Origin of the sequence: Caballeronia sp. ATUFL_F1_KS4A, assembly GCF_023630905.1 — a bacterium.
In the GTDB taxonomy this organism is placed as follows: Bacteria; Pseudomonadota; Gammaproteobacteria; order Burkholderiales; family Burkholderiaceae; genus Caballeronia; species Caballeronia zhejiangensis.
Map to the genome: position 1 here is coordinate 56,703 of NZ_JALQEB010000040.1, position 57,277 is coordinate 113,979.

49 protein-coding genes, 1 tRNA gene and 2 pseudogenes (1 of these 52 running past the window's edge) are annotated in these 57,277 nt (G+C 63.4%); 13 read left to right on the forward strand and 39 right to left on the reverse strand.

The features are described 5' to 3' along the window. From NCS03_RS27755 to NCS03_RS27765, 3 genes are all read right to left on the reverse strand, one after another. Positions 1–875: the 5' portion of an NAD(P)/FAD-dependent oxidoreductase gene (locus tag NCS03_RS27755; RefSeq protein WP_250530235.1), read on the reverse strand. Its footprint begins 439 nt before the window's first position; only the first 875 of its 1,314 coding nucleotides appear in the window; the start codon lies at positions 873–875; the stop codon falls past the left edge of the window. Between the two features lie 2 nt (positions 876–877). Then, positions 878–1,591, reverse strand: coding sequence for an HAD-IA family hydrolase (locus NCS03_RS27760; RefSeq protein ID WP_008346978.1), 714 nt, complete (start codon positions 1,589–1,591; stop codon positions 878–880). A 72-nt stretch (positions 1,592–1,663) separates the two neighbouring features. Further along, on the reverse strand, positions 1,664–2,740 hold the full coding sequence (locus NCS03_RS27765) for an ABC transporter ATP-binding protein (protein WP_250530236.1): 1,077 nt from the start codon (positions 2,738–2,740) through the stop codon (positions 1,664–1,666). A 100-nt stretch (positions 2,741–2,840) separates the two neighbouring features. On the opposite strand from NCS03_RS27765, the gene NCS03_RS27770 reads away from it, so the two are divergent. Further along, positions 2,841–3,812, forward strand: coding sequence for a LysR family transcriptional regulator (locus NCS03_RS27770; protein WP_008346980.1), 972 nt, complete (start codon positions 2,841–2,843; stop codon positions 3,810–3,812). Here NCS03_RS27770 and NCS03_RS27775 read toward each other — a convergent pair. The 11 genes from NCS03_RS27775 to NCS03_RS27825 all read right to left on the reverse strand — a co-directional run bounded on the left by NCS03_RS27775 (position 3,726) and on the right by NCS03_RS27825 (position 16,128). After that, positions 3,726–4,142 carry a helix-turn-helix domain-containing protein gene (locus NCS03_RS27775; RefSeq protein WP_175981448.1) on the reverse strand — a complete coding sequence of 139 codons (417 nt, stop codon included), beginning with the start codon at positions 4,140–4,142 and terminating at the stop codon, positions 3,726–3,728. The two genes, NCS03_RS27770 and NCS03_RS27775, sit on opposite strands and share 87 nt — an antisense overlap. Next, a complete protein-coding gene (locus tag NCS03_RS27780; protein ID WP_250530237.1) occupies positions 4,139–5,308 on the reverse strand; it encodes an NAD(P)/FAD-dependent oxidoreductase in 1,170 nt (389 codons plus the stop codon). The genes NCS03_RS27775 and NCS03_RS27780 overlap by 4 nt, the downstream gene beginning before the upstream one ends. Beyond that, the gene (locus tag NCS03_RS27785) at positions 5,305–6,693 is read right to left on the reverse strand and encodes an FAD/NAD(P)-dependent oxidoreductase (RefSeq protein WP_250437415.1); all 1,389 of its coding nucleotides are present in this window, start codon (positions 6,691–6,693) and stop codon (positions 5,305–5,307) included. Before NCS03_RS27785 ends, NCS03_RS27780 begins: the two co-directional genes overlap by 4 nt. Then, on the reverse strand, positions 6,678–6,992 hold the full coding sequence (locus tag NCS03_RS27790) for a (2Fe-2S)-binding protein (protein WP_175981442.1): 315 nt from the start codon (positions 6,990–6,992) through the stop codon (positions 6,678–6,680). The genes NCS03_RS27785 and NCS03_RS27790 overlap by 16 nt, the downstream gene beginning before the upstream one ends. Further along, complete coding sequence (locus NCS03_RS27795; protein WP_250458258.1) at positions 6,989–8,836, reverse strand: ABC transporter ATP-binding protein; 1,848 nt, start codon at positions 8,834–8,836, stop codon at positions 6,989–6,991. Before NCS03_RS27795 ends, NCS03_RS27790 begins: the two co-directional genes overlap by 4 nt. Continuing rightward, positions 8,833–9,765 carry an ABC transporter permease gene (locus tag NCS03_RS27800; protein ID WP_250530238.1) on the reverse strand — a complete coding sequence of 311 codons (933 nt, stop codon included), beginning with the start codon at positions 9,763–9,765 and terminating at the stop codon, positions 8,833–8,835. The genes NCS03_RS27795 and NCS03_RS27800 overlap by 4 nt, the downstream gene beginning before the upstream one ends. Further along, positions 9,762–10,718 (reverse strand): ABC transporter permease, encoded by a 957-nt coding sequence (locus NCS03_RS27805; protein WP_008346990.1) that lies wholly within the window; start codon positions 10,716–10,718, stop codon positions 9,762–9,764. The genes NCS03_RS27800 and NCS03_RS27805 overlap by 4 nt, the downstream gene beginning before the upstream one ends. 80 nt (positions 10,719–10,798) lie before the next feature. Beyond that, complete coding sequence (locus NCS03_RS27810; protein WP_008346991.1) at positions 10,799–12,421, reverse strand: ABC transporter substrate-binding protein; 1,623 nt, start codon at positions 12,419–12,421, stop codon at positions 10,799–10,801. A gap of 80 nt (positions 12,422–12,501) precedes the next feature. Continuing rightward, the gene (locus NCS03_RS27815; RefSeq protein ID WP_250530239.1) at positions 12,502–13,776 is read right to left on the reverse strand and encodes an NAD(P)/FAD-dependent oxidoreductase; all 1,275 of its coding nucleotides are present in this window, start codon (positions 13,774–13,776) and stop codon (positions 12,502–12,504) included. A 28-nt stretch (positions 13,777–13,804) separates the two neighbouring features. Next, on the reverse strand, positions 13,805–14,473 hold the full coding sequence (locus tag NCS03_RS27820; protein WP_008346995.1) for a haloacid dehalogenase type II: 669 nt from the start codon (positions 14,471–14,473) through the stop codon (positions 13,805–13,807). Positions 14,474–14,649: 176 nt separating this feature from the next. Then, complete coding sequence (locus tag NCS03_RS27825; protein WP_250458262.1) at positions 14,650–16,128, reverse strand: aldehyde dehydrogenase family protein; 1,479 nt, start codon at positions 16,126–16,128, stop codon at positions 14,650–14,652. Between the two features lie 244 nt (positions 16,129–16,372). Here NCS03_RS27825 and NCS03_RS27830 point away from each other — a divergent pair, with 244 nt between their 5' ends. Next, the gene (locus NCS03_RS27830; RefSeq protein WP_250437423.1) at positions 16,373–17,245 is read left to right on the forward strand and encodes a GNAT family N-acetyltransferase; all 873 of its coding nucleotides are present in this window, start codon (positions 16,373–16,375) and stop codon (positions 17,243–17,245) included. 7 nt (positions 17,246–17,252) lie between these two features. On the opposite strand, the gene NCS03_RS27835 is transcribed toward NCS03_RS27830, so the two are convergent. Both NCS03_RS27835 and NCS03_RS27840 read right to left on the reverse strand, forming a co-directional pair. Beyond that, positions 17,253–18,830, reverse strand: coding sequence for an ABC transporter substrate-binding protein (locus NCS03_RS27835; protein WP_250530240.1), 1,578 nt, complete (start codon positions 18,828–18,830; stop codon positions 17,253–17,255). 51 nt (positions 18,831–18,881) lie between these two features. After that, the gene (locus NCS03_RS27840) at positions 18,882–20,909 is read right to left on the reverse strand and encodes an oxidoreductase (protein WP_502801549.1); all 2,028 of its coding nucleotides are present in this window, start codon (positions 20,907–20,909) and stop codon (positions 18,882–18,884) included. Positions 20,910–21,005: 96 nt separating this feature from the next. Between NCS03_RS27840 and NCS03_RS27845 the strand changes: the two genes are divergently transcribed. Next, positions 21,006–21,980 (forward strand): LysR family transcriptional regulator, encoded by a 975-nt coding sequence (locus NCS03_RS27845; RefSeq protein WP_250530242.1) that lies wholly within the window; start codon positions 21,006–21,008, stop codon positions 21,978–21,980. Here the strand turns inward: NCS03_RS27845 and NCS03_RS27850 are convergent. Further along, complete coding sequence (locus NCS03_RS27850) at positions 21,969–23,177, reverse strand: mechanosensitive ion channel family protein (RefSeq protein ID WP_034470218.1); 1,209 nt, start codon at positions 23,175–23,177, stop codon at positions 21,969–21,971. The two genes, NCS03_RS27845 and NCS03_RS27850, sit on opposite strands and share 12 nt — an antisense overlap. Before the next feature lie 152 nt (positions 23,178–23,329). Between NCS03_RS27850 and NCS03_RS27855 the strand changes: the two genes are divergently transcribed. Further along, positions 23,330–23,414, forward strand: a tRNA-Leu gene (locus tag NCS03_RS27855). 50 nt (positions 23,415–23,464) lie between these two features. Here the strand turns inward: NCS03_RS27855 and NCS03_RS27860 are convergent. Next, positions 23,465–24,394, reverse strand: a pseudogene (locus NCS03_RS27860) (LysR family transcriptional regulator); the annotation flags it as partial. Positions 24,395–24,506: 112 nt separating this feature from the next. On the opposite strand from NCS03_RS27860, the gene NCS03_RS27865 reads away from it, so the two are divergent. Then, on the forward strand, positions 24,507–25,859 hold the full coding sequence (locus NCS03_RS27865; protein WP_250437431.1) for an NAD(P)/FAD-dependent oxidoreductase: 1,353 nt from the start codon (positions 24,507–24,509) through the stop codon (positions 25,857–25,859). A gap of 7 nt (positions 25,860–25,866) precedes the next feature. On the opposite strand, the gene NCS03_RS27870 is transcribed toward NCS03_RS27865, so the two are convergent. Further along, positions 25,867–26,115, reverse strand: a complete 249-nt coding sequence (locus NCS03_RS27870) for an adhesin (protein ID WP_175981421.1) — start codon at positions 26,113–26,115, stop codon at positions 25,867–25,869. A gap of 350 nt (positions 26,116–26,465) precedes the next feature. Between NCS03_RS27870 and NCS03_RS27875 the strand changes: the two genes are divergently transcribed. The 3 genes from NCS03_RS27875 to NCS03_RS27885 all read left to right on the forward strand — a co-directional run bounded on the left by NCS03_RS27875 (position 26,466) and on the right by NCS03_RS27885 (position 30,427). After that, positions 26,466–27,998 carry a complex I subunit 4 family protein gene (locus NCS03_RS27875; RefSeq protein WP_250522344.1) on the forward strand — a complete coding sequence of 511 codons (1,533 nt, stop codon included), beginning with the start codon at positions 26,466–26,468 and terminating at the stop codon, positions 27,996–27,998. A 164-nt stretch (positions 27,999–28,162) separates the two neighbouring features. Continuing rightward, positions 28,163–29,467: a dicarboxylate/amino acid:cation symporter gene (locus NCS03_RS27880; RefSeq protein WP_008347015.1), complete on the forward strand. Its 1,305-nt coding sequence runs from the start codon at positions 28,163–28,165 to the stop codon at positions 29,465–29,467. A gap of 12 nt (positions 29,468–29,479) precedes the next feature. Further along, on the forward strand, positions 29,480–30,427 hold the full coding sequence (locus NCS03_RS27885; protein ID WP_008347016.1) for an amino acid ABC transporter substrate-binding protein: 948 nt from the start codon (positions 29,480–29,482) through the stop codon (positions 30,425–30,427). A gap of 13 nt (positions 30,428–30,440) precedes the next feature. Here the strand turns inward: NCS03_RS27885 and NCS03_RS27890 are convergent, their stop codons facing one another. The 5 genes from NCS03_RS27890 to NCS03_RS27910 form a co-directional block, all read right to left on the reverse strand. Next, complete coding sequence (locus NCS03_RS27890) at positions 30,441–32,093, reverse strand: ATP-binding protein (protein ID WP_250530243.1); 1,653 nt, start codon at positions 32,091–32,093, stop codon at positions 30,441–30,443. Between the two features lie 127 nt (positions 32,094–32,220). Next, a complete protein-coding gene (locus NCS03_RS27895) occupies positions 32,221–33,744 on the reverse strand; it encodes a sensor domain-containing diguanylate cyclase (protein ID WP_051996395.1) in 1,524 nt (507 codons plus the stop codon). A gap of 120 nt (positions 33,745–33,864) precedes the next feature. Further along, positions 33,865–35,004, reverse strand: a complete 1,140-nt coding sequence (locus NCS03_RS27900; RefSeq protein WP_250530244.1) for an acyl-CoA dehydrogenase family protein — start codon at positions 35,002–35,004, stop codon at positions 33,865–33,867. 12 nt (positions 35,005–35,016) lie between these two features. Next, a complete protein-coding gene (locus NCS03_RS27905; protein WP_250458269.1) occupies positions 35,017–36,207 on the reverse strand; it encodes an acyl-CoA dehydrogenase family protein in 1,191 nt (396 codons plus the stop codon). Between the two features lie 35 nt (positions 36,208–36,242). Then, positions 36,243–38,372 (reverse strand): 3-hydroxyacyl-CoA dehydrogenase NAD-binding domain-containing protein, encoded by a 2,130-nt coding sequence (locus NCS03_RS27910; protein ID WP_250530245.1) that lies wholly within the window; start codon positions 38,370–38,372, stop codon positions 36,243–36,245. A 125-nt stretch (positions 38,373–38,497) separates the two neighbouring features. Between NCS03_RS27910 and NCS03_RS27915 the strand changes: the two genes are divergently transcribed. Next, on the forward strand, positions 38,498–39,403 hold the full coding sequence (locus NCS03_RS27915) for a LysR family transcriptional regulator (protein WP_175981409.1): 906 nt from the start codon (positions 38,498–38,500) through the stop codon (positions 39,401–39,403). A 10-nt stretch (positions 39,404–39,413) separates the two neighbouring features. On the opposite strand, the gene NCS03_RS27920 is transcribed toward NCS03_RS27915, so the two are convergent. Continuing rightward, a complete protein-coding gene (locus tag NCS03_RS27920) occupies positions 39,414–40,262 on the reverse strand; it encodes a DMT family transporter (RefSeq protein ID WP_250479283.1) in 849 nt (282 codons plus the stop codon). A gap of 156 nt (positions 40,263–40,418) precedes the next feature. Here NCS03_RS27920 and NCS03_RS27925 point away from each other — a divergent pair, with 156 nt between their 5' ends. After that, on the forward strand, positions 40,419–41,288 hold the full coding sequence (locus tag NCS03_RS27925) for a LysR family transcriptional regulator (protein WP_008347029.1): 870 nt from the start codon (positions 40,419–40,421) through the stop codon (positions 41,286–41,288). Here NCS03_RS27925 and NCS03_RS27930 read toward each other — a convergent pair. Continuing rightward, complete coding sequence (locus tag NCS03_RS27930) at positions 41,280–42,263, reverse strand: FkbO/Hyg5 family chorismatase (protein ID WP_250530246.1); 984 nt, start codon at positions 42,261–42,263, stop codon at positions 41,280–41,282. The genes NCS03_RS27925 and NCS03_RS27930 overlap by 9 nt on opposite strands. 6 nt (positions 42,264–42,269) lie before the next feature. Beyond that, positions 42,270–42,536: a YlcI/YnfO family protein gene (locus NCS03_RS27935; protein WP_033536447.1), complete on the reverse strand. Its 267-nt coding sequence runs from the start codon at positions 42,534–42,536 to the stop codon at positions 42,270–42,272. Between the two features lie 171 nt (positions 42,537–42,707). Between NCS03_RS27935 and NCS03_RS27940 the strand changes: the two genes are divergently transcribed. Next, positions 42,708–44,894 (forward strand): hybrid sensor histidine kinase/response regulator family protein, encoded by a 2,187-nt coding sequence (locus tag NCS03_RS27940; RefSeq protein ID WP_250530247.1) that lies wholly within the window; start codon positions 42,708–42,710, stop codon positions 44,892–44,894. 16 nt (positions 44,895–44,910) lie between these two features. Here the strand turns inward: NCS03_RS27940 and NCS03_RS27945 are convergent, their stop codons facing one another. The 4 genes from NCS03_RS27945 to NCS03_RS27960 form a co-directional block, all read right to left on the reverse strand. Continuing rightward, positions 44,911–45,120, reverse strand: a complete 210-nt coding sequence (locus NCS03_RS27945) for a hypothetical protein (protein ID WP_250530248.1) — start codon at positions 45,118–45,120, stop codon at positions 44,911–44,913. Between the two features lie 104 nt (positions 45,121–45,224). After that, positions 45,225–46,463, reverse strand: a complete 1,239-nt coding sequence (locus NCS03_RS27950) for a multidrug effflux MFS transporter (RefSeq protein ID WP_175981403.1) — start codon at positions 46,461–46,463, stop codon at positions 45,225–45,227. A gap of 141 nt (positions 46,464–46,604) precedes the next feature. Next, complete coding sequence (locus tag NCS03_RS27955; RefSeq protein WP_034470221.1) at positions 46,605–47,354, reverse strand: DUF2278 family protein; 750 nt, start codon at positions 47,352–47,354, stop codon at positions 46,605–46,607. A gap of 41 nt (positions 47,355–47,395) precedes the next feature. Then, a complete protein-coding gene (locus tag NCS03_RS27960) occupies positions 47,396–48,208 on the reverse strand; it encodes a CHAD domain-containing protein (RefSeq protein ID WP_250530249.1) in 813 nt (270 codons plus the stop codon). A gap of 187 nt (positions 48,209–48,395) precedes the next feature. Here NCS03_RS27960 and NCS03_RS27965 point away from each other — a divergent pair, with 187 nt between their 5' ends. Continuing rightward, entirely contained in the window at positions 48,396–48,758 is a 363-nt protein-coding gene (locus NCS03_RS27965) for an NUDIX hydrolase (protein WP_250458281.1), read from the forward strand. 61 nt (positions 48,759–48,819) lie between these two features. Here the strand turns inward: NCS03_RS27965 and NCS03_RS27970 are convergent, their stop codons facing one another. From NCS03_RS27970 to NCS03_RS31295, 3 genes are all read right to left on the reverse strand, one after another. Continuing rightward, the gene (locus NCS03_RS27970; RefSeq protein ID WP_008347047.1) at positions 48,820–50,418 is read right to left on the reverse strand and encodes an MFS transporter; all 1,599 of its coding nucleotides are present in this window, start codon (positions 50,416–50,418) and stop codon (positions 48,820–48,822) included. A gap of 33 nt (positions 50,419–50,451) precedes the next feature. Further along, positions 50,452–50,817 carry a BON domain-containing protein gene (locus NCS03_RS27975; protein WP_008347050.1) on the reverse strand — a complete coding sequence of 122 codons (366 nt, stop codon included), beginning with the start codon at positions 50,815–50,817 and terminating at the stop codon, positions 50,452–50,454. Positions 50,818–50,909: 92 nt separating this feature from the next. Then, complete coding sequence (locus NCS03_RS31295; RefSeq protein WP_502801550.1) at positions 50,910–51,209, reverse strand: hypothetical protein; 300 nt, start codon at positions 51,207–51,209, stop codon at positions 50,910–50,912. Positions 51,210–51,285: 76 nt separating this feature from the next. Between NCS03_RS31295 and NCS03_RS27985 the strand changes: the two are divergent. Continuing rightward, positions 51,286–51,434 (forward strand): annotated as a pseudogene (locus tag NCS03_RS27985) (short-chain dehydrogenase/reductase); the annotation flags it as partial. Between the two features lie 9 nt (positions 51,435–51,443). On the opposite strand, the gene NCS03_RS27990 reads toward NCS03_RS27985, so the two are convergent. From NCS03_RS27990 to NCS03_RS28010, 5 genes are all read right to left on the reverse strand, one after another. Further along, positions 51,444–52,274 carry a Rossmann-like and DUF2520 domain-containing protein gene (locus NCS03_RS27990; protein WP_250530250.1) on the reverse strand — a complete coding sequence of 277 codons (831 nt, stop codon included), beginning with the start codon at positions 52,272–52,274 and terminating at the stop codon, positions 51,444–51,446. Positions 52,275–52,297: 23 nt separating this feature from the next. Beyond that, positions 52,298–53,746 carry an aldehyde dehydrogenase family protein gene (locus NCS03_RS27995; RefSeq protein ID WP_250530251.1) on the reverse strand — a complete coding sequence of 483 codons (1,449 nt, stop codon included), beginning with the start codon at positions 53,744–53,746 and terminating at the stop codon, positions 52,298–52,300. A gap of 2 nt (positions 53,747–53,748) precedes the next feature. After that, positions 53,749–54,852, reverse strand: a complete 1,104-nt coding sequence (locus NCS03_RS28000; protein WP_250530252.1) for a tartrate dehydrogenase — start codon at positions 54,850–54,852, stop codon at positions 53,749–53,751. A 112-nt stretch (positions 54,853–54,964) separates the two neighbouring features. Next, positions 54,965–55,885, reverse strand: a complete 921-nt coding sequence (locus NCS03_RS28005) for a LysR family transcriptional regulator (RefSeq protein ID WP_250530253.1) — start codon at positions 55,883–55,885, stop codon at positions 54,965–54,967. A 99-nt stretch (positions 55,886–55,984) separates the two neighbouring features. Continuing rightward, entirely contained in the window at positions 55,985–57,223 is a 1,239-nt protein-coding gene (locus NCS03_RS28010; RefSeq protein ID WP_250530254.1) for a type VI secretion system baseplate subunit TssF, read from the reverse strand. Between the last annotated feature and the right edge of the window lie 54 nt (positions 57,224–57,277).

Sequence of the window (57,277 nt, forward strand, 5' to 3'; positions counted from 1 at the left end):
GTGTAGCTGCGGCGGTTCACCATCAACTGCGCATCGAGTTCCGGAGATAAGGGCGCGGTCGCGATCATCGCGCTTCTGAACGGCACGAGCTCGCGATGATATGAAGCGGTTGCCTCGGTCAGATTCGAATAGGCGTTCGTCGCGACGATGACCTGCTTCGCGCGCACCGTGCCGCCGGGCGCCGTCAACAGCACGCGGCCGTCCTGTTCGCGCGACATGTCGATGACAGGCGTCGCTTCGTAGATCGGCACGCCGCGCGCGATCAGACCGGCCGCGATGCCGCGCACGTATTCGAGCGGCAGGATCGTGCCCGCGTCCGCGCTCAACACGCCGCCGACGAAGCCCTTCGAGCCTGTCTCATGTTCGACTTCAGCACGAGATTGCACGCTCATCGACGTATCGTTGAGCGTCGTGCGAATCCAGTCCGCCTCGGCGCATATCGATGCGAGCGCACGTTCCGTATGCGCGCAACGCAGGCTGCCCGTATGTTCGAAGCGCGCGCGTTCGAGCTTGAACTCGTCGACGAACGCCTCGACGGTGCGCACGCCATCGTGCGCGAGCCGATGCATGCGCTTCGCGACATCGATGCCATGCGTGCTCGCGATCGTCGGAAACGAGAGACGAAACTTCGACGACACCACGCCGCCATTGCGTCCGCTTGCGCCCCAGCCGATCGGATTCGCATCGAGCACCGCGCATTCGACGCCGCGCTTTTGCAGCGCATACGCGGCGCTCAAGCCCGAATAGCCCGCGCCGATGATCGCCACTTCGACATCGATATCGCGTGCGAGCGGTGCGCCGGTGCTCATCGGCGCGGCTATCGCCCGCCACAACGAGTCCGGTTGCGGGCGCAGCGGTGTCGTCGGGGCGCGCATGGTCAGGCGGCGGCGCGGAGTTCGTCGTCGACGGCATCCGCGAGCGCGGCGAGCGTCGCGAACTTCCACGTCGGCGTCGTCACGCTCTCGGGCACGGGTGTCGCGCCGAAGCCCTTCATGCCCTGGCGCCGCTCGATCCAGCATGTCGAATAACCGAGCTTCGTTGCGATGCCGATGTCGTGATACTGGCTCTGCGCCGTATGCAGGATCTCTTCGAACTTATAGCCGAACGCCGCCTGACGTCCACGGTTATAGGCAAAGAATTGCGGATCGGGTTTGGCGACGCCGGTCTCATCGCAGCAGACGGTATCGTCGAACGGATTGCCGAGCGTGTGAGCATAGGCCGACAACGCAACGCGATCCGCGTTGGTCATCGCGACAAGACGAAAGTGCTTGCGCAGACGCTTCAATGCCGCCACCGAGTCTTCGAATGCGGGCCATTCGAGCACATCGCGCTGGAATGCCGCGGCGGATTGCGCATCGTCGGGCAAGCCGAGTTTGCTCGCGAGATGCAGATACACGTTCGCCATTTCATGACTCGATCTGCCCGGATACTTCGCGCGCCCTTCCATGTACGGCTCGAAGATCTGATCGTCGGTCAGGTCCTTTGCCTTCGCTCCGCCCAGCCGGCGCACGGAATCGAGCACGCCCTTTTCGAAGTTGATCAGCGTGCCGACGACATCGAAGGTCAGGACCTTGAAATCGGTGAGATTCATTGCGTCATCCTTTACGGGTTGCGTATCTACGTTTGCAGTCGAAATCGCCCGTGCACAGGCGGTGAGAAGAAATCAGGCCGACACGACGATCGTGTCTTGCGGATCGAGCGCGACCGTCATCGATGCGCCCGGCTCGGGGATGCGCTTGCGCGCGTCGTGGCTGCCGGGTTGCCGAAGACTGATCGCCGTGCCGTCGGCGAGCGCGGCGAACACGCGCAGGCTCTCGCCTTGATAGAGCACTTCGGTCACACGGCATGAAAGACGGTTCGCATCCGCATGACGGTTCTCGCCGTCGATGACGAGCTTTTCCGTTTGCACCGCGAGCAATAGCTTCTCGCCGCGCGGCAATGGATGCGCGGTGCGTAGAATCGTATCGCCGAGACGCACGGCATCGTCGCCGGCGCGCGTGACATCGAGCATCGTCGCTTCGCCGATGAAGCTCGCGACGAACGCATCGCAAGGACGGTCGTACAGGCGCTCGGGTGTGTCGATCTGCACGAGCCTGCCGTCCTTCAACACGGCGACGCGATCGCTCATCGTGAGTGCTTCGCGCTGGTCGTGCGTCACGTTGACGATGGTCGCCCCGAGCTGCCGATGCAGCCTGCGCAATTCGATTTGCATGGTCTCGCGCAGTTGCTTGTCGAGCGCGGACAACGGCTCGTCCATCAGAATGAGTTGCGGTTGAAACACCATTGCGCGGGCAAGCGCCACGCGTTGCTTCTGTCCGCCCGAAAGCTGATGGATGCTGCGGCTTTCATAACCTTTGAGTTCGACCATGGCGAGTGCTTCGGCGACGCGCTTCGCCCATGTCGATTTCGGCTCGCGCCGCGCACGCAGCGAGAACGCGACGTTCTCGCCTACCGTCATGTGCGGAAAGAGCGCGTAGTTCTGAAACACGATGCCGATATCGCGCTTGTGCGGCGGCGCAAATGTAATGTCACGCTCGCCGACCCACACGCTGCCCGAGCTCGGCTGCACGAAGCCGCCGAGAATGCCGAGCAGCGTCGTCTTGCCCGAGCCAGAAGGCCCGAGCAGCGAGACGAATTCGCCCGGCGCGATATCGAGCGATACGTCATCGAGCGCCATCACCGCGCCATAGCGCTTCGTCGCGGACCTGATCGACACTCCCGTTTTAGCGCGTGCGTCCATGTCGTTCGTCTCGTCGGAAATAGAGGGGTTGGGAAAATACTAAGTCGCGATGTTTTTGACGGCAATTCCAAAATTGTTGGATCGGGCATAACATGAAGTCATGCCAAACCTTCGCAAGAAACTGCCGAGCGCCAATGCGCTTTTCGTATTCGAAGCGGCCGCGCGCTGCGGTAATTTCACGCGCGCCGCGCAGGAGCTTTATGTGAGTCAGCCCGCGGTGAGCCGCATGCTCGCGCGCATGGAGGACCATATCGGCGTGCGGCTTTTCGAGCGCGTGCGCGGCGGCATCGAACTCACGGAGAGCGGCGAGATTCTTTATCGCAAGATTTCCGAAGGCTTCAGCGGCATCGAAAGTGCGATCCGCGAAATCGAGGCGCGCGCGACGGGCATCGAGACCGTCACGCTTTCCGTATCGACCGGCTTCACCACGCATTGGCTCATGCCGCGCATGAGCCGTCTGAATCAGGCGTTTCCATCGGTCGATCTGCGGTTTCAATTGATATCGGGGCGCATCGGCGGGCCGCTCGTCGATGTCGATCTCGGCATGCGCTTTGTTCACGACGAAGAGATCGACGAGCACGCGGTGCTCGTGATGCCCGAGATGCTCTTGCCGCTTTGCAATCCGCGTTATCACGAGCTCGCAGAGACCGATGCGGCGCGCGCGCATGGCGATACCGTCATCGTGATGGACGATGAAGAACGCGGCTGGCACGAGCGTTTTCATGCGTTCGCTTCAAAGGAGCGCCATGCAGCGGGCATGTTGCGTTTCAACGATTACGCGATCGTCGTGCAGGCGGCGTTGCTCGGACAAGGCATCGCGCTCGGATGGCTCAACGTGACGTCGCACTGGCTCGCGCAAGGCGCGCTCGTGCCTGCCGAAGAAGAACTGGTGGTCACGAGCCGGCGTTGCTGTCTGCTCACGCCGCCGAACAAGTCGATGCGGCCCATCGTCGCCAGCGTGCGCGAATGGATCATCCAGGAAGCGCTAAGCGACATGCGCTCCGTCGAAAGCAAATACCCGCGGCTGGGCTTGCGTGACGCGCTTGCCCAGACCGGCATCGAGCTCGGCTGAGCGCGCTTTTCTGCGCGCGCGCTCGACGAACGCGCTCGGCGTCATGCCGCACAGGCGCTTGAAATGCCGCGCCAGATGACTCTGATCGAAGAAGCCCACTTCCGTCGCGACGACCGATCCTGGCACGCCCGCGAGCAATAACGTCTGCGCGCGCCGCACGCGCAACTCGCACAGGTACTTGTACGGCGAAAGTCCGAATTGCTCGCGAAACACGGTCGCGAAGCGCGACACGCTCAGCGCCGAAAGATCCGCGAGTTGCGCGAGGCTCACGGTCTTGTCGAAATTGGCTTCGATGTAGGCGAGCGCGTCGACCAGATTGGCTTGGCTCATGGCGAAGTCTCGGAAGTAAGCGATTGCGCGTGCGTCGACGAAGCGCGCTGAAATCGTCTGATGGAAAACGATGAGAGATCGATCGGCGTGCTGCCCGCATCGAGCAATTCGGCAAGCGTCTCGCCCACGCCCGGTCCGATCTGAAAGCCCGATCCGCTGAAGCCGAACGCGTAGAACAGGCCATCGGCTTTCGAACTCGGACCGATCACCGGCTCCGAATCCGGCAGATAGCTTTCCACGCCGCTCCACACGCGAATCACATGCAGCGGGCGCATCGCGGGCACCATGCGGCGGAACTGCGCCAGTTGCGCGACGGTGTTCTCGGGCAGGACGGAAGCGCGTCGCGTGTCTGCGTCCGCGGGTCCGGGCGGTCCGCCCCCGAGCACGATATTGCCCCGCTCCACTTGCCGGAAATAAACGCTCTCTTCCTTGATCGACGTGTACACGCCCATCGAAGCCTTGAACACGTAAGGCACGGGTTCGGTCACCGCCATTTGCGGGCCGCGCGCGACGAGCGGCACGGGTTCGCCGAATTGCGTCGATAGCGTATTGGCCCACGCGCCCGCGCAAATCAGCACTTGCTCCGCGCGATACACATCGCCCGCCGCGCTTTCCACGCGAAAGCCGCCCGCTTCCTTTTCTACGCGCACCACTTCCGTGTTCTCGACGACGCGCGCGCCGAGCCGCGCGGCAGCACGCCCGAACGCGGGCGCGGCAAGACGCGGATTCGCGTGGCCGTCGAGCGGCGAGATGGATGCGGCGATCACGTCGCGGCCCAGAAAAGGAAAGCGCTCGAACATGGCCGCGCCTTCGAGCACTTCTAGATCGAGGTCGTAAGCGCGCGCATCGGCGGCATAGCGATGAAAGTATTCCGCGTCATGCGCGTGATAGCACACGCGGGTATGCCCCGATGGCAAGAACTCGACATCTTCGCCGAGCAGTTCGCGGGAACGCCGCCACGTTTGCAGCGCGCGATTCGACATTGCGAGTTGCTCCAGCGCGCGGCCTTGGCGACGCACGCCGCCGAAGTTCACGCCGCTCGCCTGTTGTCCGGTCAAGCCGCGTTCGAGCAGGATCACCGAACGCTTGCGACGGCGCAAAAAGAAAGCGGTCGTCGTGCCGACGATGCCCCCGCCGATCACGATCACATCGGCGCGCTCGTTCATTCGCTGGTCTCCAGATCCTTGTGCGGCGCGAGCGCCATGGGCAGAGGTTTCACCGGTGCCTGCCCGCGCAAGCGGCCGACCGCTTCCAGCGGCACGCGTGCTTCGGCTGCAATGACTTCCGCGCCCGCATGTGCGCAGAAGCGGCCTTGGCACCGGCCCATGCCGACGCGCGAAAAAGCCTTCGCGCGATTCGCTTCCTTCGCGCCCATGTCGTTCACGACGCGCCTCAGGTCGCCTGCCGTTATCGCTTCACATCGGCACACGATGGTTTCATCCGGCAAGGCGGCGGCAAAGCGCGCGGGCCACGGAAACGCGGTGCGCAAGCCGGAAGCAAAACGCGTGAAGCGATTTAGTTGCAAGCGCAACTTGTTGGCTTCGTCTTCGCTGCACGTCATGCCGATGTCCTTCAACGCCGCGAGCGCCGCAAGACGTCCCGCGCGCTCGGCGGCATCCGCGCCGCGCACGCGCGCGCCATCGCCGGCAAGATAGATGCCTTTCACGTTGCTGCGGCCATCCACATCGGCGATGGGAAGCCACTGTTGCAACGCCTGATCGAAGCGGAACTCGCAGCCCGCGAGATCGGCGAGCTGTGTTTCAGGGCGCAAGTGATAGCCGAGCGCGACGGCATCGCATCCGACTTGCAGCATCGCGCCATCGGCTTGCCTGACGCGCACGCCTTGCACGCCATGCTCGGGCGTGCCTCGAATCTCGACCGGCGTGATGCCGCGATGAACCGGCACGCGCGCATCTTTCAGCACGCGCATCAACGCGACGCCCTTCCTTAACGCCGATGGAATCGCGAGCAGTTGCGGCAACGCGCGCAGACGCTGCGCGAACGTCGATGTATCGAGCACCGCACTTACTGTCGCGCCCGCCTTCACGTATTGCGCGGCGACGAGATAGAGCAACGGACCGGTGCCCATCATCACGACGCGCGAACCGATCGCGCAGCCCTGCGATTTGAGCGCGACCTGCGCGCCGCCGAGGCTATACGCGCCCGCGTGATGCCAGCCGGGAACAGGCATCAGCCTATCGGTCGCGCCGCTGCAAATGATGAGCGCATCGAACGCGAGCTTGCGATGACGCGTGCCGCTCACCGTGTGCAGTGCATTCGGCTCGATGTTCCAGACGAGCGTATCGGGCACGTAGTCGATCTTCGGGCGCAACGCATCGAACGCATCGTGCAATGCACGCGCGCGCGTTGCTTCCGTACCGTACAAGGTCTCGTACGTGCGCTTGAATCCTTCCGGCTGACGACGATAGATCTGCCCGCCGTCGCGTCTGCCTTCATCGATAACGACGGGACGCAAGCCCGCTTCGACGAGCGCCTGCGCCGCACGCACGCCCGCCGGTCCTGCGCCGATCACGATCACAGTCGCGGCCATACGCCCTCCTGCGCTTCTGCAAGACGCGTGACGATCGACATGCCTTCGGCCGCCTGCGTCGTGCACGCGCGCACGCGCTCGCCGTTAGCGGTCCACACCCAGCAGTCCTGGCATGCGCCCATCACGCAGAAGCCCGCGCGGCGGCCATCGCCGAACTCGGAGTCGCGCAATGCTTCGTGCGATGTGAGCAGCGCGACCATCAGCGTGTCGCCTTCGGCTGCGAGCGCACGCTTGCCGTCGATGACGATCTCGAACGTCCTGCGTCCTTTCTCGGCGACTCTCACGAAGCGTCCGCTCATGCCGTCACCGTTTCCATCGACTGCATGCGGGCGAGATCGTCGGCGCTGTGATGACACAGGATGTGCGCGCCCGAAGGCAAAGTCTTCTTCGCGGGCGGCGTCACGTTGCACTTGCCGTCGATGCGCGCCGCACAGCGCGAACGGAAGCTGCACAACTCGGGCGCATCGCTTTCCGGACCGAGCGCGGGCAATGCGCCGAGCGCCATCGCACGACGTGAATCGAGCCAGCCGGGACGCAACGCAGGAACCGAATCGACGAGCAAGCCCGTATAAGGGTGATACGGCGGATGCGAAAGCGCATCGCGCTGGCCCGCTTCGACGCACTGGCCCGCATACAGCACGATGACTTCATCGCAGATGGCGCGCACGGTCGAGATGTCGTGGCTGATGAACATGTACGACACATTCAGTTCGCGACGCAGCTCGGCGAGCAGATCGAGAATCGCCGCGCCGACGACCGTATCGAGCGCGGACGTCACTTCATCGCAGAGAATGAGCTCGGGATTCGCCGCGAGCGCGCGTGCAAGATTCACACGCTGCTTCTGCCCTCCCGACAGGCCGCCCGGCTGACGCTTCGCGATCGATGCAGGCAGCTTCACGAGATCGAGCAGCTCCAGCATGCGCTTTTGCGCGGCCGCGCCCCGCAGACCGTGATAGAAGTTCATGGGCCGCGCGAGAATATCGGCAATGGTGCGGCTCGGGTTCAACGCGGTATCGGCGTTCTGAAACACGATCTGCACGCGACGATATTGATCCAGCGTGCGTTCCGATAGTTTCGCTGGCAACGATTTGCCGTCGAGCAGCACGTCGCCGTGCGCGCGATCGACGAGACCCGCGATCACGCGCGCGAGCGTCGTCTTTCCCGAGCCCGATTCGCCGATCACGCCAAGCGTGCTGCCGCGCGCGATTTTCAGGCTCACATCATCGAGCACACGCACGGCGGGCACGCCGTTCGCATCGATGCGTCCATAGCCCGCGCTCAGATTGCGGATTTCGAGCAGCGGGACTTTGCGCGCATCGTCGGGCGTTGCGCGTTCCACTTCGGGACGGCGCGTTGCCGCGAGCAACTGGCGCGTGTACTCGTCGGCCGGCGCGTCGAGCACTTGCGCGGTCGCGCCGTTCTCGCGCACGCGTCCACCGTTCAACACGACGATGCGATCCGCCATCTGCGCGACGACCGCGAGATCGTGCGACACATACACGGCCGTCGTGCCCAGCTCGCGCACCACGCCCTTGAATGCGGCGAGCACTTCGATCTGCGTGGTCACGTCGAGCGCGGTGGTCGGTTCATCGAACACGACGACGGCGGGATCGGTGATCAGCGCCATTGCCGCCATCAAGCGCTGCAACTGGCCGCCCGACACCTGATGCGGATAACGATCGCCGATGGTCTCGGGATTCGGCAACGCGAGCGAACGAAACAGGCTGATCGCTTTCTCACGCGCGACAGCGGGCGTCATGAGTTTGTGCAGCAGCGCGGGTTCCGTGACCTGATCCATGATCGTGCGCGCCGGATTGAAGCCCGCCGATGCGCTCTGCGCGACATACGCGACGGTGCGCGAACGCAATGCGCGACGGCCCTTCGCGTCGAGCGACAACACATCGGTATCGCCGATCTTCACCGAGCCGCCCGCGATAGAACAACCGCCGCGGGCATGACCGAGCAGCGCGAGCGCGATGGTCGTCTTGCCCGAGCCCGACTCGCCGATCAGCGCGAGCACTTCGCCCTTCTTCACCGTGAAGTCGACGCCCTTCACGATCTCGACGACGGGATCCGGCGCCGCGCCAGCAACGACGCGCAAGCCTTTCACTTCGATCATGTTCGTGCCTGTGTTCGATGTCATTGGCCGCCTCCATGCGAACGCGCGCCATGACGACGCAAACTGTCGATGAGCAGATTCACGCCTACAGTCAGCGTCGCGATCGCGACTGCCGGCATCAGCACCGCGGGCGCGCCTTCCGCCAGCCCGCCGATGTTCTCGCGCACGAGCGAGCCCCAGTCCGCGTTCGGCGGCTGCACGCCGAGACCGAGAAAGCTCAGGCCCGAAAGCAGCAGCACGATGAACACGAAGCGCAGGCCGAAGTCCGCGAGCATCGGGTGAATCATGTTGGGCAGCACTTCGACGCGTGCGATATAGAAGAGCTTCTCGCCGCGCGCCTTCGCGACCTGCACGTATTCGAGCGTCATGATGTTCACCGCGAGGGAGCGCGAGATGCGGAAGGCACCGGGGATATAGGCGAGTGCGGCGACCATCATCAGCATCGGAATGGACGAGCCGAATGCGGCAATCACGACGAGCGCGAGGATCTTGCTCGGGATCGAAATGAGCGCATCGAACAGGCGGCTCAGCATTTCATCGACCCAGCGTCCCGACACGGCGGCCACGAGACCGAAGAACGTGCCGATGACGCTCGCGGCCACCGTCGCGGCGAGCGCGAGGCCGACCGTGTATTGCGTGCCGTAAAGAATGCGGCTCAGCATGTCGCGGCCGAGATAGTCGGTGCCGAGCAGATGTGCCGCGCTATACGAGCCGAACACTTCCGTCGATGTGAACGCGCCGCCTTTATAAGGCGCGACAACCGGCCCGACGAACGCGACCACGAGCCAGAACACGACGATGAACAGACCGATGAGACCCAGCACCGAAAAGCGGTTGACGAGGCGGCTCATGAGGCCGCGCCTGACGACGACGGGCGCTTGCTCCTGCGGGGCATCGGCGGGCGGCTGATCGTATAGCACGGTCGTGGCGTGAGAAGTGACGTTCCGATTCATCGTTGACGCAGCCTCGGGTTGGAGACGATCTGAGCCAGATCGGCGATGAGCACGAGCGCGAGATAAGCCGCGCAGAACACCATCACGCAGCCCTGCACGAGCGGCATGTCGCGATTGGTGACGGCGTCGACCATGAGGCTCGCGAGACCGGGATAGTTGAAGATCGATTCGACGATCACCACGCCGCCGAACAGATACGAGAGCGAGAGCGCAACCGCATTTGCAATCGGCCCGATGGTGTTCGGCAATACATGCCGCAACACGACGCGCATGGGCGAGGCGCCTTTCAGCACCGCCATCTCCACATACGAAGCGTTGAGCTGATCGAGCACCGCCGCGCGCGTCATGCGCGCCATCTGCGCGACGATCACGCAGCAGAGCGTCATCACTGGCATCGCATAGGTCCGCACGAGCGCGCCGAACGACGATACATCCGACAGATACGACAACGCCGGCAGCCAGCGCAGCTTCACCGCGAAGATCAGCACCGCGATGGTCGCGACGAGAAACTCGGGCACCGCCACCGTCGAAAGCGTGAGCACGTTGAGCACGCGATCGACGAGCGAGCCGCGATACATCGCCGAGAGAATGCCGATGAACAACGCGATCGGCACCGACACCAGCGCGGTCAACCCCGCGAGCACGAGCGAATTCGGCAGACGCGTCGAGATGAGTTCACTGACCGGCAGATTGTTCGACAGCGACGTGCCGAAGTTGCCCGTCACCACATGCAGAAGCCATTGCAGATAACGCGTGACGGCAGGCTGATCGAGGCCGAACTGATGCCGCAGCGCCGCCACCTGTTCGGGCGTCGCCGCCTGACCGAGCGCCTGTTGCGCGGCATCGCCCGGCAAGAGACCGGTGATGCCGAACACCACCATCGACACGATTAGCAGCGTGAGCAGCGCGAGGCCGAGGCGCGCGGCGACGAGTCGTTGCGCATGAGCTTTCATCGGATAAACGCCTCTCTCTCGTTGAAGGTTTGACTGCGCGCGCCATCGGAAGATGGCGCACATCCCGCTTCAAAGCATGCTCATGCCTCGAGCCACACGTTCTCCGCGAACATCCAGCCCATCAGGCCCGCGAGCGGAATGCCGCCCAAGCCCTTCAGCTTCGTCGTATGCGCGTCGAGCGAACTCTGGAACATCGGAATGCCGATGCCGCCGTCCGTATGCACGAGCTCCTGCATGTCGCCGTAAATCTTCTTGCGCTTCGCATCGTCCGGTTCGCCACGCGCGGCGACGAGCATCTGGTCGAACTGCGGGCTCTTCCAGTTCGCTTCGTTCCATGGCGCATCGGATTTGAAGAACTGCGTGAAGATCACGTCCGCACTCGGGCGCGCGTTGATGTTGCCGAAGCCGAGCGGATGCTTCATCCAGTGATTCGACCAGTAACCATCCGCCGGCACGCGCGTCACTTGCAGATTGATGCCCGCTTGCGGCGCGACCTGCTGCATCAGCACGGCCATCTCCACGGAACCTTCCGCCGCCGGCGATGCGTACAGTTGGATCGGCGTGCTGCCGAGCTTCGCCTTCTGAAAGTGGAACTTCGCCTTGTCCGGATCGAAGCCGCGTTGCGGCAGACCCGACATGTAGTACTTGTTGCTCGGATCGATAGGCTGATCGTTGCCGATCGCGCCATAGCCGCGGAAGATCGTCTTGCGCATCTGCTCGCGATCCATCAGGTACATCATGCCGCGGCGGAAATCCGCATTGCCGGTGATGCCGCCATCGTCGCGCATGATGAGGTCGGTGTACTGGCCCGTCTTCGTTTCCAGCACCGCGAAGCCCGGCGTGCCCTTGATCCGCTCGGTCGAGCGCGCGCTCACTGCATTGATGAGCTGCACGTCGCCGGACATCAGCGCGTTCACGCGCGCGGGTTCGTCCGCGATGCCGATCAGCTCCACTTCGTCCAGATGCGGCATGCCCGGCTTCCAGTACTTCTCGTTGCGCACGCCGACGGTACGCACGCCCGGCGAGAACTCCTTCAGCTTGAACGGGCCCGTGCCGACCGCCGTCTTGAAGTCCGTCGTGCCGTCCTTGATGATGAGGAAGTGCGAGTCCGCGAGAATCACGGGCAGGTCCGCGTTCGCGCCCGTCAGCGTGATCGTGAGCTCGTTCGGGCCGGTCGCCTTGATTTCCTTGAACTGATCGGCGAGCGTCTTCGCCTTCGAGCCGACCGCCGGATCCTTATGGCGCATCAGCGAATAGATGACGTCCTGCGGCGCGAGCGATTTGCCATCGTGGAACTGCACGCCGCTGCGCAGCTTCACGACCCACACGGTCGCGTCTTTCGTTTCGAGCGATTCGGCGAGCGCCATCTTCGCGCCGAGATGATTGTCGAGTTCGGTCAGGCCGCTGTAGAACATGAAGCCGCGCGCGTAGTCCGTGCCGAGCGCGCCCTTCGCCGGATCGAGCGTATCGGCGGCTGACGACGACTGCGTCGCCACGCGAATGCGTCCGCCCTGCTTCGGCTTGTCCTGCGCGAAAGCCGCGCCGCTCGCGGTGAGCAGACCCGCGCCCGTCATTGACATGAGTCCGCCCGCGGCCATCGCGCGAAGGACATTGCGCCGGGACGCGCCACGGCGCGTCAGTTCTTCCAGGCGTTTGCCGGCATCGGCGTGAACGAGTGCTTCAGGCGATTTGTCGATGCTCATGAACTTCTCCGCGATAGGGACTGTGAATGTTCGACGGCTTGGTTATTGGATGAAGGCCGTCTGTCTTTGCTTTCGATGCTTCAATAGAAAACGTCTTTGATCGAGTAATACGCGCCGACGAGCGGCAGGAACCACGGCTTGCCCGTATGGCCCGGAATCGCGGGCCAGTCGAAATCGCGCCACGGGTTCGCATCGGCGTTGCCGTTCATCACGTCGGCCATGATCTGGCCCATGTGCGTCGACATCTGCGTGCCGTGGCCGCTGTAGCCCATCGAGAAATAGATGCCATCGTGCTGGCCCGCGCGTGGCAGGCGATCCGCGGTGATATCGACGAGACCGCCCCAGCAATAGTCGATGCGCGCACTGGCGAGACTCGGGAAAATCGCTGCGAGATTCGCCTGCAGAATGCGTCCGCTCTTCGCGTCCGATGGACGTTCCGACGCGGTGAAGCGCGCGCGTCCGCCGAGCAGCAAACGTGAATCGGGCGTCACGCGAAAATAGTTGTGCATCAGGCGGCTCGTCGTGTACGAGCGGCGCTGCGGCAACAGTTGCTTCAGTTGTTCCGCTGGCAGCGGCTCCGTCACGATGATGAACGAGCCGACCGGTGCAAGCCTGCGCCGATACCACGCGAACGGTCCATGCTTCGAAGGCCCTGTCGCTATCAGCACTTGCCTTGCGCGCAACGTGCCGCGCTTCGAATCGATTCGATAGGCGCCGCCTTCCTTCGCGATCGCCGTGACTTCAGCGTGCTCATAGAGACGCGCGCCTTGCCTCGCCGCTGCATTCGCGAGGCCGACGGCGAACTTGCCCATATGCATCTGTCCGCCGTGACGTTGCAACAGCCCGCCGTGAAAGGCATCGGACTGCACTTCATTGCGGACCTGCTCGCGATCGAGCACATCGATATCCGGATCGACTTCGCGCCGGATCAACTCGGCGGTCGTCGCGATATGTTCGAGATGATGCGGCTTCGCGGCGAGCTTCAGCTTGCCCGACGCGAGATAGTCGCAATCGATGTCTTCTTCGCGGATCAAACGTTCGACCGTGCTCACCGCCGCCGCATACGCGCGATAACAGCCTTGCGCGCGCTCCACGCCGAGTTGCGAGCGCAGCGCCGCATAATCCTGCGCGACGCCCGTATTGCATTGACCGCCGTTGCGTCCCGACGCGCCGCCGCCTATGCGCCCGGCATCGAGCACGACGACCGACGCGCCGCGCTTCGCCAACGCGAGCGCCGCCGACAAACCGGTGAACCCGCCGCCGATCACGGCGACATCGGCCTGGCCATCCGCCGGGCCTTCGCACGTCGAGATGATCGAAGGCGCGGTATCGAGCCAGTAGGAGTCGAGTTTCATCGGCATTGCTCGCGTGAAGTGGCTTCGATTACAGACCGAGTTGACCGGCGAGATCGCCGATGGTGTCCACTTCGTAATACTCGTAGTACGGCGTGCCCGGCTCGTGGCCGCGCTTCACGAACGCCTTGTGCTTGATGCCCATGTCGTGCGCGGTCATCAGGTCGTAGCGCAGGCTCGACGACACATGCAGCACGTCTTCCGGATTGCAGTTCAATTGGTCGAACATGTACTCGAAGCCCTGCATGCGCGGCTTGTACGACTGCGCCTGCTGCGCCGTGAACACGCGATGAAACGGCGCGCCGAGCTTGTCGACGTTGCTCTGAATCTGATCGTCCGATGCGTTCGACAGAATCACGAGCTTGTACTTCTTCGCGAGACGCGAGAGACCTTCCGGCACATCCGGATGCGGGCCCCACGTCGGCACGGCGAGGTAGTATTTTTCGGCTTCGGCTTCGTTGAATTCGACGTTCATGCGCTCGCACGCGCGGCGCACCGAATTGACGATCACGTCGCGATACGGCTTCCACGCGCCGAGCACTTCGTCGCGGCGATAGCCCGCGAAGAACTTGACGAATTGTTCGAGGTCGTCGCCCTGCAGGCGGTCTGCGTACATCTCGCGGGTCATGTCGGCCATGCGGAATTTCGTCAGCGTGCCGTAGCAGTCGAACGTGATGTACTTCGGCTCGAAATCGATCATGATGTCAGTCCTGTCGTGTGTTGGTTGAAACAAGAAACAGCGAAGTGTCGAGAAAATTTAAACAAGGCAAAAATGACTGATGGCGTTGAATGCGTGCCTCGCGACGATATAAGTCATGCGTTTTGAGGCGTCGCCACAGCAGAAAATGCGGCGCACGTTTGGAACGATCGTGCGCTTCAGACTTCCGTATCGATGAGCACGCTCTTGAAGCGCAGATTCGCTTCGTAAGCCTGCCGTCCGAGATCCTTGCCAATGCCAGAGCGCTTGTAGCCGCCCGTCGGAATCACGAAATCGCTGGTACGTCCATAGCGATTCACCCATACCGTGCCCGCTTCGATGCCGCGTACCATGCGCAACGCGCGACCGATGTCCGCGGTATGCACGCCCGCAGCAAGGCCGTAGTCCGGATGCGCTGCGAGTTCCAACGCTTCTTCTTCGGTGTCGAACGACTGCACGGTGAGCACCGGGCCGAAGATTTCATTGCGCACGGCGTCGCTCTCCTGCGTGACGTCGCACAGCAACGTTGGCGAATAGAACGCGCCGGGCGTCGCGGCATCGGCACGCTTTCCGCCGCAACGCATGGTCGCGCCGTTCGCGATGCTGCGCTGAACGATCGCATCGATGCGCTGCGCCTGCGGCTCCGAAATGATCGGCGGCAAGGTCGTGCCCGCAGCCCAGGTCGCGCCCGCTTTCAGTTCGCCGAATGCTTGCGCGATGCGATCCGTCAGTTCTTCGGCGATGCCGCGCTGCACGAGCAGCCTCGATCCCGCGACGCACACTTGCCCCGCATTCCCCGTGATGGCGCCCGCGATGCGACGTGCGACCTCATCGATGCGCGGTGCGTCGGCGAACACGATCTGCGGGCTCTTGCCGCCCAGTTCCAGCGTGACCGGCTTCGTGCCGCTTTGCGCGCATGCGGCCATGATCGCGGCGCCGGTGTGCGTCGATCCGGTGAACGTCACTTTGCCGATGCGGGGATGACGCACGAGCGCATCGCCGGTGGTGCGGCCATCGCCCTGAACGACGTTGAAGATGCCCGGCGGCACGCCCGCTTCGAGCGCGAGCTCGGCGAGACGCAACGCGCTGAACGGCGTCATCTCCGAAGGCTTCAGCACGACCGCGTTGCCCGCCGCGAGCGCGGGCGCGGTCTTCCATATGCCCATCACGAGCGGAAAGTTCCACGGAGCAATCGCGCCGATCACGCCATACGGCTCCGCGATCGTCATGCCGAGATGTCGATGATCCGTTGCCGCAACATCGCCGCCGATCTTGTCGGCAAGCTCCGCATAGAAGCGGATGCTCTCGGCGGTGAACGGCACGTCCCAGTTGTATGCGTCGCGCACCGGCCGCGTCGAGCCGATCGCTTCGAGCGGCGCGAGATTCGCAGCGTCGGCAGCGACGAGATCGGCGAACCTGCGCAGCACGCGTGCGCGCTCGCGTGGCGCGCGGCGGGCCCAGTCGCTCTTTTTGAACGCGCTGTAGGCGTTCTGCACGGCGTAGTCGATCATCGCGTCATCGGCGACGGGCACCGAGGCATACGCGACGCCATCCGACGGACGCGTTACCTCGATACGCGACGCGCCCGCATCGATCAGTTCGCCGCCGATGAAGTGCCCGCTTCTGATGACGATGCTGGCAGGATCGAACCGGTCCATATGCGTGAGTCCTCCTCGGCATGTTGCGTTGACATGACTCCATCGTAGGGCCAGCGCGCCGGCATATTTCGCCGACAAAATTGCCGATTCAGCACAGCGCGCGCGTTCTTGCCGCGATAACCTGCGGTTTTGCGTTGCACCACGCGGCGCAATCTCGGGCCGTGCGGGACAGGAAGATCGTCCTAGCCATGCGCGCTGCGCGGTGTCAAAGTCACGGTAAATGTCTTCAAACTGAGGAGGCCGCGTGCCTGACTCGAACAATAACGAAGTGGTCGAATACCGGGCTTTCACGCTCGACGACCTTCCTGCAGCGCACGCGTTGTCCGCGTCCGTGAAATGGCGGCATCGCGCGGACGATTGGCGTTTCGCGGCGCGTATCGGCAGCGGCTTCGCGGCGGTCGATCAGAACGGTGCGCTCGTCGGTACGGCGCTCGCGTTTCAGTTCGGCGCGGATGCGGCGACGCTCGGCATGTTCATCGTGTCGCCGGAACATCAGCGGCGCGGCATCGGGCGCGGACTGCTCGACCGCCTGCGTGCGAAGCTCGGTCCGCGCATGCTGCTGATCCACGCATCGAACGAAGGCAAGCCGCTTTGCGTGGAACGCGGCTTCGAAACCATCGACACCATTCATCAACATCAGGGCGCGGCCTTTCAGCCGCCGCTCGTTTCGCTGCCGCCGGGCGAACGGCTCCGTCCGATCGGCGCGAAGGATACGCCGCGTCTTGCCGCGCTGGCATCGCGCGCAAGCGGGCTGGATCGCACGGAACTCATGCCGCAATTGCTCGATGTCGCGAGCGGCATCGCACTCGATCGCGATGGCGAACTGATCGGCTTCGCGCTCTTCCGACGTTTCGGCGATGGTCACGTGATCGGCCCGGTCGTCGCGCCCGAGTCGGCGGACCAGAACCGCGCCAAAGCGCTGATCAGCTATTGGCTCGCACTGAACGCGGGCATGTTCGTGCGCATCGATACGCCCTTGCGTTACGGCCTTTCCTCGTGGCTGGAAGGACTCGGCCTGCCGCTCGTCGATACCATCGAGCAGATGGCGCTCAACGGCAAGCCATCCACCGATGCGACGTTCACGCAATTTGCGCTGACGAGCCAGGCCGTGTGGTAATCGATCGTCACGCCTTCGCGAGCCACGCGAACTCCGCGAACCGATAGCCCATCACGCGTCCTGACGGCGTCCCCTTCAAGCCGCGCAAGTTCGAGCTTTGCGCGTCGATGAAGTTGATGAAGGCCGGAATCACGAGACTGTTCTTCTCGTAGACGATGGTCTGCATGTCGCCGTACATCTGCTTGCGCTTCGCTTCGTCGCGTTCGCGGCGCGCCTGTATCAACAGTTGATCGAACTGCTCGTTCTTCCAGCCGGACTCGTTCCAGTTCGCGTTCGAGCGAAAGAACTGCGTGTACAGCAGATCGAGCGTCGGGCGCGGCAGGATCGAGCCGTAGGTCATCGGATACTTCATCCAGTAGGTCGTCCAGTAACCATCGGCGGGCACGCGGCGCACGTTGATGTCGACGCCCGCCTGTTTCGCCGCCTGCTGGATCAGCATCGCGGAATCGAGCGCGGTCTCGACGGATGGCGGCGCGATGATCTCCGCACGCGCGCCCGGCGTGCCGGCCTTCTTGAAGTGGAACTGCGCCTTGTCCGGATCGAACGTGCGCTGAGGCAATCCCTTCATGAAGTATGGATGCCACTCGGGCACCGGATGATCGTTCGCGAGCGTGCCGTGTCCGCGCAACATCACGTTCACGATGCGCTGGCGATCATGCAGATACTTGATGCCTTCGTTGAAGTCCGCGCTCTTTGTCGGCAGCATGTCCTGCCGCAGCGCGAGATCGGAATAGAGTTGCGACGGACTTTCGAGCACGGTCACCTTGCCGGTCTGCTTCACGCGGTCGACATCGCGCGCGGGCAGTGGCGAGATGAGCTGCACATCGCCCGCGAGCAGCGCATTGGTGCGCGCTGCATCATCGCCGATGCCGATGATCTCCACTTCATCCAGATACGGACGCCCCGGCTTCCAGAAGTTCGCATTGCGCGCGCCGATGCAGCGTTGCGCCGGCGTGAACTCCTTGCATGTGAACGGTCCCGTGCCGTTGCCCTTCGAAAAATCGGTCGTGTTCGCGGCGACAATCACGAGATGCGGAATCGCGAGCAGCGCGGGAAGATCGACGTTCGGCTCGGTCAGCGTGATCTCGACTTTCAACGGTCCCGCCGCCTTCACCGAGCTGATGCCATCCGCTATCGATTTCGCTTTCGAGCCGGTCGCCGGGTCCTTGTGGCGCATCAACGAGAACACGACATCGTCGGATGTCAGCGGCTTGCCGTCGTGGAAATGCACGTTGGGCCGCAGTGTGACGGTCCATGTCGTGAAGTCGTCGGATTCGAGCTTCTCCGCGAGCGCGTTCTGCGTCTTGAAGTCGGCGTCGAGTTCGGTGAGGCCGCTATAGAACATGTACGCGCGAGCGTAATCGCCGGTATGCGTTCCCTTCGCGGGATCGAGCGAGTCCATCAGCGACTGATTCGCGAGCGCCACGCGGATGCGTCCGCCGCGTTGCGGCGCGGGCTCGTTCCCGGCGAATGCAAGCGACGATGCGCCCGGCAAGATCAGCGTCGCCGCACCCGCCGCGGCAAGCGTTTTCATCGCCTTGCGGCGGCTCGGATGGGCAACTACGAAGTCCTTCGGCAATGTCATGTGAGCCTCGCTCGTTCATTGTCGTTTCAACGGATGAGATGCAACCTGCCTTCACAGCGCCATGCAAAGCCGATAGGCGTCATAGATGGCCGTATGGATATCGCGCGACGCGCTGGCATCGCCGATGCGGTACAAGTGGAACTGTCCTTCCTCGCGTTCCTTCGCTTCGGGTTGCGGCTTGCCTGTCGCGAATGCTTCGACATCGGTGTAGCCGTCATTGGCCGAATACATGCGCGCCGCTTCGAAGAGATCCTCGACCGCGAGCATGCCGCGCTCGACCACGACATGATCCGCTTCCATCTCGACGAGCTCGTTCGTCAGATGATGACGGAACACGGCGCGGCGCTTGCCGCCATCGGTCGCGCTCACTTCGATCAATTCGATGTTCGTGCGGACCGGCACATCCCAGCGCGCGATATTGCGCATCCAGACCTGATCGTCGCCGCGTCCGCCGGTTTCCTGCGCGGGCACGCTGTCGATGAGCGCGAGCGATACAGCAAGGCCCGCATCGACATATCGCTCGGCGCAGAGATACGCGTTATGCCGGCCCGTGCCGTCGTAGACGAGCACGCTGCCTTCGCGCGGCGGCGTTTCGGTGAGCGCATCGAAGACGGACTTGCAGAGCTCGCCGCCCGGCAACGCATCGAGATTCGGCAGGCCGCCCGTCGCGACGATGACCACATCCGCGCCATGATCGAGCACGTCGCTCAACTCGGCGTAGTGGTTGTAGCGCACATCGACAGCGAGCTTGTCGAGTTGCGCCACGCGCCAGTCGACGATGCCGATAAGATCGCGCCGCCAGCTTCCCGTCGCCGCGAGCAACATCTGTCCGCCCGCCTCCGAGTTCGCCTCGAGCACGGTGACGTCATGGCCGCGCGTCGCGCAGATGCGCGCGGCTTCGAGGCCCGCAGGTCCCGCGCCGACGATGAGCACGCGCTTCTTCTGCGCGGCCTCCGGTATGTCATGCGTGAGATACGTCTCGCGCGATGTCGCCGGGTTATGAATGCACGTCGCGCGAAAGTTGCGGCAGAACGATGCGCCGACGCACGGCCTCGCTTCATCCTCCTTGCCTGCTTCGACGAGCTTCACGAGATGCGGCTCCGCGATATGCGCGCGCGTCATGCCGACCATGTCGAGCAGACCTTCGCGTATCGCATAACGCGCCGTGGCGAGATCGGCGATCTTCGCTGCGTGGAAGACGGGCAGATCGACCGCGCGCTTGAACGCGGCCGCTTTGGGCAGCCACGGTGCAGACGGCACGAACATGCCCGGCATCGAGTTGACCGCGAGCGACATCTTCGTGTCCATGCGCCCGAACGTGACGTTGAAGAAATCGAACAGACCCGTGCTCTGCAGGATGCGCGACATCTCCAGCCCTTCCTCGAAGCTGCATCCGTCTTCGAGCGCGAAGCGAAAGCCGACGATGAAATCGTCGCCCACCTGCTTGCGTATTTCTTCGTGAACCTCGATTGCGAAGCGCACGCGATTCGCCGTCGAACCGCCGTATTTATCGGTGCGCAGGTTCACGGTCGGGTCCATGAACTGGCCGATGAGATGCCCGCCCGCATGCGTTTCGATGCCGTCCAGACCGCCATCGCGGCAGCGCTTCGCCGCAAGGCCGAAGTCGCGGATCACGCGTTTGATGTCGGCATCGTGGATAGCCTGCGGCATCGCCCGATGCAGCGTTTCGCGCACGGCCGATGGCGCGATCATCGGCAGCCACGGTTCCGTGTATGCATCGCCGCGCCGCCCGAGATGTGTGATCTGGCACATGAGCGCTGCGCCGTGCGTATGGACGCGATCGGAAAAGCGCCGCAGATGCGGCACCACGGCATCGGTCGAGACGTTGATCTGCTGGAACGTATTGGGACTGTCGAGGCTGACGTTCGACGAGCCGCCGAACATCGTCAGCGCGATACCCCCTTTCGCCTTTTCCTCGTGATACCGTTGATAAACCTCCTGAGGGAATTCATCACGCGTGAGACGGCTCGCGTGACTCGTGCTCATCACACGGTTTCTGAGTACGAGATGCCTGAGGGCAAAGGGCTGAAGCAACGGGTCCGACGAAGCAGTGGTCATGGCCTGCGAGAAGAAGTAAGCGTCGGACTCAAGGTAAGGAGGTCAATATGCGCCGTCAAATTACAAATGGATGCACGCCCCTTAACATGGTGTTGTATGAGTCTGCGACTTCCGTCCCTTCAGGCACTGCTCGTCTTCGAAACATCCGCGCGGCTCTTGAGCTTCACCAAGGCGGCCGGCGAACTCAACGTGACGCCCGTCGCCGTGAGCCGCATGGTGGCGCGTCTCGAAGACGCGCTCGGCTTCAGGCTCTTCGCTCGCACGAAGCTAGGGCTTACCCTGACCGATCGCGGCGCAACATTGCAGCGCGCCGTTGCATCGGGTTTCGGGCAGATCGGCGATACCATCGATGAACTCAAGCGCGATCATGCGCAAGGCGAGATCGTCACGCTGTCGCTCGCGAGCGGCTTCGCCGCGTTGTGGCTCTTGCCGCGTTATGCGGGGTTTCGCCGCGCGTTTCCTTCCATCAATCTGCGCTTGCAAGTGATGGCCGGGCGGCTCTACGGACCGCTCGAAGATGCGGACCTCGGCATCCGGCTGCATGGTCCGGGTTCGGAGAAGGAACCGCTTCTTCTTTGTCCGGAGATCATCGTCCCTGTCTGTAGTCCGAACTATCGCGCCGAATTCGGCCCGCTCGATACGCCGGCGAGCATCGAAGGTCACGCCTATATTCATCTCGACGTGACCACGCTTTCCTGGGCGGATTTTCATCGTGCGACGGGGCTGTCCGACAAGGGCATCGGCGAAGCGGTGCATCACACCGATCCCGGACTCGCCGTGCAATGCGCGATGCTCGGACAAGGCGTCGTGCTCGGCTGGCTGCTCGCGATCGCGGCGCCGTTGAACGAGGGCAAGGTCATTCCCGCGTGGGACCGATACATCGAAACGGGCTGCAATTACGTGCTCGAACATCGCTCGTCGAATCCGTCGGAAAGCACCCGCGCGGTGGCGCAATGGCTCATCGACGAAATGAGGAAGGAACTCGACGATGCCCGTCGCGTGCTCGCGCCGCTGAAAGCGGTGCCCAAGCACCGCGCCGATCACGCAAGCATGGTTCGATCACCTTCCTGAGGGCGCGGACACCGAACGCTCGCGCTGCCAGCAGCGCAGGCCGAAAAACGGCACGACGCCATAAGCGTGATCGAGCATGTCCGATAGCAACGCCTCGTAGCGCTCCCAGCGAATCTCGTCGATGAACACGCAGATCTCCAGTGCCACGACCGCCGTCGTGGACTGGACGTGGCGAATCACGAGCGGCATGTCGCGACGCACGGCCGGATGCGCGCGCAAATATCCGCTGAGATAGTGCCGATACAAACCGAGGTTCGTGCGGCGCTCGCCTTCGACGGTCACGAGCGGCTGTTCTATCGCTGCGTGCAATTGCGCGAGCAACGCGTCGTCGGGATAGCGGATCGTGTCCACGTCGAAGTGAATCGCATGCCGCAAGCGTCGCGCGCCCGACGCGACCATGCCGCGCCAGTTCTTCACGCTGTTCGTCAGCAGCAGTTGGCTCGGCAACATGACGACGGTGTTGTCGAAGTTGCGCACCTTGATCGTATTCAAGGCAATATCGATCACGATGCCATCGGCGACATATCCGGGCACTTCGATCCAGTCGCCCACGCGCAGCATGTCGTACGCGGCGAGCTGGATGCTGGCGACGAAGCCGAGCAGCGAGTCGCGAAAAATGATGATGAGCAGCGCCGTGATCGCGGAGAGACCGGTGAGCAGATAAACGGGCGAACGCTCGAGCAGCAGCGAAACGACCGCGATCAGCGCGACGAGATACACGACGATCGTGGCGATCTGCAGAAAGCTCTTGATCGGCCGCTCGCTCGCCGAAGGAAAGTGGCTATAGCGCTCGTCGATGCTGTCGCGCAATGCAAGCGCCGCGCGCACCATCGTGTAGACCATGTAGCAGGCCGCGAGTATGGCGAGCGGCTTGCCGAGCGCCGGGATCACCGGAAACGTGAGCCCCGTGAGCAACGGCGCCGCGGCATAGACGATAGCGGCAGGCACGAGCGGCGCAAGCCGATGAAACACGCGATGTCGCTCCGCCGCGATCAGCCACTTGCGCCCTTCCTTGCGTGCGAGCCGGTTGACGATCACGAGCATGATCCAGCGCGTCAGGTAGTAGCAGATGACGCTCGCGAGGAAAATCGCCAGCAGCATGGCGATCACGAGAAGCGTCGCGATGAGCCAGCTATCGGTGGCGACGTTGACCTGCCAGTCGGGTCCCACTTCGAAACGCAAGCTGTTGCCGAACATGGACGCTCCCGTATGGGCGAACCGATGTGATTATTCAGGCGAATCCGACGAGACCGTTGCTTTGCCGAATATTGTAGTAGCGTCGCGACGATGCACGCGATGATCGAAGCCCTTCGCATTTCCCGATTTTCCCGCTACAATTCGGTCCCCTTGCCCAGGTGGCGGAATTGGTAGACGCACTATCTTGAGGGGGTAGCGCCGCGAGGCGTTCGGGTTCGAGTCCCGACCTGGGCACCAGTTGCATCCGCAACGACTTCTGTTTTCTTCTCTCTGCGCGTCGAACGCAGCTTGTGCGTTTCCGGCGGAACAGTCAGGCCCGCGACGGCCGCTCCCGACTGAATCAAGAATTCCCTGAACGCATTGGCGACCTGAGGCAGGCGTCGCTCCGACATATGCACGACATGCCAAGCGCGCTCGATCGGCGTCGAAGGCACGGGAAGCGTCGCGAGCAAGCCCGCCTGCATTTCGAGCGCGCACGCGTGCAGCGAAAGAAACGCCACGCCGAGTCCCGCTTCGACGAGCTGCTTGATCGCTTCATTGCTCGATAACTCGGACGCGGCATGCAGCTTCAGACCCGCTTCCTTGAACAGCCCTTCGATCGCGACGCGCGTGCCCGAGCCGCGCTCTCTGACAAGCAGATTCGCCGATTCGAGATCGGTCAGACGCAGGCGCTTCGCGCGCATCAGCGGATGCGAAGGCGCGGCGACGAACGCCATCGGATGCTTCGCGAATGCGGCGGCGCTCGTGCGCAGTTCGCGCGGCTGCCGTCCCATGATCGCGAGATCGATTTCATTCGTCGCGAGCATGCGGACGATGTCATCGCGATTGCCGATGCGAAACTGCAGCTTCACGCCGGGCCGCTCCTTCGTGAAGCGCACGAGCAGCGGCGGCACGAGATATTCCGCCGTCGTGATCGCACCGATGCGCAACGTGCCGCCCAGTTCGCCGCGCAACGCCGCCACTTCTTCGCCCGCTTCGTTCCAAAGGCTCAGGATTTCGTTCGCGTAACGCGCCATTACTTCGCCCGCAGCCGTGAGCTGCACTTCGCGGCCGACGCGGCGCAAAAGCGGCGTGCCCGCGGCTTCGCCGAGCAACGAGATTTGCAACGAGACCGCCGGCTGCGTGAGATGCAGTTCATCGGCGGCGCCCGAGATGCTGCCCACGCGCGCGACGGTCTGCAGCGTGCGCAACTGACGGAAGGTCGTGGTCTTTAACATTAGTGAAAACTTATGAGTCGGCGATAAATACTAAATAGCGCATATGTTTTCGGGACCTTATATTTTTTCCAACGAGGTCGTCAAGCATCCACACAGCACTTCCGGGAGAGCCATGATGTTGAATCCTTACGCGCAACGGCAGGTCGATTCGCCTCATCGCATCGTGATCGTCGGCGGCGGCGCCGCGGGGCTGGAACTCGCGACGCGTCTCGGCAATAGCGTCGGCAAGCGGCGGCGCGCCGAGGTGATCCTCATCGACCGCTTTCCGACGCACTTCTGGAAGCCGCTTCTGCATGAAGTCGCGTCGGGACAGATCGATGCATCGAGTCATCAGATCGATTACGCCGCGCACGCGAAGTGGAATCACTTTCGCTTCGAGCAGGGCGCGCTCGCGAACATCGATCGTGGACGCCGCGAGATCGTCATCGACGAGACGACCGATATCGACGGACGTCCGCTCCTGCCGAAGCGAACGCTCGCCTTCGATTCGCTCGTGCTCGCGCTCGGCAGCGTGACGAACTTCTTCTCGATTCCCGGCGCGGCGCAGCATGCGCTGACGCTCGAAACGGTGGAGCAGGCGGAAACGTTCCGGCGGCGTCTGTTGTCGAGCCTTCTGCGTTCGAGTCATGCGCGGCAGGCGACGCCCGGCGCGGCGCGCACGCCGGTTTCGGTGACGGTGATCGGCGGCGGCGCGACGGGCGTCGAACTGGCCGCCGCGCTGCGCGGATCGGCGGAAATGCTGCGCGAGTATCACCTCGCGTCGATCGATCCGGCCAGCGACATCCGCATTCGTCTGCTGGAAGGCGCGCCGCGCGTGCTGCCCGCGCTGCCCGAACGCATTTCGACGCGCGCTCAGGACGTGCTCGCCAAGCTCGGCGTGGAAGTGCGGCTGGGTTGCCGCGTGCGTTCGGTGGACGAGCAGGCCGTATCGACCGCGGATGGCGAAACGCTCACAAGCGACATCACGATCTGGGCTGCGGGCGTGGAAGGCGCGCCGGTGTTGCGCACGCTGGAAGGATTGCCGCTGAACCGGCTGGGACAGGTGATCGTCGATGCAACCTTGCAGGTCGAACCCGGCTCAGGCATCTACGCGATGGGCGACTGCGCCGCGTGCGCCGCAGCGAAAGGCGACGCGCTCGTGCCGCCGCGCGCGCAGGCCGCGTTTCAGCAGGCCGTCTATCTCGCCGATGCCCTCGCGCGCCGCCTCGACGAACGCGCCGTGCCGCTCTTCGCGTACCGCGATCAGGGCACGCTCGTCTCCTTCGGACGCGCAGGCGCGGCGGGCGCGCTGATGAGCGAGTTGCTGCGCCGGCCGCTGTTCATCGACGGATGGTTCGCGGCGTCGTGCTACCGGCATCTGTATCGCCGGCACATCATGGGGCTGACGGGCGTCAAGCGGGCGCTGATGTACGCCGCGAGCCAATGGCTGCGCGAGCGCGTGCGGCCTACCGTGAAGCTGAACTGACGCCGATTCAGCGCATTGCGACGGCCGTGCCGGACTCGGCGCGGCCCGACACGAGGCATTGCGACCGGAACGCGTCGCGCTGGCTGCTCGCGGCGGCGTGGCTGAAGCCCTTGCTCAGGGCGTCGAATTCGATCTGCGCCGCGCTCTGCGCGCACGACGACGCGGCCAGGTCGCGTCCCTGCGCGTGGAGCATGGCGCGATCGGCGACGAGATACGCGACGAGCGCAAAGACGACGGCCTTGAATGTTTTCTTCATGCTTGTCTCCTTCCTTGCGTTCTAGGCTAAGGGCCACGCGGCTTCCGGCAAATCAGGGCAAGCCCGAAGCGAACGAACGATTCATTCACGTCGACGTGCCGCCGAGCCCGAATCGGTAAAAAAGTCAAGGTCGTCCGGCGCAATGAATTTGATACGCCGCAATGCACAAAAAACTATTCTTTTGAGTTATCCTCGTTAACCCTTAGGAATACGCCTAAAGTCATTCGGGCTGCGCGCCGGATTCAAGCCTCCGCGCACTCGTCCTGCCTTACATTCCACTGTCAGCGCCTTCCCAGCGAGCACGTTTCTTCGCGTGCTGGCCGTGCTTTGCGCCCGATTTCGACCGAGCTATGCATCTGCCGTCAGTTCTCAGTTTTCTTATCTGGATTCCAGTGGTGTCGGGCATCTTCGTGCTGACGTTCAGCGCATCCGCGACGCTCTCGCGCGCCGTCGCCCTGTTCGGCGCGATTCTCAGCCTGTTGCCCGTCGTGCCGCTGCTCTCCCGCTTCGACGCGTCGTCCAGCGCGATGCAGTTCGTCGAGCGCGTCGAGTGGCTGCCGCAGTTCGGCATTTCGTACCATCTGGGCGTCGACGGCATTTCGCTGTGGTTCACGGTGCTGACGGCCGTCACCACGCTCATCATCTTCGTCGCGTCGTGGCGCTCGGTCACGAAGCAGGTCGCGCAATACTACGGCGCGTTCCTCGTGCTGTCGGGCTGCATGCAGGGCGTGTTCGCGTCGCTGGATGGCATGCTGTTCTTCGTGTTCTTCGAGGCTTCGCTGATTCCGCTGTATCTGCTGATCGGCACGTGGGGCGGCGAGCGGCGCGTGTACGCGGCGATTCGCTTCTTCTTTTTCTCGCTGCTCGGCTCGCTTGCAATGCTGGCCGCGCTCGTTTATCTGTGGACGCAGGCGCATACCTTCGATATCGACGCATGGCGCAACCTGAAGCTCGGCTTCACGCCGCAGATCGTCGTCTTCGTCTGCTTCCTCGCGGCCTTTTCGGTCAAGGTGCCGATGTGGCCCGTCCATACGTGGCTGCCCGACGTGAACTCGGAAGGCCCGACGGGCGCGGCGGTGCTGCTCGGCATGCTGAAGATCGGCGGCTACGGCATGTTGCGCTACGTGTTGCCGATCGTGCCCGACGCAGCGCACTTCTTCGCCCCGGCGATGATCGCGCTGTCGCTCGTCGCGGTGATCTACGGCAGCCTCGTCGCGCTCGCGCAGACGGACATGCGCAAGCTGCTTGCCTACTCGGCAGTCGCGCACATGGGTCTCGTGACGCTCGGCCTCTTTACCTTCGACCGCCTCGGCACCGAAGGCGCGGTCGTGCAGATGCTGTCGTACGGCATCGTGTCCGGCGCGATGCTGCTGTGCACCGGCGTGCTCGTCGAGCGCACGAAAAATGGCTCGATCGATGCCTACGGCGGCGTCGCCAACACGATGCCCCGCTTCGCGGTCTGCGCGATGCTGTTCGCGATGGCCAATGTCGGCCTGCCGGGCACCTCGGGTTTCGTCGGCGAGTTTCTAGTGTTGATGGGCGCGATCCGCCTGAACTTCTGGATCGGCGCGGCTGCGGCCACGTCGCTGATCCTGAGCGCGGCCTATACGCTGTGGATGGTCAAGCGCGTGATTTTCGGCGCGGTGAAGAACGAGCGCGTCGCCGGTCTGCGCGATCTCGGCAAGCGCGAACTCGTGCTGTTCGGCGCGATGGCCGTGCTGGTGCTGGGTATCGGCGTGCATCCGAAGACCTTCACGGACGCGATGGGCCCGTCCGTCGAAAGACTGCTCGCGGCGGCGCAAAGCTCGACGCTGCCCGACGACGGCAGCGCGCCGTCCTACAACGCGCGCCGCGAAGCGGTTTCGGAGCGCACGCCGGGCTGAGTTCCGGCAAAGATGGGACTACGCCGCTAACATTTCGAGTGTTCGCGGACACACGCCGCGGCGCCGCTCTATACTGAGCGGCGCCGCGTTCGTTTTTGCATCGCCTGATCCATCCGAAATTCGCCATTGCATTCGTTCGATATGCAGTCAATGGAGGCCTGGACATGAAGAAGAACTCCGCAGCCATCTGGATTCTCGGCGCGATGGTCATCGGCATAGTGGTTGGCTACATGATCTTCACGAGCTTTCCCGACAAGAAAACCGCCACGGAGATCGCCGGCTACATCTCCCTCGTGTCCGACGTGTTCCTGCGCCTCATCAAGATGCTGATCGGGCCGCTCGTGTTCTCCACACTGGTCGTCGGCATCGCGCACATGGGCGACGCCGCCTCGGTCGGACGCGTGTTCGCCAAGGCGCTCGGCTGGTTCCTCACTGCGTCGCTCATTTCGCTGCTGCTCGGCCTCGTGATGTCGAACTTGCTCAAGCCCGGCGATAACCTCGGCTTGCCGCTTCCCGACATCGGCGCATCGGCGAATCTCGCGACATCGAAGTTCACGCTCAAGGACTTCGTCAGTCACATGGTGCCGCGCTCGTTTGCCGAAGCGATGACCAACAACGAGATCCTGCAGATCGTCGTGTTCTCGATGTTCTTCGGCGTCGCGCTCGCCGCGCTCGGCGAACGCGGCAAGATCCTGCTCGCCGCGATCGATCAGCTGTCGCACGTCATGCTCAAGATCACCGGCTACGTGATGAAGCTCGCGCCGCTCGCCGTGCTCGCCGCGATGGCCGCGACCGTCGCGGTCAACGGGCTGACGATCCTTCTGAAGTTCGCGGTCTTCATGGCCGACTTTTATATCAGCCTCTTTCTGCTGTGGGGCCTGCTCGTGCTCGCGGGCTTCCTGTTTCTGCGGCGGCGCGTGTTCAAGCTGCTGTCGCTCATCAAGGAAGCGTTCATGCTTTCGTTCGCGACCGCGAGCTCGGAGGCCGCGTATCCGAAGATCCTCGACGCGCTCGATCGTTTCGGCGTGAAGCGCAAGATCTCCAGCTTCGTGATGCCGATGGGCTACTCGTTCAACCTCGACGGCTCGATGATGTATTGCACGTTCGCGACGCTCTTCATCGCGCAGGCGTACGGCATTCATCTGCCGATCAGCACGCAGATCACGATGCTGCTGATCCTCATGCTGACATCGAAAGGCATGGCCGGCGTGCCGCGCGCGTCGCTGGTCGTGATCGCGGCCACGCTCAATCACTTCAACATTCCCGAGGCGGGTCTGCTGCTGATTCTCGGCGTCGATACCTTCCTCGACATGGGGCGCTCGGCGACCAACGCCGTCGGCAATTCGATCGCGAGCGCGGTCGTCGCGAAGTGGGAAGGCGAGCTGCTGACGGAATCGGAGGCGGCGAAGAATGCGGCGCGCATCGAGGCCGAACAGGACGCGTCGCTCGCGCATCCCGCGCAGGTCTGACGGAGGCGAGCCATGAAGACGCAGCGCTTCTGGTCGGCGCTGGCTGCGGCCAGCCTGATCGCGATCGCTCCGAACGCGCGCGCGGCCGACGACGTGCAGACACCGCCGCCCGACAACGACGCCTACGCGCCCGCGACGCTGACCGGCACGCTCGCCAAGGCGCGCGACACGGGCACGATCGCGATCGGCTATCGCGATGCCTCGGTGCCGTTCTCGTATCTGAACGCGCGCAAGGAGCCGATCGGCTATTCGATCGAACTCTGCAAGTCGATCGTCGCCGCGATCGGCAATGCGGTGCACAAGAACCTGAACATCCGGTGGGTGCCCGTGACGCCGGAGAATCGCATCGAAGCGGTCGTCGATGGCCGTGTCGATCTCGAATGCGGCTCGACCACGAGCAACGTCGAGCGGCAGAAACGCGTGGCCTTTTCGCCGATCTTCTTCGTGGCCGGCACCAAGGTGATGGTCAGGAAAGGGTCGCCGATCCGCTCGTTTCGCGATCTCGCGGGCAAGAAGGTCGCGGTGACGGCGGGCACGACGAACGAGAAGGCGCTGCGCGATCTCGACCGGAAGTTCGCGCTCGGCCTGCAGTTGCAGATCGTGCCGGATCACGCGGAAGGCTTCGCGCGCGTTGCGAACGGCGAGGCCGATGCCTTCGCCACCGACGACGTGCTGCTCTACGGCCTCATCGCGGAGAACGCGGCGAAGGGCGGCGCGTATCAGGTGATCGGCGATTATCTGTCGTATGACCCGTACGGCATCATGTATCGCAGGGACGATCCCCAGCTTGCACAAGTCGTGAAGGATACGTTCCAGAACCTCGCCGCCGATGGCGAAATCGAGCGTCAATACAAGCGCTGGTTCCTGCAACGTCTGCCGTCGGGAAAAAGCCTCGACATGCCGATGAGCGCGCAACTCGAGAGCATCATCGAGTCGATGGCGGGCGGCGAGGCGCAGTAGCGCGCGGGCGTCCTTACTCGTCGACGAGCTGGCGCACGCGCGCGGCCAGCGTTTCGATCGCGAACGGCTTGGTCAGCACTTGCATGCCGGGCTCCAGGCGTCCATTGCCGATCACCGAATTCTCCGCATAGCCGGTGATGAAGAGCACTTTCAGATCGGGACGCGCCTCGCGCGCCGCATCGGCCATCTGGCGTCCGTTCATGCCGCCGGGCAAGCCGACATCGCTGATGAGCAGATCGATCCGCACATTCGACTGCAACAGCTTGAGGCCCGCGATGCTGTCGGCGGCTTCGATCACCGCGTAGCCGGCCTCTTCCAGCACATCGACGATAAGCATGCGAACGCTCGGTTCATCGTCGACGACGAGCACGGTTTCGCCCGACTCCGCGCCGGAGATCGGCGATGCGGATTGATCGGCGGCATCGTCATCGACACCGCCATAGAAGCGCGGCAGATAGATGCAGACCGTCGTGCCCTGCCCGACTTCGGAATAGATCCGAACCTGGCCGCCCGATTGCTTCGCGAAGCCGTAGATCATCGATAGACCGAGGCCCGTGCCCATGCCGATCGGCTTGGTCGTGAAGAACGGATCGAACGCATTCGCGATGACATCGGGCGTCATGCCGGTGCCGGTATCCGTCACGCACAGCGACAGGAACTGGCCTTCGGGCATGTCGTGGCTTTGGGCCGCGCGGTGGTCGATCCACTTGTTGGCCGTTTCGATGGTGATGCGCCCGCCATCGGGCATCGCGTCTCGTGCATTGATGCACAGGTTGAGCAGCGCGTTTTCCAGTCGTCCCGAATCGACGAGCGCGGGCCACAGGCCCGTCGCGCCGACAGACTCCACCTTGATGCCCGGGCCGACCGTGCGCTGGATCAGTTCGGTCATGCCGTTGACGAGCGCGTTGACGTCCGTGGGACGCGGATCGAGCGTTTGCCGCCGCGAAAACGCCAGCAGCCGATGCGTCAGCGCCGCCGCGCGCCGCACCGCGCCTTGCGCCGCGACGACGTATTTGTCGACCTCCGCGATCCGTCCTTGGCTCAGCCGAATGCCGAGCAACTGCAGCGAGCCCGACACGCCCGCCAGCAGATTGTTGAAGTCGTGCGCGAGGCCGCCCGTCAACTGACCGACCGCTTCCATCTTCTGCGCCTGACGGAGTTGTTCTTCCGCGCGCATCAATTCCGCCGTGCGCTCGGCGACGCGCTGCTCCAGCGTTTCGTTGAACGCGCGCAGCGACGCGATCGCGCGATCGCGTTCTTCCTCCGCTTTCTTGCGCGCGGAGATGTCGCGAAAGAGGATCGACACTTGCCGCAGGCTGGGCGGTTCGACGCGCGACGCCGACACCTCGATATGCCGCCCCGCCGACAGAAAGTAGCGCTCGAAACGCGCGGTCGCGCCGGTGCGCAGAACGTCGCCGTAGATTTCGACCCAGCCGTCGGCATCGGTCGGATCGATCTCGCGCAAGGTCTTGCCGACGATGTCGCGAATGCCCGAGTGCCGCTCGTATCCCGGATTGGCTTCGACGTGCAGATAATCGCTGAGCGGTCCGTGCGGGCCATCGATGAATTCGATGATGCAAAAGCCGTCATCGATCGCGTTGAAGAGCGTGTGGTAGCGCGCCAGCGTGGCGAGGCGGCGGGCTTCGGGATCGGGCGTTTGGGTCATCGGAAGGGTTCGGGTCGGTCGCGTCGTGGGCGGGCGGCCCGCGCGGCGTCGAGAGCTTACGGCAAAACAAGCATTTTGCGTGCACGCACATGCCCGGCCGTTGCGCGACGAACTTTCGTCCACCGTCTCAGACGAAACTTGCCTGCATGATGCGGTTGCGCCCGCGCGCTTTCGCATCGTAGAGCGCCTCGTCGGCCGCGCGAATGAGCGCGCTTACGTCGTCGTCGCGTTCCGGCCGCCAGCTCGCGAGACCGATGCTCGCCGTGACGCGGCCGAACTCGCTGCCCGCGTGCTCGATCGACAGATCGCTGATGGCCGCGCGAATCTTCTCGGCGATTTTCGCGGCGCCGTCGGCGGGCGTGTCGGGCAATACGACGACGAACTCCTCGCCGCCGTAGCGCGCGGCGGTATCGACGGGCCGCCGTATGTTGTCGCCGATGCAGCGTGCGACGGCCGCGAGCGCGTCGTCGCCGGCCTGATGGCCGTAGGCATCGTTGAAGGCCTTGAAGCGGTCGATATCGACGAACAGCAGCGAAAAGAGACTGCGCGTGCGGCGCGCCCTGCGCCATTCCTGATCGAGAATCTCGCCCAGCGTGCGGCGATTGTGCAGCCCGGTGAGTCCATCGGTGCGCGCGAGCAGTTGCAGTTCCGACTCCGCGCGCATGCGCCGCCTGAATTGCGCGGCGAGCACGAACGACAACGCGATGAAGCCGATAGCGAGCACGCCCATCGACGAGCCGATGATGATCGCGCGCCGCCGCCATGCCGCGTAGATGTCCTCTTCTCCTTCGGCCACCATGATGATGAGCGGCAGATTCGGGAAGTTGCGGAAGTAGTAGAGGCGGCGCCTCCCGTCGATCGACGATGTTTCGCTGAAGCTGCCCTGCTCCGCCGCCCGAAATTTCTTGAAGGTATCGGCCTGGCTGATGTCGCGGCCGATCACGCGCGGATCGAACGGCTGACGCATGATCATCAGGCCGTCGTGATTGATGAGCGACACCGCGCCGTGCGGCCCGAGCGAAAGCCCCGCGAAAAGATTGCGGAAGTATTCGAGGTTGATGGCGAGCATCGCGACGCCCGCGAAGGACCCGTCGGGACGCGAGAGTCTGCGGCTCAACGCGATGCTGGGCGCGCCGCCGCGCAATCGCGACGCATACGGGCCGCTGATGTAAAGCCCGGCGTCTGGCCGGTCGCGTTGGACCGTGAAATAGCCGCGATCCGCGAAATCGCCCGGCCGGGGCACGAGGCTGCCCGAATCGATGATGATCTTGCCGTTCTCGTCGAGCACGAGGATCGACCCGAGATCGCGCGCTGTGGCCGCCCGGTCGAACAGCACGTCGTTGCGCAGGCGGGGCGGAAGGCTCATTACGTCGTCGCGTTCGACGCCTTCGACGACCGCTTGCAGCGACAGTTCGTAGAGTTCGAAATTGCGCTCGATGTCGCGCTCGGCGAGCAACGCGAGATTGCGGGACGTGTCGCGCGCGCGATCGAGCGCATCGACCCGGCCCTGATACAGGACCAGCGCGCAAAGCGCCACCATCAGAAGCGCGATGAGCGTGCCGCACAGCACGATGACGTTCGGCGTCGAGCTTCGCGCGCGTGCCGGGGCGGGTGCGTTGAGACTCGGGTTGTAGATATTTTCGGTTGCCACTATCTGGAGGTCCGGGAACCTGGCTCGCGAGTTTATCTGTTGCTCTACATGGTCCTTGGGTTGCGAGCTAGGGCGTCATTGTCTCCTATTTGTATGATCCCGGCTTGAAGTAGTGAAGCTTCAGCGAAGCGCCCCCCGCCCCAGCGCGATATACCGCGCGAGATGATGATCCTCATCGCCCAATTGATGATCGATCATCACGAGCCGCTTCGCGTAATGAGCAAGCGGCAGCTCCCACGTCATGCCGATGCCGCCATGCATCTGAATGGACTCTTCCGCGACGAGCGTGCCGATGCGCCCGACCGAATGCTTCGCCGCCGACAACGCTCGCTCGCGCGCAACACCCGATGCGCCGACCGCCGCCGCCGCATTGATCGCAGCGGAACGCGCCTGCTCGATCTCGAGCAGCACATCGGCCATGCGATGCTGCAACGCCTGAAACGCGCCGATCGGCACGCCGAACTGCTTACGCGTGCGCAAATATTCGAGCGTGTGCTCCTTCGCGACATCCATCGCGCCGACCGCTTCCGACACGAGCGCGACGAGACCATATCCGATCGCATGCGCGAGCGTCGCGTAGGCATCGCCTTCATTGCCGACGAGCGCATTGGCATCGAGCGTCACGTTTTCGAGCGATACTTCCGCCACGCGTCCGCCATCGATCTTGCGATAGCCGCGCATCTTCACGCCCTGCACATCGCGCGGCACGATAAAGAGCGAAATGCCCGCTTCGTCGTACTCGTTGCCCGACGTGCGCGCCGACACGAGCAGCACGTCCGCATGTTCGCCCTGCTGCACGACGCCCTTCGCGCCGTTGAGCATCCATCCATCGCCATGCCGGGTCGCGCGCGTGTTCACGCGTGCAAGCTCGTAGTGCGAGCCGGGTTCGTCATGCGCGAATGCTGCGATCGCCGTCCCGTCGATCATGCTCGCAACGATCTCGCGCTGCCGCTCATCGCCCGCGAAAGCAAGTGCGCGCCCGACGATCAACGTATCGAGAAACGGTTCGACGACGAGCCCGCGACCGAGCGCTTCGAACACGACGGACACATCGAACCCGTCGCCACCGAAGCCGCCGATCGATTCATCGAAGAACGCGCCGACGATGCCAAGTTCGCAAAACCGTCGCCACATATCGCGGCTGAAGCCCTCTTGCGAACGCGCGATCCTGTCGCGCACATCGAAGCCATATTGCTCGGCGATGAAGCGGTTCAGCGAATCCGCGAGCATCCGCCGGTCTTCCGTGTGCTGGAAATTCATCGTGCGCGTCCTTTAAAGACCGAGGATCATCTTCGAGATGATGTTCTTCTGTATTTCGTTTGAGCCGCCGAAGATCGACAGCTTGCGATTGTTGAAGTACTCCGACGCCGCATCCAATGTTTCGGCATCCTTGTCATCTTCGAATGCTTCGTCTATCAACGGCTGCGCGTACGGACCCATCGCGCGACGCATCAGCGAAGAGATTTCCTGGCGAATCTCCGTGCCGCGAATCTTCAGCATCGAGCTTTCCGCGCCTGGCGCGCCGCCGCCCGCGACCGCCGCGATCACGCGCAGGTTCGTCGTCTTCATGTTCTCCAGATCGATCTCGACACGCGCGAGACGCGCGGCGAACAAAGGATCGTCGATGAGCGCGCGGCCGTTGCATTGCACCTTGCCCGCAACAGCCTTCAGCCGGCTCAGCGCGGCCACTGAAAAGCCCACGCCCGCGATGTTCGTGCGCTCGTAGGTCAGCAGATACTTCGCATACGTCCAGCCCTTGTTCTCCTCTCCGACGAGATTCGCAACGGGCACGCGCACGTCCGTGAAGAACACTTCGTTGACTTCGTGCTCGCCGTCGAGCGTGATGATCGGACGCACGTCGACGCCCGGCGTATTCATGTCGATGAGCAGAAAGCTGATGCCTTCCTGCTTGCGCGCATCCTGCGACGTCCGTACGAGACAGAAGATCATGTTCGCGAAGTGCGCGAGCGTGGTCCACGTCTTTTGTCCGTTGACGATGTAATACTCGCTGCCGTTCTCCATCGTGCGAACGGCTGTCGTACGCACCGATGCGAGATCGGAACCCGCGCCCGGCTCCGAATAGCCCTGACACCACCAGTCCGAGCCATCGAGAATACGCGGCAGCCAGTGACGCTTCTGCGCCTCGCTCCCGTATTTGATGAGCACCGGCCCGAGCATGTTCACACCGAAAGGCACGATGCGCGGCGCGCCCGCAATCGCACATTCGTTCTCGAAGATGAACTTCTGCACCGCGGTCCAGCCCGGGCCGCCATACTCCTTCGGCCAGTGATTCGCGAGCCAGCCCTTTGCGTTGAGCGTGGCGTGCCATTGCGCCATGTCGTCGCGCGTCAGGCGCTCGCCCGTGCGCGCCTTCTGCGCAACATGCTCTGGCAGCGATGTGCGCAGAAACGCTAGGACTTCGGCGCGAAAGGCTTCTTCGTCTGCGTTGAATGTCAGGTCCATGACTGCGATTCCATGAGTGATTGAAAGGCCACGCGTCAGGCCGTCTGATTCAGGCTCGCGAAATTCCTCCCGCGCGCCACGAGATCGACGATCAACGGCGACGCGCGCCAGAAGAGCGGATCTTCCTGCGCGAATGCGCGGATATCTGCGAGCACGTTGTCGAGACCCACGGTATCGGCATAATGCATCGGGCCACCGCGATAGCGCGGGAAACCGAAGCCGTGCATCAACGTGGCATCGACATCGAGCGGACGTTGCGCAATGCCTTCGTGCACGATATTCGCGCCCTCGTTGATCATCGCGGCCAGGTAGCGGCGCACGATCTGCTCATCGGTGAATGGTCGCGGCTTGACGCCCGCACGCTCGCGCTCGGCATCGATGATCGACTCGACTTCCGCATCCGGCGTGCCCGTGCGCGCACCGTCTTCGTAACGATAGAAACCGCGTCCCGTTTTCTGGCCGAACCAGCCGCGCTCGCACAGTTCATCGCCGATACGCACGTAACGCGCGTTCGAATCGCGCGTCGCGGCGCGGCGCTTTCTCGCGGCCCAGCCGATATCGCCGCCAGCCAGATCGATGACCTGATACGGTCCCATCGGAAAGCCGAAGTCGCGCACGGCCCGATCGATCTGATACGGCGACGCGCCGTCTTCCATCAGATGATCCGCCGCCGCGCGATACACCGCGAGCATGCGATTGCCGATGAATCCATCGCACACGCCCGCACGCACCGCCACCTTCTTCAGCTTCTTCGCGAGTTCGAAACCGGTCGCAACGACATCGGCGCTCACGCGCGCGGGCACGACCACTTCGAGCAGCTTCATGATGTTCGCGGGCGAAAAGAAGTGCAGCCCGAGCACGTCCTGCGGACGCGAGATGCTCGCCGCGATCTCGTCGATGTCGAGATACGACGTGTTCGTCGCGAGCACCGCGCCCGGCTTGCACACGCGATCGAGTTGCGCGAACACGGCCTTCTTCGCGGCCATGTCCTCGAACACGGCTTCGATGACGAGATCGGCATCGGCGAGCGCGTCGTATTTCGTGTCGCCATGAAAGCGTTGCAGCGCGCGCGTTTTCGATTCGTGCGTCAGGCGGCCCTTCGCGATCAGCGCGTCGTACACCTTCTCGACATGCGCGCTTCCGCGTTCGAGCGAGGCTTCGTCGCGCTCGATCATCGTCACCGCGAGACCCGCGTCGAGCAGCGCGACGGCGATGCCCGCACCCATCGTGCCGCCGCCGATCACACCGATGCGATCGAGCGCGCGCGGCTGTGCGTCGCGCGTTTCGGGCGACTTCTGCGTTTCGCGTTCGACGAAGAACGCATGCACGAGACCCGCGCGTTGCGGGCTCTCGCGGCATTCGAGGAATTGCTCGCGTTCGAAGCGCAAGCCTTCGTCGAAGGGCAGATTCAACGCCGCTTCCACGCAATCGACGATCTTCAGCGGCGACAGCAATCCGCGCGACTTCTTCCGCGTCTCGGCGCGCGCGGCGGCGATCGCTGCCACGCTCGCTTCCTTGTCCGCGAGTCCGCGCGCGTTCTTCGTGCGGCGCGGCGCGGCCTTCGTCGCGATGAGTTCGTGCGCGAAAGCAAGGCCTTCGGCGAACACGTCGTCGCTCTGGCCGACGCGGTCGACGAGACCCAGACGCAGCGCTTCCTCCGCGCCGATGTGACGGCCACTCAACATCATCGACAACGCGGCCTGTGCGCCGATCAGACGCGCCGAGCGCTGCGTGCCGCCCGCGCCCGGCAAGAGTCCCAGTTGCACTTCGGGCAGGCCGAGCTTCGCGCCGGCGACCGCGATCCGGTAATGCGACGCCAGCGCGACTTCGAGTCCGCCGCCAAGCGCCGCGCCGTGTATCGCCGCGACGACGGGCTTCTCGCAACGCTCGATGCGGTTGCACACCTCCGGCAACGACGGCGGCACGGCGGGCTTGCCGAACTCGCGAATGTCCGCGCCCGCGATGAAGTTCCGGACCGCGCCGACGATCAGCACCGCGCGCACGGAGGCATCTGCATCGGCGGCTTCGATTGCATCGATGAGACCGCGCCGCACGGCAGCGTTGAGTGCGTTGACGGGCGCATGATCGATCGTCACGACAAGGACGCTGCCGCGCAATTCGTGTTGAACGGCGGATACGGTTTCGGGCGCGCTCGAAAGCGTCATGGATGAAGTCTCCTGAGTCGATGTTCCTGTTTTACGTGGAAGCATTCTCGCGGGGACAGCCATCCTTGACAATCACAGGCTCGATTGACAGACTGTCAAATCTCTTTTGACAATCGAGCCATGCCGTGGACGTCAACGAGCTGACGCTGCTGGTCGAAATTCTCGATGCGGGTAATCTGAGCGAGGCGGCGCGCCGCCTCAAGATGACGCGCGCGAATGTCAGCTATCACCTGAATCAGCTCGAAAAGTCCGTCGGCCTGCAGCTCGTGCGGCGAACCACGCGACGCGTCGAGCCGACCGAGCTCGGCCTCAAGCTCTACGAGCACGGCCGTTCGATCCGCAACGCGCTTTTCGCGGCGCAGGAATCGGTATCGACGCTCGGGCAAGGATTGCAGGGGCGCGTGAGGTTATCGGTGCCGAGCGGTTATGGACAGCTCGTGATGTCGGAATGGCTGATCGCGTTCAAGCGCGAGTACCCGGATATCGTGCTCGACGTGATGTTCGAAAACCGCGTCGAAGACCTGTTGCGCGACGAAGTCGATATCGCCGTGCGCGTGATGCCCGAGCCGCCGCCGAGTCTCGTTGCGCGCGACATGGGGCCGGTGCGGTACGTCGCGTGTGCATCGTCCGCGTATGCCGAAACGCACGGCATGCCCACGCGGCTCGAGCAACTGGGCGTCGTGCCGGTGATCACCGCGACGGTCGTCGGCAAGCAGACGCGCGTCGCCGCCTATCTCGACGATGAACGTCACGAAGTGCTCCTCGAACCGAGCCTCATCTCCGAGAACTTCCTGTTTTTGCGCGATGCGATCCTCGCGGGTCTCGGCGTCGGCATCGTGCCGGATTACGTCGTGTCGGAAGACATGCGGCGCGGCGCGATCGTCACCGCGCTCGACGAATGGCGGCTCAGCATCTTCGGCACGCACATGTACATGCTCTACATGCCGAACCGGCATCACACGCGCGCGACGCTGGCGTTCATCGAGTTCATGCTCGACCGCGCGCGAATGGCGGGGCGCGGGCGTCATTGAAGCATCTGCGTCACGCCTTGCGGACGCGCTCCGCAAAGCCTATCGCCACCGACATCAACGCAATGCCCGTCATCTGCGCGCCGCTCAAACGCTGATCGAAAACCAGCCAGTCGATGACGATGGCCACCGCCGGATAGACGAACTGAAGCACGGCGACGCGCGCGGTGTCGAGCCGCGCCATGCCGACATACATCAGTGTGTACGCAAAGCCCGTGTGAATCAGCCCGAGGCCCGCGAGCCACGCCCACGACATGCCCCATGCGGGCCACCCGTGCTGCATCGGCCAGATCCATAACAACAGCGTGCCGATGGCGCACTGCCACCACGCGAGCACGCCCGCAGGCAGATCGCGCAGCCGTCGCGCGATGATCGTCACGCCCGCCATGCACAGCGAACCGGCCAGGCATGCGGCCACGCCCGTCCAGTACGCGGGCTGCAGAGAGCCGTCCGACGCGTGCCCGGCGACGCCCGTCGCGAGCACGAGTCCGCACATCGCGACTGCCACGGCCATGACGCGCTGCCCGCCGATCGTCTCTTTGAGCCACAACGATGCGAATAGCAGCACCCACATCGGCTGCACATGAAACAGAACGATGGCGACGCCCGCCGATATGCGCTCGACCGCGCTGAAGAAGAGCGCCCAGCTCGACACCATCAGCAGGCTCGCCGCGAGCACCCAAAGAACGTTGCTGCGCGTGAGGCGCAGAAAGCGGGTCTGTCCGCGCGAGATGAGCCACGCGCTCATGCCCAGAAGCCCGAAAGCGCAGCGAAACCATGTCGCGGTCAGCGGATCGGCATTCGCTTCGTGCAGGAAAACACCGATCGTGCCGAGCAGCGCGCAGCCGACGATAAAGGGCAACGCGCCTGCCGCAGATCGTGCTTCACTGCGCGCGGTTGTACGGGAAGAGGATGACGCGTTCGTGTTCATGCCCCAAGTGTGTGCCGCGATCGATAGAACGAAAAGCGCATAATTCGAAGATCATCCATTCGATTTTCGAAATCGCCGATCAGACCCATGAAACAACACGATTTGCAGATGGACTGGCTCAAGTGCTTCGTCGCCGTCGTCGATGCGGGTTCGCTGTCGAGCGCGGCGGGCGAAGTGCATCGTTCGCAATCGGCGGTGAGCATGCAATTGAAGAAGCTCGAAAGCGCGCTCGGATTGCGGCTCATCGAACGCGGCTCGCGCGCGCTCGAACTGACTCACGACGGGCAAACGCTGCTCGGCTATGCACGGCGCATTCTCGATCTGCATGCCGAGGCGCAGGTCGCGCTTCAGGGCGAGCAACTCACCGGCCGCGTGCGCCTCGGCGTGCCCGACGACTACGCGGCCAAATATCTGACACCCGTGCTGAAGCGCTTTGCGCCGCGGCACAGCGGCGTCGAGATCGAGTTGATCTGCGAGCAATCGACATCGCTGATTCCGCGCATCGCGAATAGCGAGCTCGATATCGCGCTCGTATCGCGCGATCACGGCCGGCGCGGCACGCTGCTGTTCCATGAGCCGATGGTCTGGGTCGGCGCGGCGCAATTCGAATTATGGAGACGCGATCCGTTGCCGATCGCCGTCTATGAAAGCGCGAGCCTCGCGCGGCGCAGCGCGATTCATTCGCTCGCGCAGCAAGGCCGCCGCTACAAGGTGGTCTACAACAGTTCGAGTCTGGCCGGGCAGATTGCCGCCGTCGAAAGCGGTCTCGCGGTCGCGGTGCTGACGCAATGCAGCGCGCCGGACCATCTCCGCATTCTGGGCAACGATGAAGGCCTGGGTCCGCTCGAACCGATGGAAGTCGCTGTCTATCGCAGTCGCGATTCGCGCGGCTCCAAAGCGGTGGACGGCCTGTATAGCCTCCTCGTGAAGACGCTCAGGCAATCGGCGTCAGTCTGATCGACGACGATATGAAGCAATGCCCTCGATCTCGACGAGCAGATCGGCGCGGCAGATATCGGCCTTGACATAGCGGATGTTCGCATCCGCATGAAACGCGGTCTGCGCGAGTTTCATCACGCGCGGCAAGTCCGCCGCATGACGGTAATACACCTTGATCTGATCGAGGTCGCGCAGCGTATAGCCGCCGCTCACGTTCTGCGCTTCGAGATTCTCGATGCCGATCAGATGCGCGATATTGCCGATCGCGACATGCCATTGCTTGTCGAGATCGCCTTCGTGCACGGTCTCGTGTCCGAGAATGCTCGCGGTGCCCGAGACGTACAACGTATCGTCCAACAAGGTGCCGCGCGCGAAGCTCGGCGACTTCGGACCGTATCGCTGCGGATATTCATACGCGGGCGTTTGTCGCGAGTTCTCGATATGCCGCGGCGAATTTGCGCGGCACGCCAGAAAATAGAAGCCGACGCCATCGCCCGACGTGCCGATGCCGGTCGCCGCCGGCATACCCGATGCGCCCGTGTAATCCTCCTCGAACGCGATGGCGCGTCCACGGCAGAAATCGCGATACACCTCGAGCCCTTCCCGATTCGCCCCGTTGATGTGCGGGATGAAGTTCCACATGCGGAAAATCTTCGGGAACTCCAGCTCGCCGACGAGCGCGAACGCATCGCCATACGCTTGTCGCGTGGCTTCGGTATAGCGGCCGGACGACGCGATGAAGCCCGCGCAAAAGAGAAACGCGTCGTCGTGCGCGAAGACGAGATCATTGAAGCGTCCGCTGCGGATCAGCCCGTTGCCTGTCCAGATTTCGGCGAAGCCGTCGTGAGAGTCGTCGCACATCGCGAGGCGCAGCGTCGGCACACCGCTTTCGATGCACGGCCCGCCGCTCGCCGCACCGAAGACGATGCGCGCGAGCACATCGTCTTCGCATGTCGCGTCATGCGCGATGAAGCGCGATCGGGGCGTCGCCATCATCGATCATTCATCGGCCTGATCGCCGAAGAGGTCCGCGGTCGAGACGCGATCCTGCTGCAACGGCGGCAACGCACCGCTCCTCACTTGTTCGAGCACGTCCGGCGGCAGCCAGGTTTCTTCCATTGCGCCGATGCCGTTCTCGATCATCTGCTGGAGGAAGAACGATTGCTTGCGCCCCGTCACTTCCGCCAGAAGTCGCAGCCGTTGTTCGAATTGTGGATCGACCCGCACTGCGACCACCTTTAGCTTGTTTTCGGCGGTCCTTCTCACTGCATGCTCCTGTTACGTTCGTTGCGCGCCGCGAGCGGGCGCGCGCATGCGGTGCTTATACCACAGCCTGATTGCGCGACGACCGATGCGCACTCATGCATGGCGATGACAGACCTGCGTGCTACCATCGAAACGAGCGTTTCGGCGCTCGCGCACGCCTTGCAACGCGCCATGAACGAATCTGAAGAACACTCCGCTTCGGGCACCGCAGAGACCCTGCCCTCTCTGCCACCGCTCGACTTTCGCGCGGCGCGCAGACGGCTCTTCGCTGCACTCGTTGCGTCGATCGTCATTCCCTTCGCATTTTTCTGCCTGTACGGTTACTACACTTACGGACGCACATTCGCCGAAACCGGCGAGTCGCTCGAACGGCTCGTGCGTATCGTCGACGAAAAGGCCAACACCGTTTTCAGCATCAACCGCGAACTGATCTCGCGCATCGACGAGATGCTCGGCAGCGGCGACGCGGATTTCATCGCGCGCAGCCAGTCGGAGCTGCACGACAAGCTCGCGCGTCTCGCGGCGGCTCATGAACAGATCGCGGCGCTCTCCGTGCTCGACAGTCGCGGCAGGCTCGTGCTCAGCAGCCGCTTTTTTCCCGCGCCCGATGTGTCCGTCAGCGATCGTGCGGATTTCATCGCGACGCGCGATACGCATTCGAGCTTTCATGTTTCCATGCCCGAGCGCGGGCGCGTGAAGAACACGGACATCGTCAACACGCTGAGCGCACGCTATGCGAAAGACGGCCGCTTTCTCGGCGAAATCGCGATTGCCGTGCGGCGCGACTATCTGTTCGATTTCTATCACGAACTCATCGTGAGCGATCCCGCGCTCACGCTCGCGCTACATCGCGACGACGGCGCCGTGCTCGCGCGTTTTCCGCCGGCGTCCGCGCCCAATGCGCCCGATCGCCATTCGGTGCTGGCGAGCGCATTTGCGCAAGGCAAGCCCACGGGTCTGATGCGTTACATATCGCCGCTCGACAACGATGAAAAGCTCGCGGCGTGGCGGCGTGTCGGCGACTATCCCGTCTATGCGGCGGCGGGCTTTTCGATTCATGACGTGCGCCTCGCATGGTGGCGGCGCGATGTATCGATCGCGTCGATCGCACTGATTCCGTGCATCGCGCTGTGGGTGCTGATCGGCTTCTCGCTGCGACGCCTCAAAGCGGAAGAAGCGGCATGGCACAACTGGCGCGGCGAACTTGCGCTGCGCCGCTCGGCCGTCGCGGCCACGCGGCGGCTTCAACGCATGGGCGCGCTCGGCAATCTCGTCGCGAGCGTCGCGCACGACTTCAATAACCTGCTGATGGTCGTCACGTCGAACATGGAACTGGCACGGCGCAAGGGCTTCAACGGCCTCGAAAAGGAAGTCGCGGCGGTGGAGCGCGCATCGAAGAATGCGCAATCGCTCGCACGCCGCCTGCTGAGCGTCGCGCGACGTCAGCCGCTTCAGATGCAGGTCATCCGCCTCGATCGCTGGATGATGGACTCCGAGCCGCTCGTGCGCGCGTCGGTGGGCGACAAGGTCACGTTCGGCTCGCGCGTGCCGCCATCGACGTGGACCGTGCGCGTCGATGCGACGGAGCTGACCTCGGCGCTCATCAACATCGCCGTGAATGCGAAGGACGCGATGCCTCACGGCGGCGACTTTCGCATCGAGTGCAACAACGTGCGTTATACGTCGACGCATGAAGGTCTCGGCGCCGGCGAATACGTCGTGATCTCGTGCAAGGACAGCGGCGTCGGCATGCGCACCGACGTCGCAAAACAAGCGTTCGAACCGCTTTTCACCACCAAGGGCGCGGGCGCCGGGACAGGGCTCGGACTCGCGCAAGTGCTCGCGATGTCCGAGCAGGCGGGCGGCACGGCGCGCGTGAATTCTGCATGGGGCTTCGGCACGACAGTCGACATCTATCTGCCGCACTGGACCGGCGAAGTCGATGCGCCTGCGGATGCGCCGCCTGTGGAGACCGTCGATCGCGAAGCGCCATCGTCCACCGTGCTGATCGTCGAAGACAACGAGGAAGTCGCGGCGGGCCTGTGCGCCGTGATCGACGTGCTCGGCTGGCAAGCGCGCCACGCATCGTCAGGCGATGCCGCGAGACAGATGCTCGAAGCCGGCGATGAATTCGATCTCGTGCTATCCGACATCCAGATGCCCGGTAGTTACGACGGCATCAAGCTCGCGGAATGGATCAAGTCGACGCGCCCGAATCAGCCGGTCACGCTGATGACGGGTTACGCCGATCAGCTCGACGAGGCGCGCCGCACCGGCTTTACCATACTCGCGAAGCCTTTCAATATCGACGAGTTGCAACGGCTGCTGAACGGCCTGTCGATGCGCGCCGCGCGGTGAGTCTCGTTCGTGCGCTTCAGTGCAGCGGCGATTCTGCGGGCAACTGAAACGCATCCACGGTATAGCCCATGTTGAAATATCCCGCGCGCGCGTAGACGGAAATGTGCTCGAGCTGCTCGGCGCGCGTGGTTTCGCTCGCGGCGTGCGCGTCGTTGGCCGAACGCTCACGCGCACGCTGCGAAGGGCCCGAAAGCGCCTGCCAGTAGTGAGTCAGGAAGTGCGGCATGGCTCGCCTCCTCGATGCATGAACAGCTCGAATCTAAGCCTTCAAAAAGACTTGGACAAACAAGCTTTTCTGCAATGCATTGCAGGCCGCACCGCTTTGGCGCATCAGGCTGCGTCGACGCCTTCCCGCACGGTGCCCGTGGCCTGCGACTGCTCCAGATGGCGCAGCAGCAACGTCACCATCGCGACGACGGTGAACGCGAGAATCACGAAGAACGCCGCGAGGGGCGTGAGAATCTGCACCGACACGAAGCCCGCGAGACCCATCATCACCGACGACACGAGCAAGAGCGAGCAGCCGAGAATCGCCGCGGTAAGGCCCGCGATATGCGGAAAGAGCGAATTGCCCTTTGCCATCAGCGTCGGGTACATCGCGCCGGCGCAGAAGCCCATCACGAGCACCGGCGCGGACAACGTCCATACGGTGAGGCCGACCGTCAGCGAGAGCAGCAGCATGACGACCGATGCGCCCGCCATCACGCGCGCGCCGATGCGCAGCCGTTGCTCCGCGCTCGGCAGACGCGCGCCATGCACGCGGTTCGACAGCCCGCCGAGGAAATACATCATGCCGATGGCGAGCGCGAGATAGCCGAAGTACGTCGGCGGCTTGTGCAGCGTGTTCTGCACCATGAAGGGGCCGACGATGTTGAATACGAGCAGGATGCTGTAGCACAGCCCTTGCGCGAGAAAACAGCTCTGGAAAACGCGGCTCGACAACACCTTGCCCGCATTCGTGAACAGCGTGCGCGGCGCGAGATGCACCGGCTTCTGCAAGGTCTCGCGATAGCGCCATATGAGCGTCCACATCACGATCGAATAGATGAGCAGAAAGACGAGGCACGACTTCCAGCCGAACCATTCCTGCAAGTGCGCGCCGATCACGGGCGCGACGATCGGCGCGAGCCCCCACGCGATCGACATGTAGGTGAACGCGTGCAGCAGCGCCAGGCCCTTGAACGAATCGGTGATGATCGCCTTCGCGAGCAGGTTGGTCGCCGCGATGCCGAAGCCTTGCAGGCACCGCGCGAGCAGGAAGGTTTCGAGGTTCGTCGCCGCGAGCGACAGTAAGCAGCCGAGCGTGAAGACGACGAGCCCGAACGCCAGCACTTTTTTGCGCCCGTACGCATCGGCGATGGGGCCGAAGACCAGTTGACCGATCGCATACGCCGCCATGTAGCCGGAGACGCTCGACTGGATCGCCTGGGGCGACGTGGCGAAGTAACGCGCCATCGCGGGCAACGCGGGCACGTAGATATCGATGGCGAGCTGCCCCGCCGACGCGAACAGGCAAACCAGAAACAGCAGGAATTGCGGGGAATTCTTCGAAGGATGAGCGTGGTTCATGACAACGACGAATGAGCGAAGGCCGGCGGCCTCTGCGGGCCAATCCGGATGGGGATTCATCGTATTGTGCCTGTCATCGCGCGAATCGGCTCAAAGCCCTCGTCGCGCGTACGTCAACCTGCGCGTTTCCCGCGCGATCGATCACGTCTTGCCATGCAGAATGGGATGCGACTGGCCCGGTATCGGGCGGCCACGGCTGTCCGTCGGCACGAGCTGCGTCTGGAACGCGACGAACAGCGCCTGAAACTTGCCGTCCACTTCGATCATGACCGCGCCGTCCTGAAACACGCCGTTCTCGTTCGAGTGGTCCTTGACATGCGTGCCCTTGCCCGGCTTCGGGTTGCCCTGATTCATATGTGTCTCGTGCAGCCCGTCCTTCCCCGGCTCGAACAGGAAGCCAAAGCCATAGACGGTCACGTCTTTCGTCGGCTTCCATCCGAGGCGATCGTCGCTATAGCTCGGCGTTTCATAGACGTAATCGACGCCGTTCGCCGACATGTCCAGTTGCAGCATCTCGTTGAGAAGCGCATTGATATCGTTCTTCTCGTCCTTGGTGTCGAGCGGGATCGGGCGCATCGCGTCGAGATCGACGAGTCGCGAATCGTGCACGTAATCGAGCTTCGGGAAGTTCGCTGTCGACACACCCGCCGACAGCTTGTCGAGATCGGCCGTCATCGGATGATCGAAGTATCGATTCCAGACATACAGCACGAGATAACCCGCTGGCCCCGTCAGCGAGCTATCGGATTTCACGTTGGTGACGATGTCGAATGGCTTGCCGTTCGCGTCCTCGCTGACGATCACGTAATGCGGATCGCCCTTATAGCCCTGAAGAAAGGGGACGCCGAGCTTGACCGTGCCCTTGAAGACAACGTATTCGTTGCGCGCCATGATGACAACATCCTTTCGGCAGATATGCGATCACGACGATATCAACGAATCGCTTTTCTCGCAGCTTTGAAGCGATGTTTCTGCTCCGCCTTCAGCGCACGTAACGCGTGCTTTTCGCTGGCATCGTCGGCGAATTCGCCTCGTGAATTCGAAAGCAAATCGCGGCTCGCAACGACATCGTTCAACGCGCCGAAGCGCTTTTGAAGCCGCTTGAGGCTCTTCACCTCGGCGCGCAGTTTCGCCGGGATATCCGGCTCGAAAAACTCGATCAGATAACGCACCTTCTTTCCCGCCTTGCGCACTTCGTGATACGCAGCATAGTCCGACTGTTTCGCGCGCAACGCCCGCTTGATGCGCTTCTTCAGCTGACTGCGCGCCGCGCCGATGCGCTTCTTCGCGAACCGTTCGACCGGCACGCGTTGCGGTCCCGTGTTGAGCTGATGATTCGCTTCCTTCAATCCGCTCAGCAGCACATGCTTCATGTCCGCGTTGGCGAGATTTTCGATGCTCGTCGCGAGCACGTTAGCCCGATGCCCCTTCACCGTTTCGTCGAATCCTTCGACATCGAGTTCATGCAGCAATTCGATCAGAATGTCCCAGTCCCGCGCGCTGCCCGCCGATGTCGCGAGATACCTGAACAGCGCGCGCTGACGCGTATCGAATTCTTCGTCCAGCAAAGGCCGGTATGCCCAGAACAAAGTGCGCAGCCTGCGCAACGCAACACGCAGCTTGTGAAGCACTTCCGGGTCCGTGTTTCCGTCGAGCGTGGCAGCGTGCTGCATCGCCTCGTCGATCAGCGGCGACGCGAGATCGCCGAATCTGGCTTCGGCCGTGATGCGCGTTCGATCGTCCATGATCGCTCCCTGTTACCGAATGACCCGGTTACGCAACATGCATACCCGCTGCGCGGGGCGAGCGGAACATGTCTTGCTTCATGCGCAATACGGAAAATGCCGCTGTCATCGGATGCTCCACAATGAAAAAACGGTTGGGTACACTGGGTCCGTTGACAGGACATAGCTTATAGATAACGGAGTCGGTTTGAGGAAGCGAGCCACCGTCATTTGTCGGAAGGGCAACCGGATACTTCTGGTGGCGCGACGTCGCACCAAGTGGGCGCTGCCCGGCGGCATGCTCAAGCGAGGCGAGCATCTTTCGGACGCCGCGCTTCGCGAACTCAAGGAAGAAACTCGTCTCGCGGGCAAGTCGGCGAAATTCCTGTTTCAGCATCGTGGAAGGCAGAAGCATCATCACGTCTTCTTCTGCGATGTGCCGAAGAACGCAAAGCCGCGCGCGAGCAATGAAATCTCTCGCTGCCGCTGGGTTCATATGTCGCAAATTTCACGACTCGCGACCACCGAGCCGACGAGACACATTGTGAAGGCGCTCGGCGGCAAACGCTGACACCGTTTGGCCCGACATCCTCTTGTCATAATCGGACTCTCGCATGGTCGTTCGGCAAACGTCACGCGCTTTGTCCTTTCGCATCGCCATAATCGACGCGCACCGCAGGCACGAACCACGCGAGACAGAGGCCGACGAACGCCGCCATCGCGGCGACCACGAGCCCGACGTGAATCGACGCGACGAGCGCCATGCGCGCCGAGTGCATCATCGTCATCGCATCGGCCGCTTGGCCCGCCGCGACGAGGCGTTCGATCAGCGCAGACTGTTCCGCACGGTCGATCAGCAGGTCCGGGCTCGCGAACGATTTGAGCCACTGCGTCGCCTGATACGAATCGAGCGGACGATGCACGTTTTGCGCATAGAGATGCCCGAGCAGCGCGCCGGTGATCGCGGTGCCCAGCATGCCGCCGAAAATGCGCAGCGATTGCAGCAACGCCGTGACCGCGCCGATCTGCTCGCGCGCGACGATCTGTTGCGAGCAGATGGTGAGATTCGTCGCGACGAGCCCGAGGCCGAGTCCGCTCGCGCCCATGCACGCCATCCAGACGGCATGCGGTTCGTGACCATCGAGCGAGACGAGCGCGAGACAGCCGGCCACGGAAAGCGCGAAGCCCGCATACATCAGCACGTTCGCACGCGGGATGCGCGTGACGATGCGGTTGTTGATCATGCTGCCGACGGTCGTGCCGAGCAGCAGCGGCGTGATGAGCATGCCCGAATCGTGCGGCGACATGCCATAGCCGCCCTGAAACAGCAGCGGGATGTAGAAGGCCATCGAGAAGAGCGCGAAGCCGCCGAGCACGGAGATCGCGAAAAGCGCGGCGAGCTTGCGGTCCATCAGCACGTCGACGGGCACGACGGGATAGCCCATGCGCTTTTCCCAGAAGTACAGTGTCGCGCCGAACAGGAGCGTGACGAGCGCAAGCACGATCGTCGTGCGCGAGACGCCTTCTTTCGGCAGCAGTTCGATCAGCAGTTGCAATGCGCCGAGCGTCACCGCGACGACGCACGCGCCGAGCCAGTCGAGCTGAATCCGTCCACGCGTCTTCGCATGATGCAGGTTCGGCACGAACATCAGCACGAACATTAGCGAGACGATGCCGATTGGCACGTTGACGAAAAACACGAGCCGCCAGCCGCGCATCTGCGTGAGCATGCCGCCGAGCGTCGGGCCGATCACGTTGGCGACGCCGAACGTCGACGTGACGAGCACGAGCCAGCGCAGACGCAGCTTCGGATCGGGAAAGAGATCGGCGACGGCGGCGAAAACCGTGCCGAGCAGAATGCCGCCGCCGATGCCCTGCACGCCGCGCGCAATCACCAGGAACAGCATGCTGTCGGCGAATCCGCACAGCACCGACGCCAGCGTGAACAGCACGATCGCCGCGAGCAGAAACGGCTTTCGTCCGTAAAGGTCGCCGAGCCGCCCGAAGATCGGAATCGTGATGACGGACGCGAGCATGTACGACGTCGCGACCCACGCGTACAGATCGAAGCCCTTGAGTTCGGCGACGATGCGCGGCATCGCGGTCCCGACGATGGTCTGATCGAGCGCGACGAGCATCGTGACGAACGCGATGCCGAGCATCGCGAGCAGCGATTCGCGAAACGGCAGGCGTTGCCGTTCGCGATCGCCGACATCCAGGAACGAGTTCATGACATGCGCGAGCGCGCGCTCAGAGGCAGTGTGTTACTGCCCGCCTTCCTGAATCGTCAGAACATTCTTCACCGACTTCACGCCGTCCACGCCTTTCGCGATCGACGCCGCCTGGTCGATCTGCTCGCCATCGGCTGCGTGACCGGCGAGCGTGATCGCGCCGTTCTTGGCGATCACATTCATGCCGTTCGTGTCGATGCCGCCTTTTTGCAATGCCTGAGACACCTTCTTGCTGAGCGCGCGGTTGGCTTTGCGCGCCGTCGATTTGGAGCTTCCCGTGCTCGCCGAAGGCGTCGCGGACTGGGTCGATCCCGCATCGCTGGTCTGCGACCATACGTTGACGGAAAAGGCTATCGCTGATGCAACGGCGGCAAATCTGAGCGCATTGATCATCTTCATTGCGTGGCTCCGGTAGCTTGCGTGAAATGGAGGATGCAAAGGCAAGATGGATTCTAATCGGCGCTTCGCGATATCGCAGGGAATCGGGCCGTTCATTTCGCTAGCGCGCGCAATCGCGTCGGCGTAAGGCAGAAATCGGCGTTTCCCGCGAGCTTTGCGATCATGAAGTCGATGAACGTTCGCACGCGAAGCGGCCGCTCCGTTCGATGCCGATAGTAGATGTAGATCGATTCGCGCTGCGTCATTTGACGCGTGAGCAAGGGTACGAGACGTCCTTCGCGGATATGCGCGACGGCGAAAAAAATACCGAGCGCTTTCGGCGCGCTGATGCGCAACGGCCGGGCGATGTCTTCCTTCGCGCTCTTCGCATCCGCGATGGCAGACGTGAGCATCGCAAGCGCCGGTTCGACGCTCTGCAACAGGCGCTGTGGCTTGCGGCGATATCCCCTGATCAATGACCGCACGCCGCTCATCACGCTCGCCGATGCGCAACGCCGCCGCTGCGCCTCGCGCTCGGCACCGACACGCTGAAGCCCATCGCGGAGAAGAACGCGCATGTCGAAGCCGAAACGGACGCGTGGCGTGAGTCATCGAGTTCGACGGATTTCGCTGTTTGATCGCGCCAATTACCCTCGCACCTTGCCCGTCAGCGCGAGGCGCGTGGCGAGCGTCGAGAGCGCGTCGTAGGCACCGCGCGATACCGTGTCCCACGCGCCGATCGCCTGCGATTGCACTTCCACGACCGCGCGATCGCCGCGCGCCGCCGGACCGGTCAACGCATCCTTCGGCCCGAGCGAAACGACGTTGGTGGCGGCATTGCGCGTGAGCGTGTGCATCATGTCTTCGATGAGCGCTTGCGGAATGCCGGCCGCCTGCCACATCTCGACGGACATCGCCGCGAGTATCGGCAGAAAGTTCGATGCGACGACCGCCGCCGCGTGATAAAGCGCCTTGCTGCCCGGCTCGATATCGAAGCAGCGCGCGCCGATGGCCGCGAGAATCTCGCTCCATGCATCGCGGGCGGCGCGATCGCCTTCGAGTCCGCATGGCGTGCCTTCGAACTGGAACACGGCCGTGCCGGGCTTCGCGAAGCTCAGCATCGGATGCGCGCTCGCCACGCTCCAGCCGAGCGCGCGCAAGGGCGCGAGCGTGTCGGCGTCGAGCGCGCCGCTGCAATGCACGGCAATCGTCGGCGCATCATACTTGCGATGCGCCGCAAGCGCTTGCGCTACGTCCGCGATGCGTGCATCGGGCACCGAGAGCAGCCAGATATCGGCGGGATGCATCGCGGCGATGTCGTCGAGCGCCCGGCCCGCGCCGATGAAATCGACCGCTTCATGCGCATGCGCGAGATCGCTGTCGCATACATCGCCGATATCGAGCACGCGGTTCGCGACGATCAGATTGCCGAGCGTCGCGCCGACCCGCCCCGCGCCGATGATGTTGAGAGTCGCCATGATGATGTGAACCCGCGCGAGACTCAGCCGTGCCTGATCGCGATGGTCTTCAGGCTCGTGAAGCCGTACAGCGCTTCGAAGCCCTTCTCGCGTCCATGCCCGCTCGCCTTCACGCCGCCGAACGGCAACTCGACGCCGCCGCCCGCGCCATAGTTGTTGATGAACACCTGGCCCGCCTGCAGCTTGCGCGCGAGTCGCAGGCCGCGCGAACCGTCACGCGTCCACACGCCCGCTACGAGACCGTAGTTCGTGCCATTGGCGAGCTTCACGGCTTCGGCTTCGTCGTCGAAGGGCATTACCGCGAGCACCGGGCCGAAGACTTCCTCCTGCGCGAGCCGGCTTTGCGGCGGCACGTCGCGAAACAGCACCGCTTCCTGGAAGAAGCCATTGCGCGACGCTTCCACGACGATCTTGCCGCGCGCCGCGACGCGTATGCCTTCGCCTTCCGCCTGCTCGACGATGCTGCGCACACGCGCATGTTGCTTCGCGTTGACGAGCGGACCCATGTCGAGATCCATCGCGGGCGGCCCGGAACGCAGCGCTTCGAAACGCTGCGCGAGACGTTCGATCACGGTTTCGTAGATGCCGCGCTGAACCAGCAGACGGCTGCCCGCCGAACACGTTTGTCCGGCGTTCTGCACGATCGCGTTCTGGATCACGGGCAAGGCTTCGTCGAGATCGGCATCGTCGAAAACGAGTTGCGGTGACTTGCCGCCGAGTTCGAGCACGCTCGGGCAATGACGTTCCGCCGCCGTGCGTCCGACGAGCGCGCCCGTCGCGGTCGAGCCGGTGAACGAGACATGACCGATGCCTTCGTTCGCCGACAGCGCCGCGCCCGCCTCGCTGCCGAGTCCGGTGACGACGTTGATCGCGCCAGCCGGAAAGCCGACGTCGGCGGCGATTTCTGCGAGCCGCACGATCGACAGGCTCGCGTCCTCGGCGGGCTTCACGACGCACGCGTTGCCCGCCGCGAGCGACGCGCCGACGCTGCGGCCGTAGATCTGCATCGGGTAATTCCACGGAATGATGTGGCCCGTCACGCCGATCGGCTCGCGTACCGTCAGCACGGTAAAGCCGGTCGTATAGGGCAGCGTTTCGCCGTGCAGCTTGTCGACGCAACCCGCGTAATACTGCAGATAGCGCGCGAGCACGGCCGCATCGGTGCGCGCGGTCTTGAGCGCCTTGCCGGTGTCGCGCGCTTCGAGTTGCGCGAGTTCGTCGGCGTGTTCGAGAACGGCGTTCGCATAGGCGAACAGCAGGTTCGAGCGCTCGACAGGCGAGAGCTTCGCCCACGGACCGTCGAGCGCATTGCCCATTGCGCTGCGCGCTGCGTGGACAGCCGTGGCGATATCGGCGGCGTTGCCGCGTGCGATCGCCGCGAACGGCTCGCCGGTGCTCGGATCGATGACATCGAGCGATTCGCCGTTGTCGCCCGCTTTCCACGCGTTGCCGATGAAGTGACGGTATTCCATGCTTACTCCGTGATCAGTGCATGTTCGGTGACGGCTTCGGCGATCGCCTTGCCGACTTCGATGGTGTTCGCCGTGCCGCCCATGTCGGGCGTGCGCGGGCCGTTTTCGAGCACGCTTTCGATGGCCGACAGGATGGTCTTCGCCGCCGCTTCGTAGCGCGCGTCGCCGCGTCCGAGATGCTGGAGCATCAGCGCGGCCGACCAGATCTGCCCGATCGGATTGGCGATGCCCTTGCCCGCGATATCGGGCGCCGATCCATGTACCGGCTCGAAGAGCGATGGAAAGCGCCGCTCGGGATTCAGGTTCGCCGAAGGCGCGATGCCGATGGTGCCCGTGCATGCGGGACCGAGATCGGAAAGAATGTCGCCGAAGAGATTCGACGCGACCACGACATCGAAACGGTCAGGATGCTGCACGAAATGGGCGCACAGAATGTCGATGTGAAACTTGTTCGTCGCGATGTCCGGATAGCGCTTCGCCGCTGCGGCAAGGCGCTCGTCCCAGTACGGCATCGTGATGGAGATGCCGTTCGATTTGGTCGCGGCGGTGAGCTGCTTCTTCGGACGGCTCTGCGCGAGCTTGAACGCGAAGTCGAGAATGCGATCGACGCCCGTGCGCGTGAAGACCGCCTGCTGCGTCGCGAACTCGCGCTCGGTGCCTTCGAACATGCGTCCGCCGACCGACGAATACTCGCCTTCGGTGTTCTCGCGCACGACCAGAAAGTCGATGTCGCCGGGCTTGCGATTGGCGAGCGGCGAAGGCACGCCGGGCATCAGCCGCACGGGACGCAGGTTCACGTATTGATCGAACTCGCGGCGAATCCTGATGATCGATTCCCACACCGCCGTATGGTCCGGCACGATGTCGGGCGTGCCGACCGCGCCGAAGAAGATCGCGTCGTGCTTGCCGATCTGCTTGTCCCAGTCGGCGGGCATCATCGTGCCGTGCTGGACGTAATGCTCGGTGCACCATGATGCGAACTCGTCGAAATCGAGCGCGATGTCGTAGCGCGCGGCGGCGGCCTTCAGCACGCGCAGCCCTTCGACCATGACTTCCTTGCCGATGCCATCGCCCGGAATGACGGCGATGTGATGTGTCGTTGCCATTGCGCTCTGTCTCCTAGTTTTCGACGTTTGATCCGAGGGGAAATCTAGCGGAGGCGTTGTTGCTGCGGAAGTGCGAATCCGGAAACGGGAGTCTTCGAATATCCGCAAGGGCTCAGCTTGCGGCGCGTTCCCCGCCGGGCGCGACGAGCGATGCGGGCGCGAGTCCGCTCAGATAATCGAAGAGCCTGTGCGCGGGCAAAGGCGCCGCGCCCACGCGTATGCCGACCGACATCACGCGCTCGGCCCACGGATTCGTCAGGCGAATGAAGCGCAGACGCATGGGTTCGCGAAAGAGCCGCACCGCGCCTTCGGGCAACACGCCGATGCCCTGCCCCGCCGCGATCAGCCTGCACATGCCTTCGAAGCTTTGCACCTGTACGCGAAAGCGGATCGCGCGGCCCGCGAGCGCGGCTTCCTTGACGAGCATGCGCGTGACTTCGGCCTTATCGTCCAGACCGACGATATCGTGCTCGAGCAGCGCGGCGAAATCGATCTGATCGCCTTGCAGAACGTGATCTTCGGGCACGACGACGCTGATGCGATCCGTGCAATACGGCGCGAGGCGAATGCCTTCCATGCCGCTCTGCGACGTCACCACGCCGACATCCGCGCGCCCTTCGCGCAGCGCCTGAAGAATGTCCATGCTGCGCAATTCGCTGATATGCAGCTTGATGTCCTGATAGCGCTGGGAGAACGCACGCAGATGATCGGGCAAGTCCTGGCTGATCGCGGAGATATTGGCGAACACGCGCACGCGGCCGACGGAGCCTTTCGTGTAATCGGATAGCTCGCTATAGATCGCGTCGGTCCTGAGCAGCAGTTCCGTGGCGTGACGCGCGAGCGCTTCGCCGGCCGGCGTGGGCTCGACACCCGCCGACGTGCGATTCAGAAGCCCCACGCGAAAGTGATGTTCGAGCAGCGCGATGCGCCGGCTCGCCGTCGATAGCGACATATGCGATTGCTGCGCCGCCTTGGACAGGCTGCCCATTTCGACGGCGCGCAGAAAGAGAGCCAGCGACGTGAGATCGAACAAAACCGGATGCTCCGTGGAAGTTTATTCCGGGGAGTATGGCATTGGGTTGGGGTTGCTGTGGCGTGGAGGGATACAGGAAAACCCTGAGCGATGCGGCTATTAGAAAGGCGCACCCTCGAATTCCATGAGCGGAAAAAGCGTGTCCTTGCCGTCGATATTCAGCACGAGCCGCGTCGCGTGATGGAAGCTTGCATAGCGGCCAACGAAGCGGCTCAGCACATCGCCGAAGAGCGTCGCATCGCCGGGTCCGTCAAACGCACTCGCATCGAGCCGAACGTGAACGCGAATCTCGAAGCGCATAGGCCCCTTTCCCACGCTTTCATGCTCGGACAGCCGCACGTCTCGAATCGCATCGATGCGTCGCGCGATGCTTTCGTCGTGTGACCAGTCGTAGAGCTCCAGCGCCTCACGGAGCACCACCGCGCCGCCCATCCCGATCATGTTCAACTCATTCGCGCCGCCTGCCGTGTAGTGCCCGAGCACGCGCCAGTCGTACTCCGGGTGATAGCGCGGAGGATAGAGCGGCAAAGTCGGCGCTGTCACATTGCGCACGGAAGCGATGCCGGTAAAACCCGACACGGTCTCGTTGATCGTCGCCTCGGACAGCGCCATGCGCGGCAGGCGTCCGTTGTTCGCGAGCGCGCGAACCGTCAGGTAGCCGTCCGGCTTTGGACAATTCTCATCGTGTCGGGAATCCGCATGGAAGCGCTCCCAGAGCGAACCGGAAAGCGTCACCCAGAGTTCGCGGCCGGTTACGCCAAAGCGCATCGAGGTATGGAAATACCGCTCAGGCTTCTCGTAGCGCAGCGTCCAGCCGCGATGGCGGAAGCTCGTGAATGCGCCGTAGGCGTGGCGCGCGCTGTCTTCCGGATCGGCCGCCGTCACCGCGAGCACGTGATACGGCTCGACGTGCCCTTCCTTCGCCGCCTTGTCGATTGCATCGCCGATCATGCCGTCCCATGCAGCGCGCGTGTAGATGCCGGAGACGGTCTGGCTGGTCGTGAAGAGACCACGCGCATCCGCGCCGTTGATGAGCGATGCCAGCGTGATGTCCGCGTACTTTCCCTTGGCCTGTTCGAGCACGGATTGGTAAAGCGTGTCGTCGGAATTCTGCAGGCCGATCTGGTTGACGAGCATATTGCGCGCGGCGATGGTCAGATCGTTCGATGCGTTCACCGTCACATCGACCTTATAGTCCTCGCACAGGCCCGCTTTTACTTTGAATTTCAGAACATCCAGATCGAGATCGAGCGTGCCGATCCACACGTTCAAAATCTGCGTAAGGCGCGCACTCGGATGGCGCAGCGCGTCGGTCAGATTTTTCGTCACAGCATTCATACGCGATCCTTATTCTGTTCAACCAACTCAAGAATTAATCGTTTTTCTTTGGAC

Bases quoted from the DNA above. Each gene is read 5' to 3' on its own strand.
- NCS03_RS27760 (WP_008346978.1), bottom strand. From the start codon at position 1,591: ATGAATCTCACCGATTTCAAGGTCCTGACCTTCGATGTCGTCGGCACG.
- NCS03_RS27765 (WP_250530236.1), bottom strand. From the start codon at position 2,740: ATGGACGCACGCGCTAAAACGGGAGTGTCGATCAGGTCCGCGACGAAG.
- NCS03_RS27770 (WP_008346980.1), top strand. From the start codon at position 2,841: ATGCCAAACCTTCGCAAGAAACTGCCGAGCGCCAATGCGCTTTTCGTA.
- NCS03_RS27775 (WP_175981448.1), bottom strand. From the start codon at position 4,142: ATGAGCCAAGCCAATCTGGTCGACGCGCTCGCCTACATCGAAGCCAAT.
- NCS03_RS27780 (WP_250530237.1), bottom strand. From the start codon at position 5,308: ATGAACGAGCGCGCCGATGTGATCGTGATCGGCGGGGGCATCGTCGGC.
- NCS03_RS27785 (WP_250437415.1), bottom strand. From the start codon at position 6,693: ATGGCCGCGACTGTGATCGTGATCGGCGCAGGACCGGCGGGCGTGCGT.
- NCS03_RS27790 (WP_175981442.1), bottom strand. From the start codon at position 6,992: ATGAGCGGACGCTTCGTGAGAGTCGCCGAGAAAGGACGCAGGACGTTC.
- NCS03_RS27795 (WP_250458258.1), bottom strand. From the start codon at position 8,836: ATGACATCGAACACAGGCACGAACATGATCGAAGTGAAAGGCTTGCGC.
- NCS03_RS27800 (WP_250530238.1), bottom strand. From the start codon at position 9,765: ATGAATCGGAACGTCACTTCTCACGCCACGACCGTGCTATACGATCAG.
- NCS03_RS27805 (WP_008346990.1), bottom strand. From the start codon at position 10,718: ATGAAAGCTCATGCGCAACGACTCGTCGCCGCGCGCCTCGGCCTCGCG.
- NCS03_RS27810 (WP_008346991.1), bottom strand. From the start codon at position 12,421: ATGAGCATCGACAAATCGCCTGAAGCACTCGTTCACGCCGATGCCGGC.
- NCS03_RS27815 (WP_250530239.1), bottom strand. From the start codon at position 13,776: ATGAAACTCGACTCCTACTGGCTCGATACCGCGCCTTCGATCATCTCG.
- NCS03_RS27820 (WP_008346995.1), bottom strand. From the start codon at position 14,473: ATGATCGATTTCGAGCCGAAGTACATCACGTTCGACTGCTACGGCACG.
- NCS03_RS27825 (WP_250458262.1), bottom strand. From the start codon at position 16,128: ATGGACCGGTTCGATCCTGCCAGCATCGTCATCAGAAGCGGGCACTTC.
- NCS03_RS27835 (WP_250530240.1), bottom strand. From the start codon at position 18,830: ATGACATTGCCGAAGGACTTCGTAGTTGCCCATCCGAGCCGCCGCAAG.
- NCS03_RS27840 (WP_502801549.1), bottom strand. From the start codon at position 20,909: ATGACCACTGCTTCGTCGGACCCGTTGCTTCAGCCCTTTGCCCTCAGG.
- NCS03_RS27845 (WP_250530242.1), top strand. From the start codon at position 21,006: ATGAGTCTGCGACTTCCGTCCCTTCAGGCACTGCTCGTCTTCGAAACA.
- NCS03_RS27850 (WP_034470218.1), bottom strand. From the start codon at position 23,177: ATGTTCGGCAACAGCTTGCGTTTCGAAGTGGGACCCGACTGGCAGGTC.
- NCS03_RS27865 (WP_250437431.1), top strand. From the start codon at position 24,507: ATGATGTTGAATCCTTACGCGCAACGGCAGGTCGATTCGCCTCATCGC.
- NCS03_RS27870 (WP_175981421.1), bottom strand. From the start codon at position 26,115: ATGAAGAAAACATTCAAGGCCGTCGTCTTTGCGCTCGTCGCGTATCTC.
- NCS03_RS27875 (WP_250522344.1), top strand. From the start codon at position 26,466: ATGCATCTGCCGTCAGTTCTCAGTTTTCTTATCTGGATTCCAGTGGTG.
- NCS03_RS27880 (WP_008347015.1), top strand. From the start codon at position 28,163: ATGAAGAAGAACTCCGCAGCCATCTGGATTCTCGGCGCGATGGTCATC.
- NCS03_RS27885 (WP_008347016.1), top strand. From the start codon at position 29,480: ATGAAGACGCAGCGCTTCTGGTCGGCGCTGGCTGCGGCCAGCCTGATC.
- NCS03_RS27890 (WP_250530243.1), bottom strand. From the start codon at position 32,093: ATGACCCAAACGCCCGATCCCGAAGCCCGCCGCCTCGCCACGCTGGCG.
- NCS03_RS27900 (WP_250530244.1), bottom strand. From the start codon at position 35,004: ATGAATTTCCAGCACACGGAAGACCGGCGGATGCTCGCGGATTCGCTG.
- NCS03_RS27905 (WP_250458269.1), bottom strand. From the start codon at position 36,207: ATGGACCTGACATTCAACGCAGACGAAGAAGCCTTTCGCGCCGAAGTC.
- NCS03_RS27910 (WP_250530245.1), bottom strand. From the start codon at position 38,372: ATGACGCTTTCGAGCGCGCCCGAAACCGTATCCGCCGTTCAACACGAA.
- NCS03_RS27925 (WP_008347029.1), top strand. From the start codon at position 40,419: ATGAAACAACACGATTTGCAGATGGACTGGCTCAAGTGCTTCGTCGCC.
- NCS03_RS27930 (WP_250530246.1), bottom strand. From the start codon at position 42,263: ATGGCGACGCCCCGATCGCGCTTCATCGCGCATGACGCGACATGCGAA.
- NCS03_RS27940 (WP_250530247.1), top strand. From the start codon at position 42,708: ATGAACGAATCTGAAGAACACTCCGCTTCGGGCACCGCAGAGACCCTG.
- NCS03_RS27945 (WP_250530248.1), bottom strand. From the start codon at position 45,120: ATGCCGCACTTCCTGACTCACTACTGGCAGGCGCTTTCGGGCCCTTCG.
- NCS03_RS27950 (WP_175981403.1), bottom strand. From the start codon at position 46,463: ATGAACCACGCTCATCCTTCGAAGAATTCCCCGCAATTCCTGCTGTTT.
- NCS03_RS27955 (WP_034470221.1), bottom strand. From the start codon at position 47,354: ATGGCGCGCAACGAATACGTTGTCTTCAAGGGCACGGTCAAGCTCGGC.
- NCS03_RS27960 (WP_250530249.1), bottom strand. From the start codon at position 48,208: ATGGACGATCGAACGCGCATCACGGCCGAAGCCAGATTCGGCGATCTC.
- NCS03_RS27970 (WP_008347047.1), bottom strand. From the start codon at position 50,418: ATGAACTCGTTCCTGGATGTCGGCGATCGCGAACGGCAACGCCTGCCG.
- NCS03_RS27975 (WP_008347050.1), bottom strand. From the start codon at position 50,817: ATGAAGATGATCAATGCGCTCAGATTTGCCGCCGTTGCATCAGCGATA.
- NCS03_RS31295 (WP_502801550.1), bottom strand. From the start codon at position 51,209: ATGCTCACGTCTGCCATCGCGGATGCGAAGAGCGCGAAGGAAGACATC.
- NCS03_RS27990 (WP_250530250.1), bottom strand. From the start codon at position 52,274: ATGGCGACTCTCAACATCATCGGCGCGGGGCGGGTCGGCGCGACGCTC.
- NCS03_RS27995 (WP_250530251.1), bottom strand. From the start codon at position 53,746: ATGGAATACCGTCACTTCATCGGCAACGCGTGGAAAGCGGGCGACAAC.
- NCS03_RS28000 (WP_250530252.1), bottom strand. From the start codon at position 54,852: ATGGCAACGACACATCACATCGCCGTCATTCCGGGCGATGGCATCGGC.
- NCS03_RS28010 (WP_250530254.1), bottom strand. From the start codon at position 57,223: ATGAATGCTGTGACGAAAAATCTGACCGACGCGCTGCGCCATCCGAGT.